The sequence below is a fragment of the Rhodobacter lacus genome, assembly GCF_042683065.1.
Lineage (GTDB): Bacteria > Pseudomonadota > Alphaproteobacteria > Rhodobacterales > Rhodobacteraceae > Rhodobacter > Rhodobacter lacus.
The window spans coordinates 1-55,256 of record NZ_JBHUIX010000005.1 but is presented as its reverse complement, the minus strand read 5'-3'; the positions used below and the strand labels follow the sequence as shown (position 1 = coordinate 55,256).

General features: G+C 65.3%; 50 protein-coding genes and 2 tRNA genes. 24 read left to right on the top strand and 28 right to left on the bottom strand.

What is annotated here, in order from left to right; genetic code table 11:
• Window positions 1-106 precede the first annotated feature (106 nt).
• Window positions 107-604 (top strand): BRO-N domain-containing protein, encoded by a 498-nt coding sequence (locus ACFSM0_RS05260; RefSeq protein ID WP_377388053.1) that lies wholly within the window; start codon window positions 107-109, stop codon window positions 602-604.
• Between the two features lie 1,216 nt (window positions 605-1,820).
• Here ACFSM0_RS05260 and ACFSM0_RS05255 read toward each other — a convergent pair.
• The 13 genes from ACFSM0_RS05255 to ACFSM0_RS05195 form a co-directional block, all read right to left on the bottom strand.
• Window positions 1,821-1,896, bottom strand: a tRNA-Ala gene (locus ACFSM0_RS05255).
• A gap of 108 nt (window positions 1,897-2,004) precedes the next feature.
• On the bottom strand, window positions 2,005-2,448 hold the full coding sequence (locus tag ACFSM0_RS05250) for a thioredoxin domain-containing protein (RefSeq protein ID WP_377388051.1): 444 nt from the start codon (window positions 2,446-2,448) through the stop codon (window positions 2,005-2,007).
• 59 nt (window positions 2,449-2,507) lie between these two features.
• On the bottom strand, window positions 2,508-3,104 hold the full coding sequence (locus tag ACFSM0_RS05245) for a thymidine kinase (RefSeq protein ID WP_377388049.1): 597 nt from the start codon (window positions 3,102-3,104) through the stop codon (window positions 2,508-2,510).
• A 43-nt stretch (window positions 3,105-3,147) separates the two neighbouring features.
• Window positions 3,148-4,491: a DEAD/DEAH box helicase gene (locus tag ACFSM0_RS05240; protein ID WP_377388047.1), complete on the bottom strand. Its 1,344-nt coding sequence runs from the start codon at window positions 4,489-4,491 to the stop codon at window positions 3,148-3,150.
• 236 nt (window positions 4,492-4,727) lie between these two features.
• Complete coding sequence (gene dtd, locus ACFSM0_RS05235) at window positions 4,728-5,177, bottom strand: D-aminoacyl-tRNA deacylase (protein WP_377388045.1); 450 nt, start codon at window positions 5,175-5,177, stop codon at window positions 4,728-4,730.
• Complete coding sequence (locus tag ACFSM0_RS05230) at window positions 5,174-6,097, bottom strand: carbohydrate kinase family protein (RefSeq protein ID WP_377388043.1); 924 nt, start codon at window positions 6,095-6,097, stop codon at window positions 5,174-5,176. The genes dtd and ACFSM0_RS05230 overlap by 4 nt, the downstream gene beginning before the upstream one ends.
• Before the next feature lie 55 nt (window positions 6,098-6,152).
• A complete protein-coding gene (locus ACFSM0_RS05225) occupies window positions 6,153-7,292 on the bottom strand; it encodes a TFIIB-type zinc ribbon-containing protein (RefSeq protein WP_377388041.1) in 1,140 nt (379 codons plus the stop codon).
• Window positions 7,293-7,356: 64 nt separating this feature from the next.
• The gene (locus ACFSM0_RS05220) at window positions 7,357-8,490 is read right to left on the bottom strand and encodes an SPFH domain-containing protein (protein ID WP_377388039.1); all 1,134 of its coding nucleotides are present in this window, start codon (window positions 8,488-8,490) and stop codon (window positions 7,357-7,359) included.
• Window positions 8,491-8,502: 12 nt separating this feature from the next.
• Window positions 8,503-9,465 (bottom strand): DUF2927 domain-containing protein, encoded by a 963-nt coding sequence (locus ACFSM0_RS05215; protein WP_377388037.1) that lies wholly within the window; start codon window positions 9,463-9,465, stop codon window positions 8,503-8,505.
• Window position 9,466: 1 nt separating this feature from the next.
• Window positions 9,467-10,627, bottom strand: coding sequence for a toxic anion resistance protein (locus tag ACFSM0_RS05210; protein ID WP_377388035.1), 1,161 nt, complete (start codon window positions 10,625-10,627; stop codon window positions 9,467-9,469).
• Window positions 10,628-10,651: 24 nt separating this feature from the next.
• On the bottom strand, window positions 10,652-11,350 hold the full coding sequence (locus ACFSM0_RS05205; RefSeq protein WP_377388033.1) for a hypothetical protein: 699 nt from the start codon (window positions 11,348-11,350) through the stop codon (window positions 10,652-10,654).
• Between the two features lie 126 nt (window positions 11,351-11,476).
• On the bottom strand, window positions 11,477-12,364 hold the full coding sequence (locus tag ACFSM0_RS05200; protein WP_377388031.1) for a 5-bromo-4-chloroindolyl phosphate hydrolysis family protein: 888 nt from the start codon (window positions 12,362-12,364) through the stop codon (window positions 11,477-11,479).
• A gap of 215 nt (window positions 12,365-12,579) precedes the next feature.
• The gene (locus ACFSM0_RS05195; RefSeq protein WP_377388029.1) at window positions 12,580-14,406 is read right to left on the bottom strand and encodes a pseudouridine synthase; all 1,827 of its coding nucleotides are present in this window, start codon (window positions 14,404-14,406) and stop codon (window positions 12,580-12,582) included.
• Window positions 14,407-14,525: 119 nt separating this feature from the next.
• On the opposite strand from ACFSM0_RS05195, the gene ACFSM0_RS05190 reads away from it, so the two are divergent.
• The gene (locus ACFSM0_RS05190) at window positions 14,526-14,975 is read left to right on the top strand and encodes a nucleoside deaminase (protein ID WP_377388027.1); all 450 of its coding nucleotides are present in this window, start codon (window positions 14,526-14,528) and stop codon (window positions 14,973-14,975) included.
• Between the two features lie 3 nt (window positions 14,976-14,978).
• Here the strand turns inward: ACFSM0_RS05190 and ACFSM0_RS05185 are convergent, their stop codons facing one another.
• The 3 genes from ACFSM0_RS05185 to ACFSM0_RS05175 form a co-directional block, all read right to left on the bottom strand.
• Window positions 14,979-15,743, bottom strand: coding sequence for an ABC transporter permease (locus tag ACFSM0_RS05185; RefSeq protein WP_097070425.1), 765 nt, complete (start codon window positions 15,741-15,743; stop codon window positions 14,979-14,981).
• Window positions 15,743-16,531, bottom strand: a complete 789-nt coding sequence (locus tag ACFSM0_RS05180; RefSeq protein ID WP_377388025.1) for an ABC transporter ATP-binding protein — start codon at window positions 16,529-16,531, stop codon at window positions 15,743-15,745. The genes ACFSM0_RS05185 and ACFSM0_RS05180 overlap by 1 nt, the downstream gene beginning before the upstream one ends.
• Before the next feature lie 75 nt (window positions 16,532-16,606).
• Window positions 16,607-17,623 carry an ABC transporter substrate-binding protein gene (locus ACFSM0_RS05175; RefSeq protein WP_377388023.1) on the bottom strand — a complete coding sequence of 339 codons (1,017 nt, stop codon included), beginning with the start codon at window positions 17,621-17,623 and terminating at the stop codon, window positions 16,607-16,609.
• Window positions 17,624-17,902: 279 nt separating this feature from the next.
• On the opposite strand from ACFSM0_RS05175, the gene nudC reads away from it, so the two are divergent.
• Both nudC and ACFSM0_RS05165 read left to right on the top strand, forming a co-directional pair.
• Window positions 17,903-18,832: an NAD(+) diphosphatase gene (nudC, locus tag ACFSM0_RS05170; RefSeq protein WP_377388021.1), complete on the top strand. Its 930-nt coding sequence runs from the start codon at window positions 17,903-17,905 to the stop codon at window positions 18,830-18,832.
• A gap of 91 nt (window positions 18,833-18,923) precedes the next feature.
• The gene (locus ACFSM0_RS05165; protein ID WP_377388019.1) at window positions 18,924-19,379 is read left to right on the top strand and encodes an SRPBCC family protein; all 456 of its coding nucleotides are present in this window, start codon (window positions 18,924-18,926) and stop codon (window positions 19,377-19,379) included.
• A 121-nt stretch (window positions 19,380-19,500) separates the two neighbouring features.
• Here the strand turns inward: ACFSM0_RS05165 and ACFSM0_RS05160 are convergent, their stop codons facing one another.
• Window positions 19,501-20,346 carry a prephenate dehydratase gene (locus ACFSM0_RS05160; RefSeq protein WP_377388017.1) on the bottom strand — a complete coding sequence of 282 codons (846 nt, stop codon included), beginning with the start codon at window positions 20,344-20,346 and terminating at the stop codon, window positions 19,501-19,503.
• 125 nt (window positions 20,347-20,471) lie between these two features.
• On the opposite strand from ACFSM0_RS05160, the gene ACFSM0_RS05155 reads away from it, so the two are divergent.
• From ACFSM0_RS05155 to ACFSM0_RS05130, 6 genes are all read left to right on the top strand, one after another.
• Window positions 20,472-21,149: a c-type cytochrome gene (locus ACFSM0_RS05155; protein WP_377388015.1), complete on the top strand. Its 678-nt coding sequence runs from the start codon at window positions 20,472-20,474 to the stop codon at window positions 21,147-21,149.
• Between the two features lie 131 nt (window positions 21,150-21,280).
• Entirely contained in the window at window positions 21,281-23,149 is a 1,869-nt protein-coding gene (locus ACFSM0_RS05150) for an extracellular solute-binding protein (protein ID WP_377388013.1), read from the top strand.
• Window positions 23,150-23,198: 49 nt separating this feature from the next.
• Complete coding sequence (locus ACFSM0_RS05145) at window positions 23,199-24,350, top strand: microcin C ABC transporter permease YejB (protein WP_377388011.1); 1,152 nt, start codon at window positions 23,199-23,201, stop codon at window positions 24,348-24,350.
• Window positions 24,350-25,456: an ABC transporter permease gene (locus ACFSM0_RS05140; RefSeq protein ID WP_377388009.1), complete on the top strand. Its 1,107-nt coding sequence runs from the start codon at window positions 24,350-24,352 to the stop codon at window positions 25,454-25,456. The genes ACFSM0_RS05145 and ACFSM0_RS05140 overlap by 1 nt, the downstream gene beginning before the upstream one ends.
• Window positions 25,453-27,054 carry an ABC transporter ATP-binding protein gene (locus ACFSM0_RS05135; protein ID WP_377388007.1) on the top strand — a complete coding sequence of 534 codons (1,602 nt, stop codon included), beginning with the start codon at window positions 25,453-25,455 and terminating at the stop codon, window positions 27,052-27,054. The genes ACFSM0_RS05140 and ACFSM0_RS05135 overlap by 4 nt, the downstream gene beginning before the upstream one ends.
• A complete protein-coding gene (locus tag ACFSM0_RS05130; RefSeq protein ID WP_377388005.1) occupies window positions 27,054-28,280 on the top strand; it encodes a glycosyltransferase in 1,227 nt (408 codons plus the stop codon). The genes ACFSM0_RS05135 and ACFSM0_RS05130 overlap by 1 nt, the downstream gene beginning before the upstream one ends.
• A 199-nt stretch (window positions 28,281-28,479) precedes the next feature.
• Here ACFSM0_RS05130 and hemN read toward each other — a convergent pair whose 3' ends face one another.
• Window positions 28,480-29,835, bottom strand: coding sequence for an oxygen-independent coproporphyrinogen III oxidase (gene hemN / locus ACFSM0_RS05125; RefSeq protein WP_377388003.1), 1,356 nt, complete (start codon window positions 29,833-29,835; stop codon window positions 28,480-28,482).
• A gap of 57 nt (window positions 29,836-29,892) precedes the next feature.
• Here hemN and fnrL point away from each other — a divergent pair, with 57 nt between their 5' ends.
• Window positions 29,893-30,639, top strand: coding sequence for a transcriptional regulator FnrL (gene fnrL, locus ACFSM0_RS05120; protein WP_377388001.1), 747 nt, complete (start codon window positions 29,893-29,895; stop codon window positions 30,637-30,639).
• A gap of 28 nt (window positions 30,640-30,667) precedes the next feature.
• On the opposite strand, the gene ACFSM0_RS05115 is transcribed toward fnrL, so the two are convergent.
• The 3 genes from ACFSM0_RS05115 to ACFSM0_RS05105 all read right to left on the bottom strand — a co-directional run bounded on the left by ACFSM0_RS05115 (window position 30,668) and on the right by ACFSM0_RS05105 (window position 32,295).
• A complete protein-coding gene (locus ACFSM0_RS05115) occupies window positions 30,668-31,282 on the bottom strand; it encodes a DUF1638 domain-containing protein (RefSeq protein WP_377387999.1) in 615 nt (204 codons plus the stop codon).
• Entirely contained in the window at window positions 31,279-31,449 is a 171-nt protein-coding gene (locus ACFSM0_RS05110; RefSeq protein ID WP_377387997.1) for a hypothetical protein, read from the bottom strand. Before ACFSM0_RS05110 ends, ACFSM0_RS05115 begins: the two co-directional genes overlap by 4 nt.
• A 147-nt stretch (window positions 31,450-31,596) precedes the next feature.
• Window positions 31,597-32,295: a corrinoid protein gene (locus tag ACFSM0_RS05105; RefSeq protein WP_377387995.1), complete on the bottom strand. Its 699-nt coding sequence runs from the start codon at window positions 32,293-32,295 to the stop codon at window positions 31,597-31,599.
• A 160-nt stretch (window positions 32,296-32,455) separates the two neighbouring features.
• Between ACFSM0_RS05105 and ACFSM0_RS05100 the strand changes: the two genes are divergently transcribed.
• Entirely contained in the window at window positions 32,456-33,580 is a 1,125-nt protein-coding gene (locus ACFSM0_RS05100; RefSeq protein ID WP_377387993.1) for a PA0069 family radical SAM protein, read from the top strand.
• Window positions 33,581-33,682: 102 nt separating this feature from the next.
• Here the strand turns inward: ACFSM0_RS05100 and bmt are convergent, their stop codons facing one another.
• From bmt to ACFSM0_RS05085, 3 genes are all read right to left on the bottom strand, one after another.
• Window positions 33,683-34,696: a betaine--homocysteine S-methyltransferase gene (gene bmt / locus ACFSM0_RS05095; protein ID WP_377387991.1), complete on the bottom strand. Its 1,014-nt coding sequence runs from the start codon at window positions 34,694-34,696 to the stop codon at window positions 33,683-33,685.
• Window positions 34,697-34,797: 101 nt separating this feature from the next.
• Entirely contained in the window at window positions 34,798-36,780 is a 1,983-nt protein-coding gene (locus ACFSM0_RS05090; RefSeq protein ID WP_377387989.1) for a phosphatidylglycerol lysyltransferase domain-containing protein, read from the bottom strand.
• Window positions 36,781-36,994: 214 nt separating this feature from the next.
• Entirely contained in the window at window positions 36,995-37,309 is a 315-nt protein-coding gene (locus ACFSM0_RS05085; RefSeq protein WP_377387987.1) for a DUF1476 domain-containing protein, read from the bottom strand.
• A 279-nt stretch (window positions 37,310-37,588) separates the two neighbouring features.
• Here ACFSM0_RS05085 and purC point away from each other — a divergent pair, with 279 nt between their 5' ends.
• The 6 genes from purC (at window position 37,589) to ACFSM0_RS05055 (ending at window position 45,985) form a co-directional block, all read left to right on the top strand.
• Entirely contained in the window at window positions 37,589-38,350 is a 762-nt protein-coding gene (gene purC / locus ACFSM0_RS05080) for a phosphoribosylaminoimidazolesuccinocarboxamide synthase (protein ID WP_377387985.1), read from the top strand.
• A gap of 11 nt (window positions 38,351-38,361) precedes the next feature.
• Window positions 38,362-38,601 carry a phosphoribosylformylglycinamidine synthase subunit PurS gene (gene purS, locus ACFSM0_RS05075; RefSeq protein WP_377387983.1) on the top strand — a complete coding sequence of 80 codons (240 nt, stop codon included), beginning with the start codon at window positions 38,362-38,364 and terminating at the stop codon, window positions 38,599-38,601.
• A 70-nt stretch (window positions 38,602-38,671) separates the two neighbouring features.
• Window positions 38,672-39,340 (top strand): phosphoribosylformylglycinamidine synthase subunit PurQ, encoded by a 669-nt coding sequence (gene purQ, locus ACFSM0_RS05070; protein ID WP_377387981.1) that lies wholly within the window; start codon window positions 38,672-38,674, stop codon window positions 39,338-39,340.
• Between the two features lie 45 nt (window positions 39,341-39,385).
• A complete protein-coding gene (locus tag ACFSM0_RS05065; protein ID WP_377387979.1) occupies window positions 39,386-41,182 on the top strand; it encodes a sensor histidine kinase in 1,797 nt (598 codons plus the stop codon).
• Window positions 41,183-41,186: 4 nt separating this feature from the next.
• Window positions 41,187-42,515, top strand: coding sequence for a sigma-54-dependent transcriptional regulator (locus ACFSM0_RS05060; protein WP_377387977.1), 1,329 nt, complete (start codon window positions 41,187-41,189; stop codon window positions 42,513-42,515).
• A gap of 641 nt (window positions 42,516-43,156) precedes the next feature.
• The gene (locus ACFSM0_RS05055; protein ID WP_377387975.1) at window positions 43,157-45,985 is read left to right on the top strand and encodes an Rne/Rng family ribonuclease; all 2,829 of its coding nucleotides are present in this window, start codon (window positions 43,157-43,159) and stop codon (window positions 45,983-45,985) included.
• A gap of 103 nt (window positions 45,986-46,088) precedes the next feature.
• Here the strand turns inward: ACFSM0_RS05055 and ACFSM0_RS05050 are convergent, their stop codons facing one another.
• Window positions 46,089-46,343 carry a sulfurtransferase TusA family protein gene (locus ACFSM0_RS05050; RefSeq protein ID WP_377387973.1) on the bottom strand — a complete coding sequence of 85 codons (255 nt, stop codon included), beginning with the start codon at window positions 46,341-46,343 and terminating at the stop codon, window positions 46,089-46,091.
• 92 nt (window positions 46,344-46,435) lie between these two features.
• Here ACFSM0_RS05050 and ACFSM0_RS05045 point away from each other — a divergent pair, with 92 nt between their 5' ends.
• The 6 genes from ACFSM0_RS05045 to ACFSM0_RS05020 all read left to right on the top strand — a co-directional run bounded on the left by ACFSM0_RS05045 (window position 46,436) and on the right by ACFSM0_RS05020 (window position 52,978).
• Window positions 46,436-47,191 (top strand): cytochrome c biogenesis CcdA family protein, encoded by a 756-nt coding sequence (locus ACFSM0_RS05045; protein WP_377387971.1) that lies wholly within the window; start codon window positions 46,436-46,438, stop codon window positions 47,189-47,191.
• A 104-nt stretch (window positions 47,192-47,295) separates the two neighbouring features.
• Complete coding sequence (locus ACFSM0_RS05040) at window positions 47,296-49,851, top strand: penicillin-binding protein 1A (RefSeq protein WP_377387969.1); 2,556 nt, start codon at window positions 47,296-47,298, stop codon at window positions 49,849-49,851.
• Window positions 49,852-49,926: 75 nt separating this feature from the next.
• Window positions 49,927-51,108: an APC family permease gene (locus tag ACFSM0_RS05035; RefSeq protein ID WP_377387967.1), complete on the top strand. Its 1,182-nt coding sequence runs from the start codon at window positions 49,927-49,929 to the stop codon at window positions 51,106-51,108.
• A gap of 74 nt (window positions 51,109-51,182) precedes the next feature.
• Entirely contained in the window at window positions 51,183-51,794 is a 612-nt protein-coding gene (locus tag ACFSM0_RS05030; protein WP_377387965.1) for a L,D-transpeptidase, read from the top strand.
• A complete protein-coding gene (mnmH, locus tag ACFSM0_RS05025) occupies window positions 51,794-52,888 on the top strand; it encodes a tRNA 2-selenouridine(34) synthase MnmH (protein ID WP_377387963.1) in 1,095 nt (364 codons plus the stop codon). The genes ACFSM0_RS05030 and mnmH overlap by 1 nt, the downstream gene beginning before the upstream one ends.
• A gap of 13 nt (window positions 52,889-52,901) precedes the next feature.
• A tRNA-Met gene (locus ACFSM0_RS05020) sits at window positions 52,902-52,978 on the top strand.
• A 14-nt stretch (window positions 52,979-52,992) separates the two neighbouring features.
• Here the strand turns inward: ACFSM0_RS05020 and ACFSM0_RS05015 are convergent.
• The 3 genes from ACFSM0_RS05015 to ACFSM0_RS05005 form a co-directional block, all read right to left on the bottom strand.
• A complete protein-coding gene (locus ACFSM0_RS05015; RefSeq protein WP_377387961.1) occupies window positions 52,993-54,108 on the bottom strand; it encodes a tyrosine-type recombinase/integrase in 1,116 nt (371 codons plus the stop codon).
• A gap of 173 nt (window positions 54,109-54,281) precedes the next feature.
• Entirely contained in the window at window positions 54,282-54,935 is a 654-nt protein-coding gene (locus ACFSM0_RS05010; RefSeq protein WP_377387959.1) for a hypothetical protein, read from the bottom strand.
• Window positions 54,935-55,132, bottom strand: a complete 198-nt coding sequence (locus ACFSM0_RS05005; protein ID WP_377387957.1) for a hypothetical protein — start codon at window positions 55,130-55,132, stop codon at window positions 54,935-54,937. The genes ACFSM0_RS05010 and ACFSM0_RS05005 overlap by 1 nt, the downstream gene beginning before the upstream one ends.
• Between the last annotated feature and the right edge of the window lie 124 nt (window positions 55,133-55,256).

The window sequence follows — 55,256 nt, the reverse complement described above, 5'->3', positions numbered from 1 at the left end:
AGCCCGCCATGCACAAGACGGGGGCTTATGCCAAGGTCGGAATATTCCACCGCAGATTTCTGAGACCCCGAGATAGATATCTACTGCCCGCGCATCCCCCGGTGGGATGGGTGCTATCCGCTGCGGTGCCGTTGAAGGCATCCCCGCCGCGCCATATCCCCGATGCGGAGATCGTCGAGGACACCCCAGCCCAACCTTCGGGCACCCCTGCGTTTGCCTTCAAGGGCCAGAAGGTGCGCGTGGTGATGTGCGAAGGGGTGCCCCTCCCTCTACGACTTCCACGGCCACAGCATCCGCGTGGACACCCGGCGCCCCGTGCTTCGTTGCGGCTGACGTGGGCAAGGCATTGGGTCTCTCCCAGCCTGCACAATCAATGGCCCTCCAAAACATCAACATTCGTGAAGTTCAAAACTATCGTGTGCCGGGGACCAAGGGGCGCCCGAACAAGATCATCACCGAGGCAGGCACTTACGACCTCGTCTTCCAAAGTCGGGGGCCCGAGGCTAAGCCTTCCGCGATTGGGTCACCGCGAAGTGCCGCCTACCATCCGCAAAGACGGGGGCTTCGAAATATTCCACCGCAGATTTCTGTGACTCGGAGATAGATACCTGACGCCCACACGTGTCCCCCGTTGGGGTGTCCCCGCCGAGGAGATCAAGCCTATCGCCGTGCCTGCGTGCATGGTGGCCGTGGTCCCGTGAACATGTGTCATCGACGGGCTGGCCACGGTGGCGGAGATCTCCGACGACATAGCAGAACAGGGACTGATGGCGGGGAACCTCCACGCTTCCCCTGAGGGCTGACCGTTGGGGGCCGCAGGATGCGCAAGAGCAACGCTCTCCCTCAAGCCCACCTCTCAATGACACCTCGACCTCGGGATGACTCCGAGGCCAACACCTCCTCCTTGGTCTCCCTCGGCGCAGCCGGATGATCGACGACCGAACGGGCCAGCTGATGTTGGGCCGCATCCTGCGCGGGACCATCAGGCCACCTTCCGGGGCACCTCTGCCTCGGCTCCACGCCGCCGAGCCCCCCTCCCACCACCTTCATCACCACAGACGCCTGACTAGCATTGCAAGGGGGGGTGCGAAACGCCCCCTCCTTACCGTCTCCGGGTCTGTGGAGATGCCACCGGAAAGGCAGGCAAGGCTGGCGGAGTACAAGGCCCAGTTTGCTTTGCCTCACAAGCGCAGGCGTAACGCTGAGGCCGACGCCCCCTGCACAGCGAGGGACAGGCCTTCGACATCGGCGCCACAGATCGAGGACCATGCCCAGCGCCCTAACGGCCCCGGCGGGGAAACCTGCCGGGGTGCGTGAGGGTGATGCACAGGGTGCGCCTGTGGGCCACGCTGGAGCACCTTTGCGGTGGCGTTAGGGTGTATTTGCGGTGGCCTAGAGATGCGACTCACGGGGCAGCCTGAGGGCGCTGGCGAGCCTTCCAAGACGTCGTCGGGGCGAGATGTTTGGGGCTGATCATCTTCGCGGGGGTGCCAATCTGTTAAGGCCTCGCGGGGACCGTTTGGGCGGCGTTTGCGAGCACCTGAACGGGGGCACCACCTGTACCACCCTGACATGGCCAATTTGGACACCCTGTGCGCTTCTGAGGGGATGGGCCTTCGGTCTCTCGCTGCGCACACCTCGGTCAGTGGCCACCTCGCACAGCGGGCAATCGGATGCGATCTAGCGTGAGTCGCGGATGCGCCTGCGGCGTCGGGAAGTAAGCTGAACGATTCTTGGCAGCCGTCAAATGTTGGTCAGCATGGTCAGCGACATTCCGTAAGTCACTGATTTTACATGTGCTTTTGGGGGATTGGACGGCTTGGTGGAGCTGAGGGGGATCGAACCCCTGACCTCATCATTGCGAACGATGCGCTCTCCCAACTGAGCTACAGCCCCTCGCCGTGTGGGGGTGTTTCGCCCATGGCGAGGGTATTGTCAAGCGGCTCTCAAGCCCCCGCATCGCAATTTTTGCGTTTTTTTGCCGCCGTCTTCGCAGAGGCTGTTTCAGGGGCCAACCCCGAGTTTGTCACGCACAAAAGCAACCAGATCAGCGGCAGGGCGCGCCCCTGCCGCGCGGGCGCGCTCGCGCCCTTTCGCAAACAGAATGAAGGCCGGAATGCCTTGAATCCCATAGCGTTGCGCGGCTGCAGGATGGCTCTGAGTGTCGATCTTGGCTAGCCGCACCTCGCCCGCGAGCCTCCCCGCCGCGGCCTGAAACTGTGGCGCCATCTGCCGGCAGGGGCCGCACCACGGGGCCCAGAAATCGACAAGAAGCGGCGTGTCATCCTGAGCGGCCTTGCGCAAGGTGTCAGCATCGATCGCAGTGACTTTCGCGCCCATCAAATCGGCGCCGCAAACCCCGCATTTCGGGCCTGCGGCGAGCTTGCCCGCGGGCACCCGGTTCGCCTGCCCGCAAGAAAGGCAGGTCACGCGCAACCCTTCCGCCATATTGGCCTCCTTGATATTCGTGTTGTGGAATATATGGGGGCAAGGCGCGAAGGCAAGGGTCAGTCCGCCGGGGGCAGGGCCTCTCCCATCGCGGCACGCCAGTGGCGACGGCAAAGCGAGACATAGGTCTCATTGCCGCCGATCTGCACCTGCGCGCCATCATGCAGCGCGGCCCCGTCGGGGCCGAGCCGCACCACCATCGTCGCCTTTTTGCCGCAATGGCAGATCGTGCGCACTTCGCGCATTTCATCGGCCAGTGCCAGAAGCGCCGCCGAGCCCGGAAAGAGTTGGCCACGAAAATCCACGCGCAGCCCGTAACACATCACGGGCACGCGCAGATCATCCACCGCACGCGCGAGCTGCCAGACCTGCGCCTCAGAAAGAAATTGTGCTTCATCAACAAAAATACATGCGCAGGGGCCGCAAGCCAGCCGATCCTTGATCATTTCGAACATATCGGTGGTTTCGGTGAAACAGAGCGCCGCCGCGCCGATCCCGATCCGGCTCGCGATCTGCCCGGGCCCGGCGCGCTCGTCCAGCCGCGCCGTGACGAGCAGCGTTTGCATGCCGCGTTCGACATAGTTGTGCGACGCCTGCAAGAGAATCGTGCTCTTGCCGGCATTCATCGTCGAGTAGTGGAAATAAAGCTTGGCCATGGCGCCTTTTGCGCCAGGGCCGGAGCGCATGCAAGCGTGCCGTTCAGTGGCCGCGCTGTGCCCGGGTCGGGCGTTTGGGCATGGCCGCGCCGCCCGTTCCCGATTGCGGTTTGCGCCGCGCCCCCCCGCGCTTGCCCTCGGGCTTTGGCGTGGCCGCCTTCGCCTCGGGCGCCGCGGGTTTCGGGCCGCGTCCGCGATGCGGTTTTTTGGCGCCGCCGCGGGGCTGTTGACCGGGCGCGGGACGGGTGCCGCCCTCGGCATGCGGCTCGCCGCCAACCACCGGAATCCGGGCGCCCATTGCCGCTTCGATCGCGCGCAGCTCGCTCATCTCCAGCGGGCCGCAAAACGCCACGGCGCGCCCATCACGGCCGGCCCGCGCGGTGCGCCCGATCCGGTGCACGTAGTTCTCGGGCACGTTCGGCAGATCATAGTTGTAGACATGGGCGACCTGCGGAATATCGAGCCCGCGCGCGGCGACATCGGTTGCCACAAGGAGTTGCACTTCGCCCGCGCGGAACGAGGCGAGCGCCCGCTCGCGCTGCCCCTGGCTTTTGTTGCCATGGATTGCGGTAACAGAAAAACCCCATTTTTCCATGAGCTTGGCGAGTTTGTCGGAGCCGTGCTTGGTGCGGTTGAACACCACGGCAAGTTCGCCCGGATGGCGCGAGACATATTCGGCAAGCAGCGCCGCTTTCTCGCCCTGCGTGGTAAAATGGACGCCCTGATCGATTTTTTCGGCGGCCTTGCCGGGGGGGGCCACCTCGATCCGCGCCGGGTCCGTGAGGTAGCTCGCGGCCAGTTCCTCCATCAGTTTCGGCATCGTGGCCGAAAACAGCAGCGTCTGGCGCTTGGCGGGGATCAGCGTCGCGATGCGGCGCAGCGCATGGATGAAGCCGATGTCGAGCATCTGGTCTGCCTCGTCGAGGACGAGATATTTGGTCTCGCTCAGCACCACGGCGCGGCGTTCGATCAGGTCGATCAGGCGGCCGGGAGTGGCGATCAGGACATCACAGCCTTTCAGCAACCGCTCCGCCTGCAGGTTGAGCGAGGCCCCGCCAACGACGCGTTGAATGCGCACCGGCGCATCTTTCGCATAGGCCGCGAGGTTGTCGTGGATCTGGCTTGCCAGTTCGCGCGTGGGGGCAAGCACCAGAGCGCGCACGGTTTTGGGCGCCGGGCGTTTGCCATAGGCGATGATGCGGGTGAGCATCGGCAGGCCAAAGGCCGCCGTTTTGCCGGTTCCGGTCTGCGCGAGGCCAAGGATATCGCGACCGCGCACGATATGCGGAATGGCGCGGGCCTGGATCGGCGTCGGCTTGATCAGGCCAAGGCCCTCAAGATTTTGCAGCAGCATCGGCGCAAGGCCGAGATTTTCAAAGGTTTCCAAATGTTTGTCTTTCAGATTGCGCAGGGCGCAAAGGGTCAGGCCCCTGGGGCGCAGGGGCAGGCGGGCGGGCGGTGCAATCCCTGCACCCGGCCCCCCGCGTGAATGTGAGGCCATTGCTCCGGTTCGGGCGCTTCGGTCAGGAAGGCGCGGCTGCTCACGCGGCAGCGAACACGGAATAGGCCGCAGTTGGGGCCTTCCGGCGTGAAAGTCAAGGGAAACTGGACAATCCGCGCGATTCAGGCGCGATCTGCAGTGTCCATCCAGATCGTGACAGGGCCATCGTTGACGAGGCTCACCGCCATGTCGGCGCCAAATTCCCCATTTGCGACCGGCAGGCCCAATTCTCGCAAAAAGTTGGAAAAGTGCAGGTAGAGGTGATTGCCCTCTTCGGGTGGCGCGGCGCTGGAAAAGCCCGGACGGTTGCCGCGCGCGGTATCTGCGGCGAGCGTGAACTGGCTCACGACAAGGCAGGCGCCCCCGATATCGGTGACAGAGCGGTTCATCTTCCCGGCGCCATCCTTGAAGATCCGCAGCTTGGTGATGCGGGCGGCGAGTTTTTCCGCCTCGGCCTCCGTGTCGCCCTGCATGGCGCAGACGAGGATCAGGAGCCCTTGCCCGATCTCTCCGGTAACACGTTCGTCCACCTCTACTTTTGCGCGGGACACGCGCTGAATGAGGGCTCTCATGATAGCTCCTTTGCCCAAGGCGGGTTTGCCCCCGCACGCGAGACGGTGACCGCGGCCGCGGCGTTTCCGAGGCGCAGGCAGGCGCTCAAAAGCGCAGGATCGGCAGCCGCCAGAGCGGCCTTTGTGAGGGCACCGGCGCGTTCGAGTGCGGCGAGAACGCCTGCGTTGAATGTGTCTCCCGCGCCGACGGTATCCACGACGGTGATTTCGCGCGAAGGTTCGAAAAGGGAAAGGCCCGCCGTAAAGGCATGTGCCCCTTTTGCGCCTTGGGTGACGAACAGAAGCTTTGCGCCGCGGCGCAGGATCTGGCGCGCTTGCGCCTCAAGGGGCCCCGGTCCTTCCAGCCAGAGCAGATCCTCGTCCGAGAGCTTGACGATATCGGCCTGCGCCATCATGCGCGCGAGCCGGGCCCGATAGGCGGGGGCATCGGAGATAAAGCCGGGGCGGATATTGGGGTCGATCATCACGAGGCGATGGTCCGCCTCACGCAGCATCAAGGCTTCATACGCCGCGCCGCAGGGTTCGGCGGGAAGTGAAATGCCACCGAAAAAGAGCGCGCGCACGCTCCGGGGCAGGGCGGGCATTTGCGCGGGCGCAAGCATCCTGCCGGCGGTGTTTTCGTCATAAAACGCGTAGCGAGCATGGCCCTCGACAAGCTGGACGAAAGCAAGCGTGGTGGGGCGATCCGAGCGGATCGCGAGCGTTGTATCAACACCGGAGGCCGCCAGCGTTGTCATCAGTTGCACACCGAAGAGATCAGTGGAGATGCCGGACAAAAACCCTGCGGGCGCCCCCAAACGGCCGAGCGCAATCGCGGTATTGAAAACCGCGCCGCCTGCATGGGGGGCAAACATCGGCGCACCGTCGGGGCCGACCCGCGGCAGCATGTCGATCAGCGCCTCGCCACAACTCAGGATCATCGCATCCCCCCGGTTTGCGTGAGACATAGCCGCTGGCAGGGCAGGGCGCAATCGCTCAGCCTTGCTGCAGGTTGCCGACCCAGACAAGCCCGCCGATCACCAGCGCGGCGAGCACAACCGCGAAGGCGATTTTCCAGGCAGACCAGGGCCTGTCGCCGCGCACCTGGCCGGTTTGTGCATTGACAACAAAGCGGTAGGAGCGGCCACGGTATTTGTAAGCGGCGGTCCAGACCGGCAGCAGCACATGTTTGAAGGTTTCCGCCTCGAACTCCGTGTCGATCATGCCAACGCGTTGCTCATCGCCGCCGATGGCGCGCCGCACATCGCTCTCGATCACGCGGGCCATCTCTGCTCGGCCTTCCCGGTGCCCGTCGGCCAGTGCGACCGTATAGCCCTCGGCCTCGAAACCGGAAAGGTAATCGGGCGCGTAGGGGGTGAGCGCCGAGAGGTCCCAAGGGTGCAGCGCGCGCAGATAGGCCGGGGGGAGCGAGCGTGCCGCGTAAATCAGCACGTCATCGAAATCGCGCGCGACGCGGCCCGAAACGGAACTCCAGCGGATGCGCCGCTCTTGCTCGGTTCGGGTTTGCCATTTGCCATCGACCTGAACCCGCACCTCCTTGCTGACGTAATAGGCATCGCCCCGTTGACCGGTATAGGCGCTGTGCGTTGCGGCATCGAAGGTCCAGAACGGCGCATAGATCCCGGTCATCTTGCGGCCTCGGCGCGCATATTGCACGAGCCCGTTCGGCGCGAACCAGAGCCTGCCAAGCCAGATGCCGACAGCGGCGCGCGCCTCTGCCTCGGTCAAGGCAAAGGGCACCAGACCTTGCGGCTTGATCCGTCGGTTCAGGCCGCTGTCGGCCACAACCGGAGTAGCACAAAACGGACATTCAGAGGCGTGAACCGCGCCTTTCATCTCAATTTCTGCGGCGCAATTCGGACATTTTAGCGTTCGAACGTCTTCTGTTTCCGCTTCGGGGAGGTGCGCCGCGAGCCCCTCGGCGAGTGCGATCTCGCGCAGCCCGGAGCGGCCACGCCCTAGCGCGCGGGGGATCTCCTGCTCATGGCCGCAATGGTCACAGACCAGCATTTCACGCCCGGGGGCAAATCGCAGATCCGCGCCGCAAGCCTCACAGGGATAATGGCGCTCCGCAGCGGGCGGGGCCTTGCGGCCGATCTTGGGGACCACGGTCATTCTCTCCTCCATCCGTCCATGGCGCAAACCGCTGCCGGGTCGATCAGGGCCGGCGTGCTCTGGCTCAGAGCGGCGGCGGGGGCGGCGGCGGCGCAATGGTGAAAAGCTGTGCCAGCTCCGTGATCTCGCCTGCGGGCTTCCAGCCGTCTTGCCCCGCCGACCAGACGAGGGTTTCGCGGCTGAAGCTGCCCTCGCTCACCATCCGCCCCAGATGGCCGCGCCCATAGGGGCCGAGAGTCTGGCCGTTCACAGCCAGGTGCCAGACCTTTTCAACCGGCGGCGGCGGAGGGGGCGGCGGCGCGACGGCTTGCGTGGCCGCCGGAGCGGGGGCCCCCCAGGGGCCGGGCGCCATGCCAAGCCCCATGCCGGCCCCCATCCCTGCGGCAAGGCCGGCGCCGACGGTTGCCCCGAGTGTTGCCCCCGCGGCGGAGCCCGGCTGGGCAAGCGCCTGGGCGGCGTTGAACTGCATGAAGCGGCTGAGATCTCCCACTACGCCCATCGAGGTGCGCTGGTCGAGAACCGCTTCGACGGCCTCTGGCAAGCTGATGTTTTCGATATAAAATTCGGGGATCGAAAGGCCATAGGCCGCAACCAGCGGAGCAATTGCCTGCACCACGAGCGTGCCAAGGTCCGCGGTATTCGCCGCCATGTCGAGCACCGGCACCCCGGCGCTGGCCAGCACGCGCGAAAATTCCTGCACGATCACATTGCGGATCTGGAAGCTGATCTCGTCGGCGGTGAACTCCCCGTCCGTGCCGACGATCTCGGCCATGAATTTGGCGGGGTCGGTGATGCGGATCACATAGCTGCCAAAAGCGCGCAGCCGCACCGGGCCAAACTCCGGGTCACGACAGATCACCGGATTTTTGGTGCCCCATTTCTGATCGGTGAACCGGGTGGTGTTGAGGAAATAGATCTCGGATTTGAACGGCGAGCGGAAGCCATGGTCCCAGTGCTGCAGCGTTGTCAGCACCGGCATGTTGTTGGTTTCAAGCATGTAGAGCCCGGGGCCGAACACATCGGCAATCTGGCCCTCATGCACGAAGACCGCCGCTTGCCCCTCGCGCACGGTGAGCTTGGCGCCATATTTGATCGCATGGCCCTCGCGCTCAAAACGCCAGACCATCGTGTCGCGGGTGTCGTCCGTCCAGTGGATGACGTCGATGAATTCGCCGGCGAGAAAGTCAAAAATGCCCATGCGAAAAGCCTCCTAGCTGCCGCCCGTCAATTCGGTGGCGATCCGTGTGATGATCGGGCGCGCTTCTTGCTCGGTCATGCCGGGAGAGAGGCGCGGGTCGTAAAGCATGCGCAGCAACAGCTCGTCATGGCGGGTGAGCAGCGCGAATTCCTCATCGTCGTTGAAGATCGAGGGGCGGGCGTGAGGGTAATCATTGGCAAGCCCCATGCCCTGCGCCAGTTCCTCATGAATGCAGGAGCGGCGCAAAAGCGACGGATGCTCGGCGCGGATCACCGCCACCGCGCGCGAATAGGCGGGCGAATGGCCCTCCGAGAAAGCAAAGACGACGCAGAAAGTCGAGGGCGCGAGATTGGTGATCGCATTGACCGAGACCGGGTCGATGCCGGGCACCAGCCGTTGCAGACGGGGCCCCAGCGCGCGTCGTTCGTCTTCGTTGACGACCAGCACGGTGTAGTTGCCGCCCTCGGGCACGGCGGAGACCGGATGGCCCGTGGCCTGGGCCAGCCGTCCGGCAAAGGCGGCGATCTCGGCGCGGTCTGCTTCGCGCGTGGCGCTGGGCACCGAGGCGCCGAATTCCACCGCGAGCCGCACCGGAACCTCCCAGCGGCGCAGCCGCGAGGGGGCGGCTTTCGCCACATAGGTGCCGCCAAACTCGGAATATTCGTCGTAAAGCGCGATCTGGATGAAATTTTCGATCAGCTGATGCGTCGCAAAAGGGGCATCGCGTGGTGCGATATCGGTGCGCAACAGGCCCCTTCCTTTGAGCGTTTCCTCGATCTGGCGGTAATAGGCCTCCATCGCGAGACTGTCGGCGCTGCGCGGCGCCACAGTCTCCGGCTGCACCATCGGCGCGGGGCTGGGGCGGGGCGAGCGGGCAAGACCTCGCTCCTCGAAAGGTGTGCCGATGCAGCCTGAAAGCGCAAGGCAGAGAAAGGCTGTGCCCGCAGGGCCGAGACTGCGCCCGGGTATGTGCATCTCAGCCCTCGGTCGGTTTTGCCCGCGCCGAGGCGAGCGTATCGCGCAAGGCGCCCTCAAGCCGGACAAGCTCGGCCTCTGCATCGGCGCGTTTGCGCTTGCCGTCGTCGGCGATGCGCAGACTGTCCTCGATCGTGGCGATCAGCTCCTCGTTGGCCGCTTTCACCGCGGCAATGTCGAACACGCCGCGCTCCATCTCGGTGCGCACCGCCGCATTGGCCTCGCGCAGGGTCCTGGCATTGGCGGACAAAAGCTCGTTGGTCAGGTCCGAGGCCGCCTTCACCGCCTTTGCCGCCTCGGCGGAGCGCTGAATGGTCACCGCCTGCGCAAGCTGCGTCTCCCACAGTGGCACGGTGTTGACGAGGGTCGAATTGATCTTGGTGATCAGGCTTTTATCGTTTTCCTGCACAAGCCGGATCGAGGGCAGGGATTGCATTGTCACCTGCCGGGTGAGCTTGAGGTCATGCACGCGCCGCTCAAGGTCATCGCGCGCGGCGCGCAGGTCGCGCAGCTCTTGCGCGCGCAGGATCTTTTCATCCTCCGTTGCCGCGGTGACCGCGGCTTCCTTCGCCGGAATCTCCTGTCGGTCGGCCTCGGCAATCCGTGCCTCGCCCGCGGCGATGTAAAGGGCCAGCTCGTCGTAAAACCCGAGCGTCTTGTCATAGAGCCGGTCGAGCGCCTTGATATCGACCAAAAGCCGCTGTTCGTGGTTCAGCAGCCGGTCGGTGATGGTGTCGATCTGGCTCTGCACCGCTTCGTAGCGCGCCAGAAACCGCGCGAAAGGGGCGGCGCGCCCGGTGATCTTTTCCCACAGGCTGCGCTCGCGGCGCACGTCAAGCTCGCCCTCGGAAAAGCCGCGCAACGCCGTGACCATGGCGGCAAGGCTATCGCCTGCCGCGCCGAGATCCTTGGTTTTCACATCTGCCAGCATCTCCTGGCTGATCGCCTGCAGGTCGCTTTGCGCACGCGCGCCGAATTGCACGATCGAGCCGGTATCTGCGAGATCAATCTCGGCCATGCGCGCGCGGATTTCGGCGGCCACGGGCTCCGGGGCGGCGGTGAGCGGGACCAGTTCGGCGCGCGGTTCGGGCAGCGCCAGCGCAGCAACAGATTCGATATCGGCCACGGCTTTTGCCGCTTCGGCGCGGACGGTCTCAGTCATGCGTTCCCCCTGTTGGGGGCGTGTTCAGGCGTGTTCGGCCTCGCCCCCGATCTCTCGTCCATGCTGAGCCGCCCGCTTGCGGGCGCGCAGCGAAACCAGACAATCCAGCGTTTCGCTCGTCAGTTTTTCGAGCGTATCCGCGAAGTTGCCAAGCGCATGTTCGTTCGTCGCGGTGCCAAGAACAAGCGAAAGTTTGCGTGTTGCCGTTTCGATCTGCACCAGCCCGCCGATCAGCCCGGCCTCGATCTGCGCGCCCTCGGCCGGGGCGCGGCGCAACTCGGAGAGCAGGCGCAGTTGCGCGGCGCGGCAATCGGCAAAAACCGGCAAAAGCTCGGGGGCGCGCGCGCGCAGTTGCCGGTGCACCTCGGTCATGCGCAGCTTCATCTCCGCCTCGAGCCCACGCCCCTGCGCAAGATGCTTGGCGGGGGCCAGAACCGGGGTCAGAACCGGGGTCAGAGCGGGGGCTGCCGGCGCGGGGCGCAGCGCCGAGAGCCGGATCGCCACTTGCGCGCCCCAGACCTGAAGCTGGCCAAGGATCTGGCGGTGCCAGAGCAGAAGCGCGACCACAAGGGCCAGCGCGGCGGGCCCGAAGACGATGAGCGCTTGGAGCGTGCGCGCTCGGGCAAGTGGCGCGACCGCGGCGGCACTGCCGGTTGCGGTGGCCAGCAGGGAGATCATCCCGGTGCCAACCGCCAAAGCAGGGAGAAGGAAGCGTGCAGACATGGATCACCACCAAAAGTTTATGCGACTTTTGCGGGGAAGCGGGGCCAGATTGTGGCCCGGAGGGGGAGAAAGCTTGCGGTGCGCAAAACGCAGGGTTTCCGCACTGGAAACGGCGCCCTGCCCGGGTCAAAGCCCTTCGCGTGCGAGCCGCTCGCGCAAAACTTCCACTTCGATCTCAAGGGCTTCCCGGTCGTTTTCGCGCAGGGCGCGGGTCCGGGCGGTGTAATTTGCCTCCAGATCGTCGAGCAGCGAATCGTATTCCGCGCGCGCCTTGGCATCGCGCGCCGCGCCCGCGAGCGCGGCGAATTTCTCGCTCGCCGCACGGGCGCCGGACAAATAAACCGTCAGGTAACGCCGTGCCGCGCCCAGATCGCCGGGGTCATCCTCAACCGCGCGAAAAAGCCCGCGCGCGGTCTCGGCAAAGCGCGCCACGCGGGCGGTGAGGCGGGCATCGTTGATGCGCGCGATCGCGCGCGCCATTGCGGCCAGTTCCCGTTCCCCCTCGGCCACCACCTTGGCCACCCGGTCTTGCTGGAACGGGTCGATCCCCTCCATGCCCTTGTCGCGCATCGGGTCGAGCCCAAAGGCAAACAGCGCGAGCGCCGCGCCGATCAGGCCAATCAGCCCGGCGCCGAAGAGGCCGATTTCGGGCGCTTGTGCGCCAAGCGCGAGGCCCAGCCCGACCCCGAGCGCGCCGAGCATCTTGCGCGGCAAAACGGGGCGGCGGGCAACCTTGCGCGCCATCCAGGCGGCCTCGGCCTTCAATCCCTCCCGGATCAGCACGACCGCGCCCGCGATCAGCGCAAAGCCGCCAAGGCCGCGCGCCAGCCCCACCGGGCCTGCGCCGAAAGCGTTGAAAAGGAAGGGAATTGCGGCAAGGCCAATCCAGATCAAGCGGCGCGTCTTGGGGTGGGAGGGGCCCGGTTCGGGCACGCGGTCCGGCGCCACTCCGCCGTAGCCGCTCTGGGCCCTGTCCGATTGCGGCGAATATTTTCCGCCATAGCGCTGGGCCATGTCAGACCGTGCCTTTCAGCGCCACCGAGAAGGTCAGCGCCAGAAGCAGATAGAAGGCTATGCTCTGGAGGGTTTTGCGCGACATGGGGCCTCCGGGTCGGGGTCACCTGTCAAAGCTAGGCGCGCGGGGGCGCCGAGAAAAGGGGGCCGCCAAGAAAAGGGGCAGGCGTGATCGGGGGGCGGCATTTTTGCCGCCCCGCCGGGAGTGCGGGGTCTCAGCCGCGTTTCGGGCCGGGCTTGCCGCCCTTGAAGCCGCCACCGGGCTTGCCACCGTGGCTCTTGAACCCTTCCGAGCGCGGTTTGCCACCGGGTTTGCCGCCATGGCTCTTGAAGCCCGAGGATTTGAAGCCCGGTTTGCCGCCCTCTTCGCGGCGCGCGAAGGGTTTTTTGTCGCCATCTTCGCGGCGGGCATAGGGCTTGCGGTCCCCGTCTTCGCGACGCGCCCAAGGTTTCTTGTCGCCATCTTCACGGCGGGCATAGGGCTTGCGGTCCCCGTCTTCGCGGCGCGCGAAGGGTTTCTTGTCGCCGTCTTCGCGACGGGCATAGGGTTTACGGTCCCCGTCCTCGCGACGCGCCCAAGGTTTCTTGTCGCCATCTTCACGGCGGCCATAGGGTTTGCGGTCCCCGTCCTCGCGGCGCGCGAAGGGTTTCTTGTCGCCATCTTCGCGGCGGGCATAGGGTTTACGGTCCCCGTCCTCGCGGCGCGCGAAGGGTTTCTTGTCGCCATCTTCGCGGCGGGCATAGGGTTTGCGGTCCCCGTCCTCACGGCGCGCGAAGGGTTTCTTGTCGCCGTCTTCGCGGCGGGCATAGGGTTTGCGGTCCCCGTCCTCACGGCGCGCGAAGGGTTTCTTGTCGCCATCTTCGCGGCGGGCATAGGGCTTGCGGTCCCCGTCCTCACGGCGCGCCCAAGGTTTCTTGTCGCCGTCTTCGCGGCGAGCATAGGGCTTGCGGTCCCCGTCCTCGCGGCGCACGAAAGGTTTGCGCTCGCCATCCTCGCGACGGCCAAAAGGCTTGCGCCCCGCGTCGTCCTCATGATGCGATTTCATGCCAAAGGCGCGCGGCTTGCGGGCGCCGCCCTCGCCCCCGGCAGAAAAATCACGCTGTCGGCCGAAGCCTTTTTTCGGCGCGTCTTCGCCCTCGGGGCCGCGGCTCGCGCGTTCGGGACGATCCTTGCCAAAGCCCGCCTTGCCAAAGCCCCCCTTGTCAAAGCTTTTGCCGCCTTCGCGGGGCGGGCGCGGTGCCATGCGTTCGGCGCGCGAGGGCTTGCCATCCTCGACGCCAAACAGGAGCCGGTCGCCGAGCTGGTCGCGCAGCAGCTTGCGCTTCACTTCCATCACGTCGCCGGGCTGCATGTCGTTGAGCCGGAACGGGCCGTAGCTCACGCGAATGAGCCGGTTCACCACCATGCCCACCGCGGCCATGGCGCGGCGGATCTCGCGGTTCTTGCCCTCGCGGATGCCGACGGTCAGCCAGGCATTCGCGCCTTGCTGGCGGTCCAGCGTCACTTCCATCGGCTGGAAATCTTCGCCCTCGATGGTGATGCCGTCGCGCAGCGGGTTGAACGTGTCGCTCATCGGGCGACCGTTCACGCGCACGCGGTATTTGCGCAGCCAGCCGGTTTCGGGCAGTTCGAGGCGGCGCTTGAGCCCGCCATCGTTCGTCAGCAACAGCAGCCCCTCGGAATTGAGGTCGAGCCGGCCGATGTTGAGCACGCGCGGCATGCCTTCGGGCATTTCGTCAAAGATCGTGCGGCGGCCCTGTTCGTCTTTCTCGGTCGTCACAAGGCCGAGCGGCTTGTAATAAAGCCAGACGCGGGTTTCCTGCGGCGCATCAATCGCGGTGCCGTCGATCGTCACCTTGTCGGTGGGGCGCACATCGAGCGCGGGCGTCTCCACCCGCTTGCCATTCACCGCCACGCGGCCCGCAAGGATCATCTTTTCCGCATCGCGACGGGAGGCCACGCCGGAGCGGGCGATCACCTTGGCAATGCGTTCAGCGGTGTTGGAGGATTCGGGGGCGGGGGATTCGGGCGTATCAGCCATATCTGGTCCTTCGGGGGGAGGGGGCGCGCGACCATCGCGGGCGAAGGCCCCTCCCTACACCTGTTGCGCAGGCTTGGAAAGCGGCTTGATGGGGGAAGGTTTGCGCGCAATGAAGGGGCATGGAGTTTCGCAGCTATATGGATCAGGCGCTCATCGAGGCGCGGGCCGCCGCCGCGCGCGGCGAGGTGCCGGTGGGCGCGGTTGTCGTGGCGCCCTCGGGGGAGGTGGTGGCCCGGGCCGGAAACCGCACGCGCGAGCTTTGCGACCCGACCGCCCATGCCGAAGTTCTGGCCCTGCGCGCGGCTTGTGCGGCTGCGGGCTCGGAGCGGCTTTTGGGGCATGATCTTTATGTCACGCTTGAGCCCTGCCCGATGTGCGCGGCGGCCCTTTCCAATGCCCGGATCGCGCGGCTCTATTATGGCGCGTCGGACCCGAAATCGGGCGGCGTGGCGCAGGGGCCGCGGATCTTTGCCCATGCCCAATGCCACCATGTGCCCGAGGTCTACGACGGGATCGCCGCGCGGGAGGCGGAGCGGCTGCTGAAGGACTTCTTTGTCGCGAAACGCTGAGGCTCAGCCCGGGCTGCGCTCGGCCCAGCCGGCAAAGATCCGCTCCAGCGCGACGACGGCGTAATAAAGCACGATCCCGAGGGCTGCGAGCGCGATCAGCACCGCAAACATCAGCGGATAATCAGAGTTGGTCTGGCCAGACAGGAACAGCGCGCCCAGCCCCTTGCCATGCGGCGAGACGATCTCGACAAGGTTCGTGCCGATGAAGGCGAGCGTGACCGAGACCTTCAGCGCGCCAAAAAACTCCGGCAGGGTCTTTGGCAGCGCGATCTTGCGGAAGATGGTGAATTTCGAGGCGCCAAGGGCGGCCAGAATATCGCGGTATTCGGGCTCCAGCGTGGAGAGGCCGATCCCCACCGAAACGGCAATCGGGAAGAACGAGATCAGAAACGCCATCAAGACGGTGTTGAAATCATACTGGCCAATGAACACGAGCGCGATCACCGGCACGAGCGTCGCCTTCGGGATCGCGTTGAAGCCCACAAGGAGGGGGTAGAGGCCCGCGCGCGCGATGCGCGAAAACCCCATCACCATGCCAAGCCCGGTGCCAAAGATGACCGCCAGCACCAGCCCCGCCACAGTGCGCCAGAGCGTTTCCCAGCCGCCCGAGAGAAAGAGCGCGTGGTATTTGACAAAGGCGGGCGGCAGGTCGGAGGGCGAGGCCATCTTGTAATCGGGCCAATCGTTGATCCAGACCACGCCCTCCCAGAGGCCGAGGAAAATCAGCATCGCCAGCAGCGGCACAAGGATCTTTTGCGCAAGCTCCATCAGTGCATCTCCCCGGTGCGGCCCTGCGCAATGCGGATCTGGTCGCGCAGCAGGTGCAGCATCTCGCCCGCTTTCGGCTCGTAAAGGATGTCGATGCGCCGATCCGCGGGCAGATCGACATCGAGCACATATTGCGTGCGCGCAGGCCGCCCCGAGAGCACGACAACCTGATCGCCCAAAAACACGCTTTCGCGCAGGTCATGGGTGATCAGCACACAGGTGAAGGGCTCGGCGGCGCGCAGATCGCGCATCGTCTGCCACAGATCCTCTCGGGTGAAATTGTCAAGCGCGCCAAAGGGTTCGTCCATGATCAGCACCTGGGGGCGATGCACAAGCGCGCGGCACAGGCTCGCGCGTTGCCGCATCCCGCCAGACAGCTCAGAGGGTTTCTTGCCCTCGAACCCTTTGAGCCCGACCATGTCGAGCAGATGCGCCGCGCGTGCCTCGGCCTCGGCGCGCGGCATCCGTGGCGCGACGATCTCCAACGGCAGCATGACGTTTTGCAAGATCGTGCGCCACTCGAGCATCACCGGGTTCTGGAACGCCATTCCCACCGTCTTGCGCGGGCTTGCAACCTCTTCGCCTGCCAAAACCACCGCGCCGGTATCGGGCTTCATCAGCCCGGAAATGAGCCGCGTCAGGGTGGATTTTCCGCAGCCCGAGGGGCCGACCACGGCGCAAAACGTGCCCTCGGGCACTTCGATGTCGAGCCCGTCCAGCACCGGCAGCGGGCCGTTCTTGGTGCGATACGCATGGCGCACGCCCTTGATATCAATGAATTTGCTCAAGGCTTTCCCCAAGTCGTCGGGGCGACACGGCGGAAGGAACATAACCGCGTCGCCCCTCTGGCCACATCGCGTGGCCTATTGCAGGGTCAGGCTGCCATCCGTGGGCAGGTAGGTTGCGTCAAAAACATCGCTCATCGTCGGCTTGGTCTTGAACGTATAGGTCATCGCCAACTGCTCGATGGCTTTGGCAAAGCGCTCCGGGTCAACATTGCCAAGCCCGTGCGCCTTGACCCAATCGGTTGCAACATTGCCGTCAATCGCGAGTTTGAGGCGTTTTTCCTCAAGCGTTGCATCGGCCGCCGGGTTCTTGGCCGCAAGCGCGGCAACGGCAGAGGCCGGATCGGCAATCGCGGCCTTCCACCCCGCGGCGGTGGCCCGCAAAAAGCCCGTCACCTCGGCGGGATGGGCGGCGGCGAAAGTGGTGTTGACGATGATCGCATTGCCGTAAAGCGCCACGCCGTAATCGGCCATCAGGATCACGCTGAGGTCATCCTCGGGCACGCCCAGGCGCTGGGCATTGAGCGTGGAGGTGAAAGAAAAGCCGGTGATCGCGGCAACCTTGCCCTCGGCCAGCATCGGTTCGCGCACCGGAAAGCCCACCGGCTCGACAGTGATCTTGCTCATGTCGAGCCCGTTTTCTGCGGCAAAGATCGGAAACTGCGCCCAGGCACCATCGGGCGGCGGCGCGCCAAGCACCTTGCCCTCCAGATCTTTCGGCGTGCTCACCCCCAGAGATTTGCGCCCGACCACCGCAAAGGGCGGCTTGTCATAGATCATCATCACCGCACGCACCGGCGCGCCGGGGTTCTGGTCGAGGAACTTCATCAGGCTGTTGATATCGGTGAAGCCGACCGGATAGGCGCCCGTTGCCACTTTCGGGATCGCATCAAGCGAGCCGGCGCCCTCGGTCACGGTGACATCAAGCCCCTCGGCGTCATAGAATTCGCGATCCACCGCCAGCACATAAGGCGCAGCCGGGCCTTCGAATTTCCAGTCGAGGGCAAACGGCATGGCGGTCTGGGCGCAAAGCGGCGCTGCGGTGAAAAGCAGCGCCGCGCCAAGGCCGAAGCTCTGCCCAAGGCGAAGGAACATGGTCAATCCCCTGTCGGTTTTTGTCTTTTGGCCATGCTGCGGCGGTGCGCCGGGGCAGGGAAGGGGGGCCTCCCCGAATGCGCGCTGAAAGGGCTGTTGCTGAGCGGGGCTTGAGCAAAAATGGTGCGGATGCCCCAAATTTGGGCTGAATGGTAAAATTCTTGTGCAATGGCCGGGCGAATCCCGGCGCGCTGCGCCGTGGCGGAAAGCGGGGGGCTCTGGCCAAGCGGGCGGGCGCGTGCAAAAACCGGCCAGCCGCACGGGGCGAGAGGGCAAAAGATGATCGAGATGATGGCATTCACCGGGGCGGGCTCGGCGGCAGGGATGGAACGGGCCGCGCATCTGCGCGCCGATGCGGCGGCGCAGGCGCGGATGCGGGCGGAGCCCCGGGCGCGGGCCATCGGCTTTTTGGGTGGGTTGGCGCTGCTCGCCGCGCCCGACGCGGCCCCCGACCCGGTGCTGGGGGCGGGGCTCTGGGCGCTCGCGCTCACCGATCCGTGCTGCGACGGGGCAGAGCCGATCTTTTTGGGGCTTTGCGATGGCGTGCCGGTCTTTGCGCTCGATCTGCCCCCGGAGGCGGCGCAAAGGGTGCCGCCCGGGGCGGAGCTTGTCGATCTGCGCGGCGCGTTGATGCGGCTCGATGCCCGGTCGGGCGAGGTGGCGGCGACAGGCCGTGCGCTGATCGCATGGCACGGCACGCATCGCTTCTGTTCCGCTTGCGGCGCGCCAAGCGAGGGGGCGCAAGCAGGCTGGCAGCGTGTCTGCCCGGCCTGCGGCGCGAGCCATTTTCCCCGTATGGATCCGGTGGTGATCATGCGGATCACGCAGGAGGATCACGTGCTGCTCGCCCGTTCCCCGGGCTGGCCGGAGGGGATGTTCTCCTGCCCGGCGGGGTTCATGGAGCCCGGTGAAACGCCCGAGGCGGCGGTGCGTCGCGAAGTGGCGGAAGAGACCGGGGTGCGGGTTGGCGCGGTGCGGTTTCTTGCCGCCCAGCCCTGGCCATTCCCGGCCTCGTTGATGCTCGGCTGTGCGGGCACGGCGCTGAGTACCGATCTGACCCTCGATCCGGTCGAGATCGAGGCCGCGCTCTGGGTGCCGCGTGCCCGGCTGATACGGATCTTCGCGGGCGAAGATGTCGAAATCCGCGCCGCACGGCCCGGAACCGTGGCGCGCTGGATGCTGTCGGACTGGCTTTCCGGGCCAGAGTGAGCGCGGCGGGTGTGACCGCGGCGATTGACAGCCCGGCCCGGCTTCGGCAAGCACGCAGAAGCGCCCTCTGAGCGGGCATCTGGAGGCTGGCATGAAATTTTCCAACCGTGTTGACGTGGCCGTTTCGGCCGATCGGCTGTTTGCGCAACTCACTGATGTGGCCGGGATCGAAGAGATCGCGCGGCGCAAGGGCGTCAGCATGCGACGGCTCGATACCCTGCGCGAGATCGGGGCAGGGATGTCGTGGGAGGTGGGTTTCATGCTGCGCGGCAAGCCGCGGGAGATGATTGTCGACGTGGCACGGTTCGAACCGGGGCGTTGCACGGAATATGCGGGCATTTCCTCAAGCTTCGAGGTGACGCTCACTCTCGATTTCACCACGCTGGAGCCGAACCGCACACGTCTGGGCACGATGCTGGAGCTGCGCCCGCGCACGCTGGGCGCGCGGCTCTTGCTGCAATCGGCCCGCCTTGGGCGCGCCAATCTGGACCGGCGCTACAATGCGCGCATCAAGTCTTTCCTGCGCGAGATCGAAGCGCGCGCCTGAGCGCGCGGGGGCGGGCGCCAGCTCGAAGCTGCGCCCGTTGCCTTCGACTTTGTCCAAATATCCCGGGGGGTGAATTTTGGCGAAGCCAAAAGAGGGGGGCAGCGCCCCCCACCTTCCTGCCTCAGTCGTAGCGCTTGAGGTCCGCTGGATAAGTGCCGAGCAAATGCAGATGCGAGGTGAAATAGCGCAGCTCGTCGAGCGCCAGTTTCACGTTGGCATCCTCGGGATGGCCCTCGATATCGGCATAAAACTGGGTGGCGGTGAACGAGCCGTCGAGCATGTAGCTTTCCAGCTTCGTCATGTTGACGCCATTCGTGGCAAAGCCCCCCATCGCCTTGTAAAGCGCAGCGGGAATGTTGCGCACCTCGAACACGAAGGTCGTCATCATCCGTTCGGCGCGCCGGTTCAGATCGGGCGCGCGCCCCATCACCAGAAAGCGCGTGGTGTTGTGGCCGTAATCCTCGATGTCGCGGGCGAGCACCTCAAGCCCATGGATCTGCGCGGCAAGCTCGGAGGCCAGAACACCCTCTGCGGGCGTGCGGTGCCGCGCCAGATCGGCGGCCGCACCCGCGCTGTCGGCGGCGGCGACGCCGGTGATGCCATGGCTGCGCAGAAACCGCGCCGATTGCGGCAAGAGCACGAGATGCGCGCGCACCAGCTTCACGTCTTCGAGCGTTGCCCCCGGCAGGCTCATCAGCGCGATCCGCACCCGCAGGAAATGCTCATCGAGGATATGCAGCCCCGACGAGGGCAGCAGCCGGTGAATGTCGGCCACGCGGCCATAGGTCGAGTTCTCGATCGGCAGCATGGCCAGTTCGGCCCGCCCCTCGCGCACCGCCTCGATCACATCCTCGAAGGTGTTGCAGGGCAGCGGTTCATGGCCCGGACGCGCCAGATTGGCCGCCTCATGGGAATAAGACCCCAGCGCGCCCTGAAAGGCGATCAGGCCCGGTCGTGCTTGCTCCATCGCATCCTCCAACGGCTTTGGCCCCCTCTATGGCGCAAGCGGCGCGGCAGGAAAAGCACCGAATTTCCGCACAAAAGGGGCCGAGCGGTTCTATTTGACGCAGCCGATTCCGGCGCGAAACGTATATGATCCTTGAAATCCGGGCCTCGAAGCGCATAGATGCGCGCAACGGCCAAATTGAGAATGCAAATCGCGGGGGAGCCATGCTCAAGACGCATATGATGAAGTTGGGGGCCGCGCTGTTTGGCGTGGTGCTGTTCTACGGATTTATCTCCATGACCTCGGCGGCGCTCTTTACGACGCGCCCCGCGACGGCGGTGCCGGTCGGCGAAGATGGCCGCGCGCTCGCCATGGATCCCAATGTTGTGCTGGCCGAAGCGGCCCCGACAAGCTCCGCGACCCCGGCGCCCGCCGCCGATGACGCCGCCCCGGCTGCCGAAGAACCCGCCGAGGCGCTGGCGCCCCGCACCGAGATCGACCCGGCCACCATCGTCGGCGATGCGACCGCGGGTGAAGCCGTATTCCAAAAAAACTGCAAGACCTGCCACAAGGTCGATGGCAAGAACGCCGTTGGCCCGCATCTGGACGGCGTCGTGGGCCGCGCCACCGCCACCGTCGAAGGGTTCAAATATTCCAAGGGTATGCAAGCCCACACCGGCTACTGGACCGCGGAACGCATGACCGCCTACCTGACCGACCCGAAAGCCGAAGTTCCGAAGAACAAGATGGCCTTCGCCGGCTTCAAGGACGACACCACCTCGATCGAGAACGTGATCGCATATCTTTATTCGCTGTCGCAATAAGCGCGGCTTGTGAGACCGATGTGAGGGCCACCCCGCGGGGTGGCCCTTTGCATTTCCGGCGCGGTTTCACGGCTTTGCAACTTGCTCAACCCCGCCCAAGGCCCTTTAGTGGGGAAAATGAGGAGAAAGAGATGAGCAAGATGTCATCGATGGGACCGGGGCTGCGGAGAAGCGCGCTGGGCGGCGTTCTCATCGCCCTTGCGCTTGCGGGCGCGCCACTGCGCGCAGAAGACGCGATCACCGCCGAGGCCATCGCGACGCTGGGCACGGTGAAATATCCGCCGGGGTTTGCGCATCTCGACTACGTCAACCCGCAGGCGCCGAAGGGCGGCGAGATCTCCGAATGGGCGCCCGGCGGGTTTGACAATTACAACCCTTTCACGATCGAGGGGCGGCCGGCGGCGCTGGCCTCGGTGCCGTTCGAGACGATGCTGACGGGCACCGCCGACACCGTTGGCGAGGCCTATTGCCTATTGTGCGAGAGCCTCGAATACCCGCCCTCGAAAGACTGGGTGATCTTCACCCTGCGGCCGGGGATCAAATTCTCGGATGGGTCGCCCCTCACCATCGAGGATGTGCTCTTTTCCTTTGAGCAGATGCGCGACAAGGGGCTTTCGAGCTTTCGCGCGGTGGTGGCGCAGCAGATCAAAGGCGCCGAAGTGCTCGATGACCGCCGCATCAAGTTCACCTTCACCGCCGATGCGCCGCGCCGCGACATCATCCAGCTTGCGGGCGGCTTCCCGGTGTTCTCGAAAGCGCAGTTCGCGCGCGACGGCATTGACCTTGCCAAGCCGAGCCAGGCCCCGCTGATCGGCTCGGGCCCCTATCTGTTCGACAGCGCCAAAGACGGGCGCAGCGTGATCTGGCGGCGCAACCCCGAGTATTGGGGGGAGCGCTTGCCCATCAACATCGGGCGCAACAACTTCGACCGGTTGCGCGTTGAATATTATGGCGATTATCAGGCCGCGTTCGAGGGCTTCAAGGCCGGCAGCTACACCTTCCGCAACGAGTCAAGCTCGCTGATCTGGGCCACGCAATACGACTTTCCGGCGCTCACCAACGGGCAGGTGGTGAAGGCCGAGCTGCATGATGGCGATGTGGCCAATGCGCAGGCCTTTGCAATCAACCTGCGGCGCGAGAAATTTGCCGATATCCGGGTGCGTGAGGCGCTCGGGCTGATGTTCAACTTCGAATGGTCGAATGACTCGCTCTTTTACGGCCTCTACACGCGGATCAATTCGATCTGGGAAAACTCGGATCTGGCGGCGACCGGCACGCCGGGCCCCGACGAGCTTGCCCTTCTTGAGCCGCTCAAGGCGGATCTGCCGGAGGGGGTGCTGACCGATCCCGCGGTGATGGCCCCCCCCTCCGGCGCGCGCCAGCTGGACCGGGGCAACATGCGCAAGGCGGCGGAGCTGCTCGATGCGGCGGGTTGGCAAGTGGGCGATGACGGCATGCGCCGCAATGCGCAAGGGGCGCTGCTCAGTGTCGAGTTTCTCAACGACAGCCAGACCTTCGACCGCGTGATCAACCCCTTTGTCGAGAACCTGCGCGCGCTGGGCGTCGATGCCAAGATGGCCCGCGTGGATGACGCGCAATATGAGGCGCGCCGCCGCAACCACGATTTCGACATTATCACCACGCATTTTGCCCAGGGCCTGATCCCCGGCGCGGATCTGCAACAGTATTTTGGCTCGGGCTCGGTGGGAGATGTGTTCAATGCCGCCGGGATCGCCAATCCGGCCGTTGATGCGCTGATCCGCAAGGTCGAGGAGGCGCAGACCCATGAGGACCTTCTGCCCCGCGTCCATGCGCTTGACCGGGTGCTGCGCGCGCTGCGCTTCTGGGTGCCGCAATGGTATAAAGACAGCTACACCGTCGCCTATTACGACATGTATGAACACCCCGCGGAGATCCCGCCCTATAGTCTGGGCGAGATGGACTTCTGGTGGTATAACGCCGAAAAAGCCGCAAAACTGAAGGCTGAAGGGGCGTTCTGACCCTCTCGCGCCGCGGAAATGTTGTAAAAGTGCAGGGCTAAAAAACACGATGGGCGCCTATATCCTGCGGCGGTTGATGCTGGTGCTGCCGACGCTCTTCGGCATCATGCTGATCAACTTCGCTTTGACGCAATTTGTCCCCGGCGGGCCGATCGAACAGATCATCGCCCGCGTGCAGGGCGAGGCGGATGCCACCCGCAACATCACCGGCGGTGCCGATGCGGGCCAGTCTCAGGGGCTGGACGAGGGCGGCTATCAGGGCGCACGCGGCATCTCGCCCGACCTGCTCGCGCAGCTCGAGGTGCAGATGGGCTTTGCCCGCATTGTCTGCGCGGAGGGCTTCACCGGCCCGCCGGATCTGAAAAACCCCGCCTGCGAAAAGGAAAAGATCTCCGCCACCGAGCGCTTTTTCACGATGATGGGGAATTATCTGCGCTTCGATTTTGGCACCTCGTTCTTCAAGAACAAATCCGTGGTAGATCTGGTGATCGAAAAGATGCCGGTTTCGATCTCGCTTGGCCTGTGGTCAACGCTTCTGGCCTATATGATCTCGATCCCGCTTGGCATCCGCAAGGCGGTGAAGGACGGCACCGCCTTTGACACATGGACCTCCGCCGCGATCATTGTCGCTTATGCGATCCCGACGCTGATCTTTGCCGTGCTCTTGATGGTGCTCTTTGCGGGCGGCAGTTACTGGAAGCTGTTCCCGCTGCGCGGCCTCACCTCGGATGATTGGGAGAGCCTGAGCCTTGTGGGCAAGGCGCTCGATTACCTTTGGCACATCACCCTGCCAACGATCGCGATCACGCTTTCAGGCTTTGTGACGCTGACGCTGCTCACCAAGAACTCCTTCCTCGACGAGATCAACAAGCAATATGTGATGACCGCCCGCGCCAAGGGGCTCACTGAGGGCCGCGTGCTTTATGGCCATGTGTTCCGCAATGCGATGCTGATCGTGATCGCGGGCTTTCCGGGGCTCTTTCTCTCCGTGCTTTTTTCCGGCTCGCTGATCATCGAAACCGTGTTCTCGCTCGATGGGCTTGGGCTTCTGGGCTATCAGGCCGCGGTCGAGCGCGACTATCCGCTCGTCTTCGGCACGCTTTACGCCTTCGGGCTGATTTCGCTGGTGATCGGCATCGTCTCCGACATCACTTACACGCTCGTCGATCCAAGGATCGACTTCGAGAAGAGGGCGGGCTGATGGCACTCTCTCCGCTCGCGCGGCGCCGCTGGCGCAACTTCCGCGCCAATCGCCGCGCCTTCTATGCGCTGATCCTGTTTTCGGTGCTGTTCATCGCGTCGCTCTTTGCGGAACTGATCGCCAACGATCACCCGATCGTGGTGAAATACCGCGGCGAATATTTCTTCCCGGTCTACAACTTTTACCCCGAAACCGCCTTTGGCGGCGATTTCCGCACCGAGGCGGTGTATCGCGACCCTGCCGTGCAATGCCTGATCATCGCGGGCGGCGCCGAGGCCTGCTGGGATGACCCCGAGGCGGTGATGGCGGAAGCCAGGACCAAGGGCACGGTCGAGGGGCAAAAGGTGGAGGCGGGCTGGATCCTCTGGCCGCCGATCCCCTACCATTACCGCACCATCAACAATGTCGGCACGGCCCCCTCCGCCCCCGATGCCGATCACTGGCTTGGCACCGATGACACCACCCGCGACGTGGCGGCCCGCGTGATCTACGGCTTCCGGATCTCGGTTGCCTTCGCGTTGATCGTGGCGGCGGCCTCTTCGGTGCTGGGCGTGGCGGCGGGCGCGGTGCAGGGCTATTTTGGCGGCAAGGTCGATCTGATCTTCCAGCGGCTGCTGGAGATCTGGTCCTCTACCCCCTCGCTTTACGTGATCATCATCCTCTTCGCGATCCTCGGGCGCTCGTTCTGGCTTTTGGTCTTCGTCACCATCCTCTTTGGCTGGCCGGCGCTGACAGGCGTGGTGCGCGCCGAATTCCTGCGCGCGCGGAACTTTGAATATGTCCGCGCGGCGCGTGCGCTCGGTGTCTCTGACAGGGTGATCATGGTCCGCCACATCCTGCCCAATGCGATGGTGGCCACCATCACCATGCTGCCCTTCGTCATCACCGGCGCGATCTCGGGCCTCGCCACGCTCGATTACCTTGGCTACGGGCTGCCCTCCTCAGCACCCAGCCTGGGAGAGCTGGCGCTGCAGGCCAAGCAGCACCTGCAGGCGCCCTGGCTCGCCTTCACCGCCTTCGTCACCTTTGCCACCATGCTCTCGCTTCTGGTCTTCATCTTCGAGGGCCTGCGCGATGCCTTCGACCCGCGCAAGGTGTTCAAATGAGCCGCCAAAACGACGCCGTTCTCTCGGTTGAAAACCTGCATATCACCTTCATGCAGGAGGGCCGCGAGATCCCCGCCGTGAAGGGGGTGAGCTTCACCGTTGCCAAGGGCGAGACGGTGGCGCTGGTCGGCGAATCCGGTTCGGGCAAGTCTGTCACGGCGCTTTCCACCGTTGCGCTTCTGGGCGGCAATGCCCGCGTGGCGGGCTCGGTGCGCTATCTCGGGCGCGAGATGGTCGGCGCCTCCGCGCGCGAGCTGCGCGCGGTGCGCGGCAATGACATCAGCTTCATCTTTCAGGAGCCGATGACCTCGCTCAACCCGCTCCATACGATTGAAAAGCAGATCCGCGAGAGCCTTGCGCTGCATCAGGGGCTGACCGGGGCGCCCGCGCGGGCGCGCATCATCGAGCTTCTGACCCAGGTGGGCATCGCGGAGCCGGAAAGCCGCTTGGCGGATTATCCGCACCAGCTTTCGGGGGGGCAGCGCCAGCGCGTGATGATTGCCATGGCGCTGGCAAACGGGCCGGAACTGCTGATCGCCGATGAGCCCACCACCGCGCTCGATGTGACGATTCAGGCGCAAATCCTTGATCTGCTCGCCGATCTCAAGCGTGAGCTTGGCATGAGCCTGTTGTTCATCTCGCATGATCTGGGTGTCGTGCGCCGCATCGCCGACCGGGTTTGCGTGATGCAGTCGGGCGAAATTGTCGAGCAGGGGCCGGTCTCCGAGATCTTCGCCAACCCGCAGCATCCCTATACAAAAAAGCTGCTGGCGGCGGAGCCGCAGGGGCTTGCCGATCCGGTCCCGGCGGGGGCGCAGACGCTTTTGAGGGCCGAGGATCTCAAGGTCTGGTTCCCGGTCAAGCGCGGGCTTTTGCGCCGCACGGTCGGCAATATCAAGGCGGTGAATGGGGCAAGCCTTTCGGTGCGGGCGGGGGAAACGCTCGGGATCGTGGGCGAGAGCGGCTCGGGCAAAACGACGCTCGCGCTTGCACTGATGCGGCTGATCGAAAGCGAGGGGCCGATCCTTTACGCCGGGCAGGACATTTCGCGCTGGCAGGCGCGCCAGCTCCGGCCCTTGCGGCGCGACATGCAGATCGTGTTTCAAGACCCGTTCGGCAGCCTCAGCCCCCGCATGACGATCGAGCAGATCATCGCCGAGGGGCTCACCGTGCACGGGGTCGATCCGGGCCGCAACCGGCGCGAGATGGTGGCGGAGATCATGACCGAGGTGGGGCTCGACCCGGCGGCGATGAGCCGTTACCCGCATGAGTTCTCCGGTGGGCAGCGCCAGCGCATTGCGATTGCGCGCGCGATGATCTTGCGCCCCAAGGTGGTGGTGCTCGATGAGCCCACCTCCGCGCTTGACCGCACCGTGCAAGTGCAGATCGTGGCGCTGTTGCGCGCGCTGCAGCGCCGGCACGGGCTTGCCTACCTGTTCATTTCGCACGACCTGCGCGTCGTGCGGGCACTCTCTCACCAGATCCTCGTGATGAAATCGGGCGATGTGGTCGAGGCGGGCGCGGCGGAAGACATTTTTTTACGACCCAAAACCGATTACACGCGTGCCTTGATTGCCGCCGCGCTGGGGGAGAGTTGATGAAAATCTTGTTTGTGCACCAGAATTTTCCGGGCCAGTTTCCGCATCTGGCACCAGCTTTGCAAAAGCGCGGCCATCAGGTGCTGGCGTTGACGGCAGAGACGAACAAGCGCCCCTCGCCGGTCCAGGTGGTCAAATACCGCAAACCCGCCCCGGTGAAGATCGAGCCGCGGCTGACGCGGCTTTACGCCGAAGTGGCGGAGCGCGGCATGCGCGCGGCCTTTGCGGCGCGGCAGATGCGCGCCCAGCATGACTTTGTGCCGGATGTGATCTTTGGTCATCCGGCCTGGGGCGAGACGCTGTTTCTGCGCGAGGTCTGGCCGGAAGCGAAGCTCCTGGTCTATGCCGAGTTCATGTATAAAACGACCGGGCTCGACACCGATTTTGACCCCGAATTCGCCAAGCGCGCGCTGGAAAACCGCATCGCCACGGTGGCCCGCTCGGCGCATCTGATCCAGTCCATGGTGCAGGCCGATGCCGCGCTTTCGCCCACCGTGTTTCAGGCCGGAACCTTCCCGCCAGAGTTGCGCCAGAAGATCACGATCTGCCATGACGGGGTAAACACGACGCGGCTCGCACCAAACCCCGAGGCGCGCTTCACCGTGCCGGACACACCCCTCACCTTCCGCCCGGGCGACGAGGTGATCACCTTCATCAACCGCTCGCTCGAACCCTATCGCGGCTATCACACCTTTATGCGCGCACTCCCCGATGTGCTGGCGGCGCGCCCGCAGGCGCATGTGCTGATCATTGGCGAGGAGGGGCAAAGCTATGGCGGCCCGCCCCCGGAGGGGAGCTGGAAACAGAAATTCCTCGACGAGGTGAAGGACCGGCTGGATCTCTCCCGCGTGCATTTTCTGGGCCGCGTGCCCTATGCCGATTTCGTGGCGATCATGCAAATCGGCCGGGTGCATGCCTATCTCACTTATCCCTTCGTGCTGAGCTGGTCGCTCCTTGAGGCGATGTCGGCGGGGGCGATGGTGGTGGGCTCGGATACGCCACCGCTGCGCGAGGTGATCGAGGACGGGGTGAACGGGCGGCTGGTCGACTTTTTCGACATCAAGGGCTGGTCTGAGGCGCTCACCGATGCGCTGGCGAACCCCGGGAATTACTATGCCATGCGGCGGGCTGCGCGCGCCTCGGTGGTCGAGAAATATGATCTCGAAACGATCTGCCTGCCGCGGCTGATCGAGTTTGTCGAGACCGCAGGCGGCACGCTGCAATAGCTCAAGAGGGGGCCTGTCTTCGGCCCCTTTGTTCCTTCGACTTTGTGCAAATATCCCGGGGGGTGAATTCCGGCGCAGCCGGAAGAGGGGGGCAGCGCCCCCTTTCCGGGTCGCCACGGCTTTGCCGGGCGACAAAACGGAAAGGGCGCCTTGCGGCGCCCAATCTGCATGTCCGGTCTGGCCTGTTCGGGCCTGTGGCTCAGATCGCCGAGCTGTGCCCGGCTTTCGAGAGATCATAGGCGTCAAAGTGGCGTGCGATCATGCGCGTGAGCGGGCGGCCCGGCTCCGGGATCGCAATCCCGGTCTCGGTGATCTCGACCATCTCGCCGAATTTCGCCACGCAGGCGGCAAATTCGCTGTCGAGCCCTGCCGGGTCAGCGCCCCATTGCTCGACCAGCTCCTGTTTCGACACCGCGAAATCGCACATCAGCATTTCGATCAGCCGCGCCCGCATCAGGTCTTCGGGCGAGAACACATGGCCACGATGGGTCGAGAACCGACCTTCGCGGATTGCCGAGGTATGCGCGCCGGTGGCGGATTCGTTTTGCGCATAGCCCTGCGGGAAGCGCGAGATCGACGAGGCGCCAATGCCGACCAGAGCCTCTGCCAGATCGTCGGTGTAGCCCTGGAAGTTGCGCCGCAAGAGCCCCGCGCGCAGCGCTTTCGAGAGGCCATCGGTCGGCAGGGCAAAGTGGTCGATGCCGATGATGTCATAGCCCGCATTCGAGAACAGCTCCTGCGAGCGCTCGAACAGGCCCAGCCGCTCTTGCGGCGTCGGCAGTTGGTCCGACGGAATCAGCGTTTGCCGCCGCGCCATCCACGGCACATGGGCATAGCCGTAAAGCGCCACCCGGTCGGGCTTCAGCGTCAGCACCTTCTCGATGCTCTCGGTGATCTTCTCTTTGGTCTGATAGGGCAGGCCGTAGAGAATATCGGTGTTCAGGCTGTCGATGCCGCGCGCGCGGATCATGTCGACCACTTTCGCGGTGACTTCGTAGCTTTGTTCGCGCCCGATCACCGACTGGATGAACGGGTCGAAATCCTGAATGCCGATCGAGGCGCGGTTCATCCCCGATTGCGCCAGCGCATCCATGCGCTCGTCATCAATCTCGTTCGGGTCGATCTCGACCGAGAACTCGCCATGCTCGCCCAGGTCGACCGCGTTGAAGATGGCATCCGCCACCATGCGCATCGACTCGGCCGGCAAAAGCGTGGCGGTGCCCCCGCCCCAATGCAGCCGCGACAGCTTCACCCCACGGGGCAGATGCTTTTTCAGCATGCCCAGTTCGGTGACCAGCGTCTCGGCATAGGCCTTGACCGGCGCATCGGTCTGCGTGCCCTGGGTGCGGCAGGCGCAAAACCAGCACAGCCGGCGGCAGAAAGGCACGTGGATATAAAGCGAAATCGCGGCGCCTTCGGGGATCGCCTCGATCCACTCCACGAATTTCGGAGCCCCGACGGCAGTCGAAAAGTGGGGTGCCGTCGGGTAACTGGTATAGCGGGGCACCCGGGCGTCGAAAAGGCCGAGCCGGGCGAGTTGCGATTCATGTTTCATAGGCGTATTCTATCCTTCAAGACGCGCACCAGGAATTGACCCATATCAAGCAAGGCAATGTCTCACGACGACGTGTATCCAGCCTCGTTGCAATGCGGAGATTGCCCGATTCGACACCGGGCCGTCTGCGCGCGTTGCGAGGCCAACGAACTCGATGAACTCGAATCGGTCAAGTACTACCGAAGTTTCGAGGCGGGCCAGACGGTGATCTGGTCGGGGGACAAAATGGATTTTGTCGCCTCTGTCGTATCGGGCATCGCAACCCTCACCCAGACCCTTGAAGATGGCCGCACGCAGATGGTGGGGCTCCTGCTTCCCTCTGATTTTGTTGGCCGCCCCGGGCGAGACCGCGCCGCCTATAACATTACGGCGACGACAGATATTTTGATGTGCTGCTTCCGGCGCAAGCCGTTTGAGGAGCTGATGGAGCGCACGCCGCATATCGCGCAGCGGCTCCTGCAGATGACGCTCGACGAGCTTGATGCCGCGCGCGAGTGGATGCTTTTGCTCGGTCGCAAGACCGCGCGCGAGAAAATCGCCTCGCTTTTGTCGATCGTGGCGCGGCGGGATGCGTCGATACGTCACCGCCGGACAGACAACCGTTTGACCTTCGATTTGCCGCTGACGCGCGAGGCGATGGCCGATTACCTCGGGCTGACGCTGGAAACGGTGAGCCGCCAGATTTCCGCGCTCAAGCGCGACGGGGTGATCGAGCTGGAGGGCAAGCGCCATGTCACCGTGCCGGACATGGAGCGGCTGATGATCGAGGCGGGGGATGACAGCGACGGCGGGCTGATCGTCTGAGGCGGGCGGCTTCGGGGCTGCGCCCGGTTCAGAGCCGCGCGAGTTCGGTGGCGAGATCGCCGTAACCGGTCAAACGGCGCTCATAGGCAAGGCCGAGCCGGGCGGCGGCCTCTTCGGCCTTTGCATCCAGCGCCGGGTCGTTGGTCTGGGCCAGATAGACGAGCTTTTCGTAATTGCCAAACATCATCGAGATCAGCTCGGGATGGCGGTCAAACCCCATCGGGCGCCAGACGAAGGCGTTGAACTGCCGCACCAGAAAATCGGTGAGGTAAAAGGCGGTCGTTTCGGTGTCGGCATGGGCGGCGAAGGCGTCATTGCCCTCGAAAAACGCATAGCAATGCGGCCCCGGCACCATCTCGACGCCGATTTCGGCGCATTTCGCGGCCAGCCGCCCGCCGGTGCCGCAATCGGCATAGACAACATAAATGCGCGGATGGCTCGGGCGGTGCTTTTCCACAGCCGTGGCAACGGCCTCGGTGATCCGCTCGGGGTAAAGATGCAGATTCGCGGGCAGGCAGGTCAGATCGAGATGGTCCCAGCCATTCGCGGCCTTGAGGGCGAGGATTTCGGCGGCGAGCGCACCACAGGCGATCAGCAGCACCCGCTCCGCTGCCATCGCGCCGCCCGTATCGGCAGGGCTCATTCGATGCGTTCAAAGAGCCGCATCAGCGCGGCGCCGACCAGCGCGGCAAGGCCAAGCGCGGCGAGAGGCACGGCTGCATGCACCGCCACGACGATGGTGAGCGCCGCGGCGAGAATCACCACAAGCAGCATCAGCAGGAAATGGGGCAGGGGCATGGGCTGAAACATGGGCACTCTCCTTGAACCAAATATGGGACGCCTTTCGCCAAAGGAAAAGGCCCCAGTCGCAGCATGGGGCCTTTAAGGTTCACATTTCGTTGCACCCTCTGGCCCGGCGGGCCGGCTGCCCGCGGTTCGGGCAGCGGGCGGGGGCGATCAGGCGCCCATCCGGTTGTGCTTGCGCGCCACCATGTCTTTCGCGGTTTCCACGGCAACGGCGGCGTCGCGGCAATAGGCATCGGCGCCGATCGCCTTGCCGAACTCCTCGTTCAGCGGCGCCCCGCCGACGATCACCATGTAATTGTCGCGGATGCCCTTTTCCTTCATCGTGTCGATCACGACCTTCATGTAGGGCATGGTCGTGGTGAGCAGCGCCGACATGCCGAGAATGTCGGCCTCTTCGCGGTCGAGCGCTTCGAGATAGGCCTCGACCGGGTTGTTGATGCCGATATCGACCACTTCGAAGCCCGCGCCCTCCATCATCATCGCCACAAGGTTCTTGCCGATGTCGTGGATGTCGCCCTTGACGGTGCCGATCACCATCTTGCCCATGCGCGGCGCGCCGGTCTCAACCAGCAGCGGCTTCAGGATCGCCATGCCGCCCTTCATCGCGTTCGCGGCGAGCAGCACTTCCGGCACGAACAGGATGCCGTCCCGGAAGTCGTTGCCCACGATCGTCATGCCGGAGACCAGCGCCTTGGTCAGGATGTCATAGGGCGTCCAGCTGCGCTCGATCAGGATATGAACGGCCTCTTCGATCTCTTCCTTGAGCCCGTCATAGAGGTCGTCGTGCATCTGCTGCACGAGCTCTTCGTCGTCGAGTTCCGAAAGAATGATGTCGTCTTCATCGGCCATGGGCGTTCTCCTGAGGGGGACTGTTCCGGTGATGCGAAAAATGCAAGCCGGTTACTTTGGTATTTGCGACATGCGGCGCTCCGTCCCCGACGCGGTGCGTTTGCGGGGCAAGAACCGGGCCAGCTTTGCGGTGCCGAATCCCTTGCATGATGTTCTCTTTATGTTCTATTTTCGGGGCATGAGTATCGCGTTGAACCTGCCCCTCGATCTGCCGCCCCCCGATCCGCGCCACCGGCTGCGGGGCCGGGGCGCTGCGGCCAATCCTGCGGGTCGGTTCGAGCCTTACGCGCGGCTGGTCGAGCCCGATGGCTGGGATCTGCCGGAGGAGGAAAAGCTCCTGCGCACCGAGGTGAGCGTGGAGCATCCCAAAACGATCCTCACCCGCAACAGCTCGCCCGATCTGGGTTTTGACCGCTCGGTGAACCCCTACCGCGGCTGCGAGCATGGGTGCATCTACTGCTTTGCCCGGCCCACGCATGGCTATCTTGGCCTCTCCGCCGGGCTCGATTTCGAGACGCGGATCGTGGCAAAGCCCGAGGCGCCGGAGCTTTTGGCGCGCGAGCTTTCCAAGCGCGGTTATGCGGTGGCGCCGCTCGCCATCGGCACGGCAACCGATCCTTACCAGCCCGTCGAGGCCGAGCGCGGGATCATGCGCGGGCTTTTGGAGGTGTTGAGCGATTTCAACCATCCGCTGTCGCTCACCACCCGCGGCGCGGGGGTGCTGCGCGATCTGGATCTTTTGGGCAGCATGGCCAAGCGCGGGCTCGTGCATCTGGGCATCTCGCTCACCACGCTCGACGAGGATCTCGCGCGCAAGATGGAGCCGCGCGCCCCCACGCCGCAAACCCGGCTCAGAATGATCCGCGAGGCGGCGCGAGTGGGGGTGCCGGTGCGCGTCATGGCCGCGCCGATCATCCCCGGCCTCACCGATCACGCGCTTGAGGCGATCTTGACCGAGGCGCGGCGGGCGGGGGCAAAGTCTGCCGCGATGATCCCGTTGCGCCTGCCCCATGAGGTGGCCCCGCTTTTCGCCGACTGGCTCACGCGCCACTACCCCTTGCGGGCCGAAAAGGTGCTCGGCGCCATCGCCGCCTTCCGCGGCGGCAAGCTCAACGATCCGCGCTTTGGCACGCGGATGGAGGGGGAGGGGACCGAGGCGGAGCTGCTCGCGCGCCGGTTCGAGGTCTCGTGCCGCCGCCTCAGCCTTGCGGCAGACCTGCCGCCGCTCGACAGCAGCCGGTTCCGGGTGCCGCCACGGGGGGGCGAGCAGCTCGAACTGTTCTGACCTTTCCGCCATCGTTTGCCCTCATCGGCTGGCAACAGGATATCGTTCCAGAAAGACGCTCTCGCCTTTCTGGCACGAATCCATGACTTTGCAACGGTTTCCTCAGCCGCGACGGCGGCCGCGGCGTTCCCGGCTCGGGCCATCATCATCGCCCGTGCCATCAGAGGCGGAGGAGAAGGCGCCCAGCTTCGCGGTGATGTCCTCAAGGCTCGGGCGCGGCCCGCGCGGGCGCGTCGTCAGCGCCTCATGCATCGCCTTGAGGTGCTCGGGCATGGTGCCACAGCAGCCGCCGATGATGGTGGCGCCCGCATCGCGCGCAAGGCAGGCGTAATCGCCCATCAGGGCCGGGGTGCCATCGTAATGGATGTGGCCGTCGTGGTATTTCGGAATGCCCGCATTGCCCTTGGCGATGATCGGCCGCTCGGTGCCCGCCGAAGCAAAGCCCATCACCGTGCGCATCAGATCCGCCGCGCCGACGCCGCAATTGGCACCGAAGGCAAGCGGCGGATTGGGCAGTTTTTCCACCAGGGCGGCCAGTTGCGCCGAGGTCACGCCCATCATGGTGCGCCCGGCGGTGTCAAAGCTCATGGTGCCGCACCAGTCCATGCCGGCAAGGCGCGCGGCCTCCGCGGCGGCCTTGAACTCCTCGGGCGCCGAGATCGTCTCGACCCAGAGCACATCGGCGCCGCCTTCTTTCAGCCCCTCGGCCTGTTCGTGGAACATCTCCACGGCAAGCTCGTGGGTCAGCGTGCCCATCGGCGCGAAGATCTCGCCCGTCGGCCCCATCGAGCCGCAAACGGCGACCGGGCGGCCCGCCTTGTCGGCAACCTCGCGGCCAAGTTCGGCGGCGATGCGGTTGAGCTCGCGCACGCGCGATTGCGCATTGTGCAGCTTGAGCCGCGAGGCATTGCCGCCAAAGGAGTTGGTCAGGAACAGGTCCGAGCCCGCCTCAACGGCAAAGCTGTAGAGCTTCGTGATCCGGTCCGGGTGGTCAACGTTCCACATTTCCGGCGGCTCGCCCGAGGAGAGCCCCATGTTGAACAGGTTGGTGCCGGTGGCGCCGTCCGCCAGCAGCCAGTCACGCGTTTGCAGAAGGCGGGTGAGCGTATTGGTCATGGGGCCTCTCCTGATCCGGTTGCGCTCTCCCTGCCACGGGCCGGGCCAAGTTGCAATTTCCTTTCGCTCAAGAAGATCTTGAGCCGCATCACAGCGCCGCCTCAGGCCAAGGCGGGCGGCGCGTCGGGAGCGGGGGCGGGCTGTGCCGGGGCCAGATGGGCGAGCGCCGCCGGGCGGTGGATCGCCCGGGCGATCTCCGCGCCCGCCAGAGCCAGCGCAGCGGCTGACGGGGCGGCGATGTAGAGCGGCGAAAGCTCGGGCGCGAAGCTCATCTTGAACTGGCGCAGCCCCGCAGCGCCCGCGCCCTTCTCGGCACGGCGCCAGATATGCGCAGCCGGGCCCACGATGTCTTCCGCGCGGGGCGGCAGCGCGGCAAGCGACAACCGCGCAACACCCGCCTCTGCCGCGGCGGTGATCGCCCCGGCAATCAGCGCCTGCATCGTGCCATCGGGCGCGCCTTCGGCGGGGCGCATCAGGTCGAGCACCCATTCCGAGCGGTTGGCATGGAAGGAGGCAAAGCCCACCAGCGTCTTGCCCATGTAAGCGAGCATCACCTGTTGATGTGCCACATAGCCGGGGGCAAAGCGCCCCATCGAAAAGCCGCGTTCCCCGCCGCGGGCAACACGCCAGCCCTCGGCAATCGCCGTCATCTCGGCCATCGGCAGCGGGCCCTCGGCGGCACGCACGCTGAGCCCGGACTTGGTGGCTTTGCGCAGCTTGCGCCGCAGCCCGGAGCGGGCCGGAGTGTCGAGGCTGAAGCTTTGCGGGTTGACCCAGACATCGCTCGCCACCGGGGCGACCGCCCAGCCCGCCCGGCGGGCAACGGCAGCGGTGCGCGCAGAGATCTTGTAAAGGCTGGCCCGGCGGCCTTCGGCGCGCGCGGCGGCCTTGAGGGCGGCGAGCAACTCGGGGCGGGCCTGCGTGCCCACCGGGTCGAGCACGGCGGCAAGCGTGCGCCCGGCGCGCCCGGCCATCCAGCCCCCGGGGGTGCGGTCACAGCGCAGCAGGCCAAGCTCTCCCTGCCGCATCAGGCCCAGTTCTGCCTGACGATCCTGTGCCACAAGATGCGCGATCTGCGGGCAGTCGAGCGGTGCGGCGACGATCCTCGGGTGATCGAGCGCGCGGCCCGGGCGCAGCGCGACAAGCGCGGCAGCGGCAAGCGCCGGCACGCCGAAATAAGTGATCCGCCAGGCGAGGATTGCGGCCAGAAGTTCCGGCTCGGGCGTGGCGGGAAGAAGGGCGACGAGGGTGATCTCGAACGGGCCCACGCCGCCCGGCGTGCCGGAGACGAAGCCCGCCCCAAGCGCGAGCAAAAAGGCGGGGTAAAGCGCGAGAAGGCTCAATTCGCTGCCGGGCGGCAAGAGCACCCACAGGGCGAGCGCCGCAAAGGCCGTGTCGATCAGCGCGAGCACGAGGATCTTGCCAAGCATGGCGGGGGCGGGCAGGCGCAGCGTGAAGCGACCGACCTTGAGCCCCGGCAGTTTCAGACCGGCAAGCGCGAGCGCGCCGCCCAGGGCAAGGCCAAGGAGGGCAAGCCCCTGCACCGCCCAGACCGTCAGATGCGGATGTTCGATCGGCGCGACGAGGAGCACCGCGGCCGTGAGCACCGCCCAGGCGGCGAGAAAGGTCGCGGCCACGGTGGCGGTGATTTTCGTCGCCTGGGCAAGCGAGGTTTCGGGCAGCATGCGCCAGCGCACGAGCGCCCCCGAAACAAGGCCGAATCCGATCGTTTGCGACAGCGCAATCGCCGTCCAGCCCGCGCGGCGGGCGGCATCGGGCGGGGTGGGGCGGTGCAGCATCCGGTGGATCAGCGCATCATAGCGCGCGAGCGCGGCAAAACTGAGCACAGTGGCGCCGAGCGCAAGCGCCCAGTCGAGCGCATCAAGGCGCGCAAGCGCTGCCAGCACGGCATTGGTATCAAGGCTCGCAAGCCGGTCGCGCAGCGCCCAGAGGAAAGCCGCAACAAGCGCAATGCCGAGCACCTGACGCCCCGCCGCCGCGCCCACGCGCAGCCCGGCAGGATGCGCCCCTTGCACTGTTTCTCCCACGCGCGCGCGCGCGATGCCATTGCGCTGCTCTGACATGATACCCCCCTTACCCTGAAACCGTCCCGACACACTCCGGGGGTCCGGTGTGCACCCGGAAGGCTAACAAAGGCTGAAAATTGCCTCAAAAACAGGGAAATTGGTGAGCAGTCGTTAACCGTTTCCGGGCCGGCGAAGGCGCCCTGAGGGGCGGGCATGAAAAAGCCGGCACGCGGGTGCCGGCTCGCTGCGATTGTCTGGTGCCTGACGGTATTTAGCCGACTTCGGCAATCTGTTTGAAGGCGGCGCCCATCGCCTCGCGCACGCGGGCGCGGATTTTTTCCTCATCGGCCACACCGGCCAGATCGATGATCAGCTTGCGGATCACGTCTTCCTGCCCGGCTTCCTCGAAATCGGCCGCGATCAGAGCCGCCGTATAGGCCTCTGCCTCGGCACCGGTCTTGCCCAGAAGTTCGGCAGCCCATTGCGCGAGGATCTTTACCGAGCGCGCCTCAACCTTGAAGCGCAGATCGGCGTCATGGGCGAACTTGGCTTCGAAAGCGTGTTCGCGATCGTCGAAAGTGGTCATCTGTCCCCCCAAAGTCGATTCCTTTCTCTGATATGGTTTCTTGGGGGGCTGCTGCAAGAGTTGATCGTGTCGCGGAGAAGTGATTGCGCTAGCAGCTTCGAGGGCGCCGCAACGCCGCGCGAATCGCGCCGCGCGGCAGCATCCGGGCGCGGCAGCGCGTGCGGTGCGCCCGGAGCCCTCGCCGGCCTTGCAGCGCAGGCCGGCTTGGCCTATAGGGCGGCAAGGGGAGCCCCTCGGCATCGGGTCCGGCGGACCCGCAGGTTTGTTATCGGAGAGCCCATGGCACCGCGTCGCAAGAAGATCTACGAAGGCAAGGCGAAGATCCTTTACGAAGGCCCCGAGCCCGGCACGCTGGTGCAGTATTTCAAGGATGATGCGACCGCCTTCAACGCGCAGAAAAAAGCGACGATCGAAGGCAAGGGCGTGCTCAACAACCGGCTGTGCGAGTTCTTCATGAACGGGCTGACGAATGTTGGCATCCCGAACCATTTCATCCGCCGTCTGAACATGCGCGAGCAACTGATCCGGCAGGTGGAAATTGTACCGCTCGAAGTGATCGTGCGCAATTTTGCGGCGGGTTCCATTGCCAAGCGGCTGGGGCTGGAAGAGGGCACGGCGCTGCCGCGCCCGATCGTGGAATACAGCTACAAGAACGACGAACTCGGCGATCCGCTGGTTCCCGAGGAATATATCATCGCGTTCGGCTGGGCGAACCAGCAAGACCTCGATGATATCGTCTCGCTCGCGCTGCGCGTGAACGACTTCCTCTCGGGGGTGTTCTTTGGCGTTGGTATCAAGCTCGTCGATTTCAAGATCGAGATCGGCCGGGTTTGGGATGGCGACTACATGCGCCTGATCGTGGCCGACGAGATCAGCCCCGATAGCTGCCGTCTGTGGGATGTGAAAACCGGCCAGCACCTCGACAAGGACGTGTTCCGCCGCGATCTGGGCTCGCTCACCGATGCCTATACCGAGGTTGCGCGCAGGCTCGGCGTTCTGCCCGCCAATGCCACCGCGATGAAGCCCACGCTGATCAACTGAAAGGAAGCCCGATGAAAGCGCGCGTGCATGTGATGCTGAAGGACGGGGTGCTCGACCCGCAGGGCGAGGCGGTGCGGCATGCGCTGGGCCATCTTGGTTTTTCGGGCGTCGAGGGCGTGCGTCAGGGCAAGGTGATCGAGCTTGATCTCGCCGCCACCGACAAGGCCGCGGCCGAGGCTGAAGTGAAAGCGATGTGCGAGAAGCTGCTCGCCAATACCGTGATCGAGAAATACACCGTCGAGATCGCCTGACCGGCCGGACCGGGGCTCTGCCCCGGACCCCGGGATATTTGCACAAAGTCGAAGCAGGAGCCGTTGCGCGATGAAAGCCGCCGTCATCACCTTCCCGGGGTCGAACTGCGACCGTGACCTGTTTGACGCTTTTGCCAAGAGTGGCGCAGAGGTGGTGCGGGTCTGGCACAAGGAAACCGAGATCCCGGCGGGCACCGATGTGGTGGGCGTGCCGGGGGGCTTTTCCTTTGGCGATTATCTGCGCTGCGGCGCCATCGCCTCGCGCTCGCCGATCGGGCAGGCGGTGGTGGATTTTGCCGCGAAGGGCGGCCATGTTATCGGCATTTGCAACGGCTTTCAGGTGCTCACCGAAATGGGGCTTCTGCCGGGTGCGCTGATGCGCAATGCCGGGCTCAAATTCGTGTGTCGCCCGCAGCGCCTTGCGGTGGCGACCGCCGCGAGCCCGTTCACCCAGGGCTATGCCGCCGGGGCGGAGATCACCTATCCGATCGCCCACCACGACGGGAATTATGTGATCGACGCCGAGGGGCTCAAGCGCCTCGAAGGCGCGGATCGGGTGGCGTTTCGCTACCTCGACAATCCGAACGGCTCCACCGCCGATATTGCCGGGGTGCTGAGCGAAAACCGCCGCGTGCTCGGCTTGATGCCGCACCCCGAGCGTGTGGTCGAGCCCGCGCAGGGCGGCACCGACGGGGCGGCGCTTTTCCGCGCGCTCTGCGGGCTGCTCGCCGAGGCGTGATCGGGCGCGCTTGTTGGGGCGGGCGGCTTCGCCTAATCTGAGCTCATGCCCGAGACCGCGTCCCGTTCCGATATCCCGACCCGCGCCGAGACCCGCCGGCGCATTCGCCGCGCGGCCTACCGGCTGCTTGTGGTGGCGATGCTGGGCGCCACCATCGCGGGGGTCTGGATCACCAACACCTGGCTCACCGAGCGCTTTACTGAGACAACGCGGATGCGCACCGAGCTTAGGCTTGCGCTTTATTCCGGCAACATCCTCTCGGAATTGCAGCGCACCTCGGTGGTGCCGCTTTTGCTTGCGCGCGACCCGGAGCTTTCGAAATCGCTCAATTCCGGTGATTTCTCGACCACATCGGCGCTTTTGATCGCGGCGCGCGACGAGGTGGGCGTGGCCTCGATCCGGCTCCTGGACCTGCAGGGCCGGGTGGTGGCGGCAACCGACCGCAATGTGCTGAGCACCACCTTCAAGGACGCGCCCTTCTTTGTAGAGGCGCAACGCTCGCGCGATACGATCTTTACCGCCGTCAAGGGCGTCACCGGCGCCTCGGATTTTGTCTATTCGCGGGCCGTTCTGTCGGATGGCAAATTGATCGGGGTGATCGTGGTCGGCGCCGATCTTGCGCGCTATGAGCGCGCCTGGGCCGGGATTTCGGATGCCGTGGCGGTGCTCGACAGCTCGGGCCAGATCGTGCTGGCCACCGAGCCGCGCTGGCGCGGCGTGACGATGGAGGAAGCGCTTGCGGTGCGCTCCGCCCCCTCGGCGATCGAGCGCGCGCTGCAGGCGACGGCCGATTGGGCCAATGAGCCGCCCGATGCCTGGGTCTCGGGGCAGGCGGTGATGCGCACCGAGGCGCGGCTGCCGTTTCGTGGCTGGCGGATGGTGGCCTTTACCCCCTATACCTCGGTGCGCGACCGTGTGAACGCGGTGATCGCGCTTGAAATCATGGGCTTTGCGGTGCTGATGGCACTGGGCTTTTACTTCGTGTCGCGCCGCGCCAAGGTGCAATCTGCCGTTTACCGGCGCGAGTCGGCCGAGCTGCGGGCGCTCAATGCCCGGCTCAAACGCGAGATCGCCGAGCGCGAACGGGTGCAAAAAGACCTGAGCCTTGCGGAACAAACGCTTGAGCAAAGCTCGAAACTCGCCGTGCTGGGCGAGATGTCGGCGGCGGTGAGCCATGAGCTCAATCAACCGCTCGCCGCGATGAAAACCTACCTTGCAGGGGCGCGGCTGTTGCTCCAGCGCGAGCGGGTGGCGGAGGCGCTGTCGTCGTTCCAGCGCATCGACGATCTGATCGAGCGGATGGGCGCGATCACGCGCCAGCTCAAATCCTATGCGCGCAAGGGCGGCGATGCGGTCGAGCCGGTTGATCTGCGCGCGGCGCTCTCCTCTGCGCTGGCGATGATGGAGCCGCAGCTCAAGGCGCGCACGGTGCGGATCTTGCGCAACCTGCCGCGCGGGCAGGTGATGGTTCTGGCCGATCGGATCCGGCTTGAGCAGGTGATCATCAACCTGTTGCGCAATGCGCTCGATGCGACCAAGGCGGTGCGCACGCCCGAGATCGAGATCAGCCTCACCGCGGACGAGATGGCGGTGCTGACGGTGGCCGACAACGGGCCCGGGATCTCTGATCTCGAAAAACTGTTCGAGCCGTTCTGGACGACAAAAAAACCGGGCGAGGGGACGGGGCTTGGCCTGGCGATCTCTTCGTCCATCGTGAGCGATTTCGGCGGTCGGCTGACCGCGCAAAATGCCGAGACCGGGGGGGCCGTGTTCGAGATGCGGCTGCCGCGGCTGACGGCGGGAATGAACGCGCCCGACAGCGGGCGCCGGGCAGCGGAGTGACGCGATGCGGATGATGAAAGTGGCGATTGTCGACGACGAGGAAGACATCCGGCAGTCGATCGGGCAATGGCTGGCGCTCTCGGGCTTCGACACCGAGACTTTCGCCTGTGCCGAGGATGCGCTCAAGGTGATCGGCCCGGATTGGCCGGGCGTGGTGATCTCCGATATCCGCATGCCGGGAATGGACGGGATGGCCTTTCTCAAGCGGCTGATGGGGCTCGACAGCGGGTTGCCGGTGATCATGATCACGGGGCACGGCGATGTGCCGATGGCGGTTGAGGCGATGCGGCTCGGGGCCATGGATTTCATGGAAAAGCCGTTCAACCCGGACCGCATGACGGAACTCGCCAAACGCGCCACCCAGGCGCGGCGGATGACGCTTGATGCGCGGGCCTTGCGCCGCGATCTGGGCGAGGGCACGGCGGTGATGGGCAAGCTCATCGGCACCTCGCCCCAGATGGAGCGGCTGCGCGAGGATGTGCTCGATATCGCGCAATCGGACGGGCATGTGCTGATCGACGGTGAGACCGGCACCGGCAAAACGCTCGTTGCGCATGCGCTCCATGCGGCGGGCACGCGGGCGGGCAAGAAATTCGTCACCGTCTCCTGCGCGGCCTTCACCGAGGAGGCTTTGGCCGAGCGGCTCTTTGGCCCGGTGGCGGAGGGCGGCGGGTTGCCGCTTGTCGAAGAGGCGCGCGGCGGCACGCTCGTTCTGGAAGATATCGAGGCGCTGTCTTGCGGGTTGCAGGCGCGGCTGCTGACGCTTTTGAACGAGCAGGGCACACCTGCGGAAACGCGGATCGTGGCGATCTGCAATGCCCATGGCGAGGGGCGGATGCTGGAAGACCTCTTGCGCCCCGATCTCTATTTCCGTCTGGCCGCGCATAAACTCACCCTGCCGCCGCTGCGCGCGCGCGGCGAGGATGTGCTCACGCTGTTCACCCGGATGGCGGAGCAATTCGCCGATGACTACGGCTGCGACGCGCCTCAGGTCAGCGCGCAGGAGGCCGCGCAGCTTTTGCAGGCGCCCTGGCCGGGCAATGTGCGCCAGTTGATCAATGTCGCCGAGCGCGCCGTGTTGCAGGCCCGGCGGGGGCAGGGCTCGATCGCCTCGCTCCTGATGGCCGAAAGCGATGATCTCGGCACGGCGATGACCACCGAGGGCAAACCGCTCAAGGAATATGTCGAGAGCTTCGAGAAGATGCTGATCGACAATACGATGCGCCGCCACAAGGGCTCGATCGCCGCGGTGATGGAGGAACTTTGCCTGCCGCGGCGCACATTGAACGAGAAGATGGCGAAATACGGGCTCAGCCGCGGCGATTATACCTGAGCCAGGGGGGATACCTCAGGCAGGGGGGGGAGGGGGCGCTGCCCCCCGTCCGCAAGCGGACTCCCCCCGGGATATTTGCACAAAGTCGAAGGCATGAACCGCATTTGCCTTCGACTTTGCGCAAATATCCTCGGGGGGTGAATGGGCCGCAGGCCCAGAGGGGGGCAGACAGCCCCCCAGCGCGGCCCGGACCAGGCCGCCGCGTGCCTTGAGGGGGCAAGATTTCATTAACCCTTTCTTGACGAAAAAGCGATTGTATTCACGCCCCGCGAGTTGCTACACTCGCAGTGTCGGCGGGACTCTGTTCCGCCCACGGAATTCGCTGATTTCCGGGCCGATGTTCTTCGCGTGTGCGAAGCAGGCCTTGGGTCATCCGATTGGTCGCAAGACCGCCTTCATGCCCTCAGGTTCTGAAAACCGTGAGGGTCTTACAATCGACGCGCGGCGTGCCGGGCGTCAGGAAAGAACCGCGATGGAGCGCGCCGGAATGAAAAGGGTGATGACGGGCGGGCCGACAATGGCCGCCGCCGTCCTTTTGGTTTCTGACGCTCCCGCCTCAACGACAAACCATGCGCTGTCTGTCTGTGCCGTCCGATCCCGGTCGGGGCCAAGGCGGGCGAGGGCGTGGGGAACCAGGATTAATGGCAAAGAAAATGCTCATCGATGCCACCCACGCGGAAGAGACCCGCGTTGTGGTGGTGGACGGCAACAAGGTCGAAGAGTTCGACTTTGAAACCATCAACAAACGGCAGCTCGCCGGGAACATCTATCTGGCAAAAGTGACGCGGGTGGAGCCTTCGCTCCAGGCGGCGTTTGTCGATTACGGCGGCAACCGCCACGGGTTCCTCGCGTTTGCCGAGATCCACCCGGATTATTACCAGATCCCGATGGCGGACCGTCAGGCGCTTCTGGAAGAGGAACGCCTGGCCGCCGAAGCCGAGGAAGCCGAAGAGAACCGGCCGCGCTCGCGCCGCTCGCGCTCGCGTTCGAAACCCTCGAACGGCAATTCTGCCGCGCGGGCCGAGAAGGCGAATGACGCCGATCCGGTGATGCGGTCGGAAGATATTCCGGGCATGGCGGTGATTGAGATGGCCGCCGAGGACGGCGAGGCCGAGGCCGATCCGGTGGCGGTGACCGAAGCGGTTGCCGTTGCGCAGGGGGCGCCCGAGTCCGAAGCGCTGCCGGTCGAGGCTGCGGATGCGGGCGATGCGGAACCGCTCGCCGATGCCGACGCCGCGTCTGAGCCCGAAGCGGAGCGCGCCGAAGCTGCGGAAGACGCACAGGACGAGGCCGAGGGGGACGAGGACGAAGGCGAGGAGCCCGGCGAGACCTCCGATCACGATCATCACGCCCATCCGGCGGATGACGAGATTGAATCGGTTGCGGATGAGGATGTGCAAGAAGAGATCCGGGCGCCCCGCCGCCCGCGCGCGCGCCGCTACAAGATCCAGGAAGTGATCAAGGTGCGCCAGATCATGCTGGTGCAGGTGGTCAAGGAAGAACGCGGCAACAAGGGCGCGGCGCTCACCACCTACCTGTCGCTTGCGGGCCGCTACTGCGTGCTCATGCCCAACACCGCCCGGGGCGGTGGCATCTCGCGCAAGATCACCAATGCCGCCGACCGCAAGAAGCTGAAGGAAATCGCCTCCGAGATGGAGGTGCCGCAAGGCGCCGGGCTGATCATCCGCACCGCGGGCAGCCAGCGCACCCGCACCGAGATCCGCCGCGACTATGAATATCTGATGCGGCTCTGGGAACAGATCCGCGAGCTGACGCTGAAATCCATCGCCCCCGCTCCGATCTATGAAGAGGGCGACCTGATCAAGCGCTCGATCCGCGACCTCTATTCGAAAGACATCGACGAGGTGCTGGTCGAGGGCGAGCGCGGCTACCGCGTGGCCAAGGACTTCATGAAGATGATCATGCCGTCCCACGCCAAGAACGTGCGCCATTACGCCGAGCAACTGCCGCTCTTCGCGCGGTTCCAGGTCGAGAGCTATCTCGCCTCGATGTTCAACCCGGTGGTGCAGCTCAAATCGGGTGGCTACATCGTGATCGGCGTCACCGAGGCGCTGGTCGCGATCGACGTGAACTCCGGGCGCGCCACCAAGGAAGGCTCGATCGAGGACACGGCGCTCAAGACCAACCTTGAAGCGGCGGAGGAAATCTCGCGTCAGCTGCGCCTGCGCGACTTGGCGGGCCTGATCGTCATCGACTTCATCGACATGGAGGAGCGCAAGAACAACTCCGCCGTCGAGAAGCGCCTGAAAGAGAAGCTGAAAACCGACCGTGCGCGGATTCAGGTGGGCCGGATCTCGGGCTTTGGCCTGATGGAGATGAGCCGGCAGCGGCTGCGCCCGGGCATGCTCGAATCGACCACGCAGCCCTGCCCGCATTGCCACGGCACCGGGCTGATCCGCTCCGATGACAGCCTCGCGCTGCAGGTTTTGCGCGCCATCGAGGAAGAGGGCACGCGCAAGCGTTCGCGCGAAGTGCTGGTGAAATGCCCGGTCGCGGTGGCGAACTACCTGATGAACGCCAAGCGTGAGCATATCGCCTCGATCGAGGCGCGCTATGGCATGGCGGTGCGGCTCGAGGCCGATCCGACCCTTGTGAGCCCGGATTTCTCGATCGAGAAGTTCAAGACCGCAACCCGGATCGTGCCCGATCCGATGAGTGCCGCAGTGCATGCGACGGCGGAACTGATGGCGGAGATCGACGAGGAAGAGATCGTCGAGGAGGACGAGGACGAGCTCGAGGAGGCCAGCGCGAGCGAGGCCGGGGTCGAAGCCGATGCCGAGGAAACGCCGAAGAAAAAGAAACGTCGTCGGCGGCGGCGCAAGAAAACCGGTGCCGGCGGGACCGATGCGTCCGAGGCAGGTGACGGCGACGAGGGCGACGAAGAGGAGGGCGACGAGCTTTCCGACGACGACGCCGCAGAGGATGCGGCGCGGGCAGCGGCGGCGGCTGAGCTTGCGGCGGTTGATCTGCCGGAGCTGAGTGCGGAGGCTGAAGCCCCGGTCGCGGAAGTGGCGGCAGAGGCCGATGCAGAGGTGCAACCGGCGCCGAAGAAAACCCGCTCGCGGGCGAAGAAGAAACCGGCCGAAGGTGAAGAGGCCGCGGAAGCCGCGCCCAAAAAGCCGCGCTCGCGCTCGCGCAAGAAGGTGGAGCCCGTTGCGGAAGAGCCGGCGGCTGTCGTGGCGGAAGAGAGCGCCCCGGTCGAGGCCCCGGTGGTCGCGGCTCCCGTAGACGAAGCGCCCGAGGGCGAGGCGCCGGTGGTCGAGGCGCCCGAGGCTGAGGTGCCGGATGCGGCCGCCGTTGCCGAACCGGTGGCGCAAGTCGAGCCGACGGCGGAGGTTGCGGTCGAAGACAGCGCGGCTGATGCCGCGGCCGAGGCCGATGCGAGCCCCGCCGCCGAGGAAGATCAAAAGCCGAAAAAGCGCGGCTGGTGGTCGGCAGGCGGTCGCTGAGGCGATCTGAGAATAAGAGAGCGCCGGGCCCTGGGCCCGGCGTTTTCGTTTGGGGGGCGGCGGCGCCCTACGCGCTCAGTCTGGCGCGCTCAGTCTTGTGCGCTCAGTCCTGCGCGCCGCGGTCCGGGCCGCGGGCGATGCGGTAGAGAAGCACGCCCTCGATCTCTTCGGCGCTCACAAGCCGATGCCCGGCATGGGCGCAAAAATGCGGCACGTCGATCCAGCTTGCGCGGTCGGTTGCGCGCATCTCCACCTCCGCCCCCTCGGGCAGGGCGAGCAGCGCCTTGCGCAGGCGCAACACGGGCAGCGGGCAAAGCAGGCCGCGCAGATCGAGGGTGAGGGCGGGCGTGTCGGTCATGGGCCCGCCCTAGCGCCGCGGGCGCGGCCTGTCCACGGCAATGTGAGCTTTTGTCGGATGACGCATCGGCCCCGGCCTGCTAGGAAAACCGCATGTTCGGGATCGACATCATCGATGCAGCCTTCCTGCCCGCCGCCTTCGCCGCATTCGTGGCGGGGGTGATCTCGTTTCTGAGCCCCTGCGTGCTGCCGATCGTGCCGCCCTATCTGGCCTATATGGGCGGCGTGACGGTGAGCGAGATGGGCGCGGGCAAAGCCTCGGCACGCGGTCGGGTGTTGATGGCGGCGCTCTTTTTCGTGCTCGGCCTCTCGACCGTGTTCCTGATCATCGGGCTGGGCGCCTCGGCGCTCGGTCAGGCGATGGGCGGGGCGCGCGATGCGCTGGGGAAAGTGGCGGGGATCGTTGTGATGATCTTCGGCGCGCATTTCCTTGGCATCTACCGAATCGGCTTTCTCGACCGCGAGCTGCGGCTCGACACCGGCGACCGTGGCGGCTCGGCCTTTGGCGCCTATCTCCTCGGCCTTGCCTTTGCCTTTGGCTGGACCCCCTGCCTTGGCCCGGTTCTGGGCACCATCGCCTCGCTGGCGATGATGGACGGCGGGATCGGGCGCGGCATGGCCTTGCTGGCCGTTTATGCGGCCGGGCTTGGCCTGCCGTTTCTGATCGTGGCGGCCTTTTTTCCAAGCCTCGGGGGGGCCATGGCCTTCATGCGCCGCAACATGGGCCGGATCGAGAAGATCTCGGGCCTGTTGCTCTGGACCGTCGGGCTGTTCATGCTGACGGGCGCGCTTTCGGATTTCTCCTTCTGGATCCTCGACACCTTTCCGGCGCTGGCCGAATTCGGCTGATCGGCCGGGCGCGGGGCCGCGCCTGACTGGAACTTGTTTTGACCCGCCCCCCGGCCCGCGCTATAGGGCGTCAACCGGGGCCACTTGCCCCATGGGAGTGCCTTTTGATCCGCTTCGTCCTCTCTACGCTCGGGGGTCTCTTCTCCTGGGTCGTCACCGCGATCTTCTTTGCCGCGCTGACGGTGGGGGCGATCTTCTGGATGTATGGGCGCAATCTGCCCAGCCACGAGCAACTCGCGCAATATACGCCCAAGACCATCAGCCGGATCTATTCCGGCGAGGGGCGCCTGATCGACGAATTTGCCGAGGAGCGGCGGATCTTCGTGCCGATCGCCGATATTCCCGATGTGGTGAAAGAGGCCTTTGTCTCTGCCGAGGACCAGAACTTCTATATCCACAAGGGGTATGACGCGCGCGGCATTCTGGCGGCCGCCTATGCCGCGGTCAAATCCGGCGGCAAGGATGTGCGCGGCGCCTCCACCATCACCCAGCAGGTGATGAAGAACTTCCTGCTGGATGGCTCGCGCTCGGCAGAGCGCAAGATCAAGGAGTTGATCCTCGCCGCGCGGGTGGAGGAGGCGCTCTCCAAGGACCGCATCCTTGAGCTTTACCTCAACGAGATCTTCCTGGGGCAGAACTCCTATGGCGTGGCGGCGGCGGCGCAGACCTATTTCAACAAGACGCTGAGCCAGCTCACTGTCGGCGAGGCGGCCTATCTGGCGGCGCTGCCGAAAAAACCCGCCGAGCTTCATCCGGTGCGCAACTACGAAGAGGCGCGGCTGCGGCGCAACTATGTGCTGCGGCGGATGTTTGAGGATGGCCATATCGACCAGGCCACGCTTGAGGCCGAACAGGCAAAAGAGCTCAAGACCGTGCAGCGCGGCGATTACCCGCCGTTCCGTGAGGCGCTGCCGCCGCGCGACTATTTCACCGACGAGATCCGCCGCCAGCTTTCCAAAAGCTTCGGGCAGGAGGAGTTCTTTGGCGGCGGTCTGACGATCCGCGCGACCGTCGACCCCAAGCTGCAGGCGCAGGCGGCCAAGGCGCTGCAGGAAGCGCTTGAAAAATATGACCGCGGCCAAGGCATCTGGCGCGGCACCAAGGCGGTGATCCCCGCCGATCAGCTCAAGGACGAGACCTCTTGGCGCGCCGCTCTGGCCGCCGTTCCCACCGACAAGGCCCCGCGCGACGTTGAGGGCTGGCATCCGGCGGTGGTGCTCGAAATTTCCGGCACCTCGGCGCGGATCGGCATCGAAGGGGTGGATGAGGACGAGGACGGCCATTGGATTGCGGCCGAAGATGTCACCTGGGCGCGCAAGCGCGGCAAGGATGGCAAACTCGGGCCGCGCGCGAAACGCGCCTCCGACCTCGTGGATGTGGGCGATGTGGTGCTCGTGCGCGCCATCACCAAGGACAGCGACGGTTCCTTTGTGCGCTGGTCGCTGCGGCAGGTGCCGCAGGTTGAGGGCGCCTTCATGGCGATGGATGTGCACACCGGCCGCGTGCTGGCGATGCAGGGCGGCTTCTCCTACCAGTCTTCGGTGTTCAACCGCACCACGCAGGCGATGCGCCAGCCCGGCTCCAACTTCAAGCCGATCGTTTATGCCGCCGCGCTTGATTCCGGCTTCGCGCCCGAGACGATTGTGGTCGACGCGCCGATCGAGGTGAACACGCCGCAAGGGCTTTGGCGGCCCAAGAACTCTTCGAACAAATATTACGGCCCGACGCCCCTGCGCACCGGGCTCGAGCAATCGCGGAACCTGATGACGGTGCGGATCGCGCAGGAGATCGGCATGGACACCGTGGCGAGCTATGCGCGCCGCTTTGGTGTCTATGACAATCTCGGCCCCTATCTTGCCAATGCGCTCGGCGCACAGGAAACGACGATGTATCGGCTGATCTCGGCCTATGCGATCCTCGCCAATGGCGGCCAGCGGGTCGAGCCGACGCTGGTTGACCGGGTTCAGGACCGCTGGGGCCGCACGATCTATCGTCACGATCAAGGCACCTGCGTCGATTGCGGTGAGCCGGGCCTGCCCGCCGGTCTTGGCCCGCGCATCCGCAAGGACAGCGAGCAGGTGATCAACGCGATCACCGCCTATCAGATGATCTCGCTGATGGAAGGCGGGGTGAAGCGCGGCACCGGCACCGGCGTGCATCTGCCCGTGCCCGTGGCGGGCAAGACCGGGACCACGAACGACGCCAAGGACGTGTGGTTCACCGGCTTCACCTCCAATATCGTCGCCTCCTGCTACATGGGCTTTGACCAGCCGCGCGGCCTTGGTCCGGGCGCCTATGGCGGCACGCTTTGCGTGCCGGTGTTCAACACCTTCATGCAAGAAGCGGTGAAGGATTACGGCGGCACGAAATTCCGTGTTCCGCCGGGGGGCTATTGGCAGAACTACAACCGCTTCACCGGCGAAAAGCTGCCCGACGGCGTGAGCGGGGATTATGTGCAGGCCGAATATATGCGCGAAGATCAGGAAATGCGCGGCTTTGGCATGATCGTCGATGGCGGCTTTGCGATGGGGGCGGATCTGCCGCTCTTCGCCCAAGGCGAGACAGATGACAACACCACCGTCACCACCTCGACCGGGCAGACGCGCGTGATCCCGAAAAAAGCCGATTTCGGCACGCTCTCTGCCGGGGGGCTTTACTGAGACAGGCCGCCGCTTCGGCTTTTGTCCGGTGGGGCATCTTGTTAGGGTGCGCGCGACTCTCGCCCGGATCTCGTGATGTTTCTCGATAGCGCCATCTTCCTGCTTGCCGCCGCCGTTTTCGGCCTGATGTTCTGGCCGGGCCTGCGCAGCCGGCCCCGCTGGCGCGCCATGATCACGCCCCTTGCCTCGATCATCGGGTCGGGCTTTCTGGTGCTCGGCCCGATCTTGCAGAGCGAATATGGCGGCTTTGCCCCCCTTGCCATGGCGCTGCTGTGCCTTGTCGCCTGGGCCTTCGGGGCGGCGGTGCGGGTCAATATTGGCGCGGAGGCGCACCCTGCCAGCCCGGCCCGGCGCCGGATCGAGGCGCTCGCGCAGGCGGTGCTTGCCTTTGCCTATGTGATCTCGGTTGCCTATTACCTCAATCTTTTTGGCGCTTTCGCCGTGGCGCTCACGCCGTGGCACGGGGCCTTTGCCGCCCGTATCGTCACCACGGTGATGCTGATCGCCATTGGCCTCGCGGGCTTTTCGGGGGGCTTCAAGGCGCTTGAGCGGCTCGAATATGCCTCCGTCTCGCTCAAGCTTGCGATCATCGCCGGGCTGATCCTTGGCCTTGCGGGCTATTTCGCCGTGCGGGCATCGGCAGACGCCCTGGTCTTTGCCGCGCCGAACCTCGGAGCGTGGCAGGCGCTGACGCTGGGTTTTGGGCTTATTGTGACGGTGCAGGGCTTTGAAACCGCGCGCTATCTGGGGGGCAGCTATGACGCGCCCACCCGCATCGTGGCAATGAAGCGCGCGCAAGGCCTCTCCACGGCGATCTATCTCGCCTATATCGTGCTTCTGGCCTATGTCTTCGCGCCGGGCAGCCATGCGCTGAGCGAAACCGCGATCATCGACATGATGCGCGTGGTCTCGCCCGTTTTGCCGGGCATGCTGGTGGCCGCCGCACTCGCCGCGCAGCTCTCCGCCGCCGTGGCCGATACCTCCGGGGCAGGGGGGCTGACCGCCGAACTCAGCCGCGGCCATCTGCCTGCGCGCCCGGCCTATCTCGCCCTTGTGGCGGCAGGGATCGCGCTCACCTGGGCTGTCGATCTCTTTGCCATCATTGCCTATGCCTCGCGCGCCTTTGCCGCCTATTACGCCGCGCAATCGCTGCTTGCCGCGCTTGAAACCAAGGGCGCCCGCCGCCTCGGATTTGCGGCCCTTGCCTGTCTCGGCATCGTCATTGCCGTTTTTGGCACCCCCGCCGAGGGCGGATGAGGGGATGCCGCGCTTTTGCGTTGAGCCCTTGGCGGGGCTTTGCTAGCCTCACCCCAATAGTACCGGAGACCTGCATGGACCGTCGTCGCCTTCTTACCGGCCTCGCTGCGCTGCCGCTTCTTGGCGCGCCGCTGGCCAGTTTCGCAAGCCCCGCCCCCGCCGCTGATCCTGCCGCGAGCCCCGAAGTGGCGCCGCAGGCGCCGCGGTGGCCGATTGCGCCGCAATATTACCCGACCGAGGTCGATGTGAAGCCCGAGCTTGCAGTGGGCTCGATCATCGTCGTTTCCGACAAGTTCTTCCTCTATCACATCACCGCGCCGGGCAAGGCGATGCGCTATGGCGTGGCGGTGGGCAAGGCGGAGCTGAAATTCCGCGGCCAGGCGGTGGTGGCGCGCAAGGTCGAATGGCCGAGCTGGAAGCCGACGCCCGAGATGGTCGAACGCTCGCCGAGCCATTACGCCCGCTATGCCGAAACCGGCATGCCCGGCGGCCCGCGCAACCCGCTTGGTGCGCGCGCGATGTATCTCTTCCAGAACGGCCACGACACCGCGATCCGCATCCATGGCACGGTGGAGCCGTCCTCGATTGGGCATGCCGTGTCCAACGGCTGCCTGCGCATGGTCAATGACCATGTGATCGCGCTTTACGATACCGTGCCGATCGGCACACCGGTGACGGTTTACTGATGCAACTCCTCTCGCTGGGAGCGGCGCTCGATCACGGCTTCGATACCGTGATCGACGTGCGCTCCCCGTCCGAATTTGTGCGCGATCATCTGCCCGGTGCGATCAACCTGCCGGTGCTCGATGATGAAGAGCGCGCCCGGGTCGGCACGATCTACAAGCAGGTGGCGCCGTTCGAGGCGCGCAAGGTCGGCGCGGCGCTGGTGGCGCGCAACGCCGCCGCCCATCTGGAGGGGGCTTTGGCAGAGATGCCGGGCGGCTGGCGCCCGCTCGTGTATTGCTGGCGCGGCGGGCAGCGCTCGGGCTCTTTCGCCACGATCCTGCGCCAGATCGGCTGGCGGGCCGAGGTGGTCGAGGGCGGCTACAAGGCCTGGCGGCAGGTGGTGATCTCTGCGCTCGCCGCGCCGCCCGTCTCTCCCGTCGTGCTCCTTGATGGCAATACCGGTGCCGCCAAGACCGAGATCCTGCGCGTGGCTGCCGCGCAGGGGGCGCAGGTGATCGACCTTGAGGGGCTTGCCAACCATCGTGGCTCCATCTTTGGCGCGATGCCGGGCGGGCAGCCCGCGCAAACCGGCTTCGAGAGCCGTCTGGCCGAGGCGCTGGCCCGGCTTGATCCCGCGCGCCCGGTGCTGATCGAGGCGGAAAGCGCCACGCTGGGCGCGCTGACCCTGCCCAAGGGGCTCTGGCGTGCGATCTCCGCCGCGCCGCGGTTGCGCCTCGTCGTACCGCTGGCGGAACGCGCCCGCTATCTGGCGCGCGCCTATGGCGATATCTGTGCCGATCCGCTCCTGCTGGCGCGGTTGATTGATCGGCTGCGCCCCTATCATTCCGCCGAGCGGATCCAGCACTGGCACGGTCTTGCGGGGCAGGGGGCATTCGAGGCCTTGGCCGCGGCCTTGATGGCGGAACATTACGACCCCCGCTACGAAAAACATCGCGCCCGCGCGACACATCGCAGTGCCACGCTCGCCGTCGAGAGCCTCGCGCCGGAGACCGTCGCTTCCTGCGCGGCGCAAGTCATCACGGCCGCCGAGGCGCTGATCCGGGGCGGAGATTTTGCCGATTTCACTCTTGACGCCCCGCGCGGCATCGCTTAGTCACGCCGCCAGTGGCTAGGTAGCTCAGCAGGTTAGAGCACGTGACTCATAATCACGGGGTCGGGGGTTCGAGTCCCCCCCTCGCCACCAATAAAAACAATCCCTTACATCGCTGATCCATCCCTCTTCGGGGCTGCGTTTACAGAACGGTTTACAGGATGCTTTCGCTTGGAGTGCTCTTCGAGCTTCTCGATCGCCGATTCTCCAAGCCGCCGGTCGCGTCCGAGATAATGCGCATCGAGGATCGCTTCGGCATCCTTAAGGGCGTGCCCGGTGATGCTCGCGATCTCGGGGACCGTACAGCCCGCGATAGCGAGATTGACCACGGCTGTGCCGCGCGTGTCGTGAAAGGTGAGCTTGCGGATCCGCTCCGCACCCGCCGCAACTGCTCGGGCTTTCGCCTCGGCAAAAGAACTCTTGAAGCCGTCTGCCGTCCAGGGCTTGCCGCGGCTGTTGAGGCAGATCACCGGTGCGTCACGGCGCAGGGCATCTAGCCGAGTGCGCAGGGCCGCGGTAAGTGGCACGACAAGCCGCTTGCCAGTCTTGCTCTGTCGCAGGCGGATCGCGGCGCCATCGTACTGCGCCCAAGTCATGTGCAGCACGTCTGATTGCCTCTGGCCCGTTTCAAGTGCGATAGCGAAAGGCAGGGCTACTTGTGGCGAGGCGGCAGCGAGCAGCGCCTCGATCTCCGCCTCGGTCCATATGATTTCAGCGCGTGAGCCGCTGTGCAGTCTGCCGGGGCGCTCGCACTGGTTCTTGCTGATGATCCGCCGATGATGTGCCCAGGAGACGATGCGCGCAAGCACCGCAAAGCAATAGTCAGCCTCGCGTGGCCCGCTTTCCTCGGCGAGCTTGTCGCGCCATTCGAGGAAGTGCGCGCGTGCTCGGTCATCCTCGACAGCGCGCAGCGGCATCTTTCCGAATTTCGGCTCGATGCGCTTTGCGATGCGGCGCACGTAATCCTTGCGCGTGCTTTCGGCCAGCGCGGAGAATTCGGGAGTGCGTTGATATTGGTTGATCACCAACTGTAAAGTGCCCTTGAAGCGTGCATCGGGATCGTCGCGGCCTTTGCTCAGGCGGTGCCATTCTGCAAGGAATTCAGGCGTGCCGGGCTCGGCCTCAATTTTCGGGCCGCCGCGCCAAGCGTAATGGTAAACGCGCCAAGTCCCATCCGCAAGTTTCCGGCGGACCCGATGTAGGCCCTTCAGTTCAACACGCATTGTGAGCCTTGGCGAACCAATCCTCTACCACGGAATCGGCAACTTGAGGCGTGTCGAGAAGCGTGAGAACGATTCGACCATCTGGCGCGATTTCAACGCGAGTGGGTTCGATGCCAGCAGCTCTGGCACCTTTGACGGCCCGCGTTACTGCGGCCTGAGTGAAGGTCTGACGCTTACCCATAACAGGTCTCCTGCTGCTCGACATGGCCGCCCCATTGCACGGCGCATGCCTCGGCGATGCCCTGGAAGGTGCGCGAGCGGAACCGCCAGCGCTCCGGGCCGGGCGGAGCGCGATGCACGGCGCTCCATGTCTTGTGCGCGGCGGTGCCGGGCTTGGGCGGGGTGAGCTTGTTCGTGGGCGCCAGCTCGGGCAGCCCGCGCAGATACCAGCCGGTCGCCTTGAAGGCGGGCTCGCCAAACCACCACGGCTGCACGATCTGGGGCCGCGGCAGATCCGCGGGCAGGCGCGCGCGAGCGTGTTTGTGCATCACCGGGTTCTCGATCGCCACGCGCGCGATCGGCGCTTGCCAGCATGCCGAGAATAGCGCTGCACCTTCGTCGAGCTCGGCCCACATCTCGGCTTGCGTCCGACCGGGCGGCGGGGTGTGCAACCAGCGCACGCCGCTGTTGCACAACCGAGTGCAGGGCGGATGGCAGACGGCGAGGAAGTCCCATCCGTCGCTCAGATAGTCGCGCACATCGCCGGTGATGTGGCGGTTGCTGCCGTCTTCGGCGGGCAGGAGATCTACGCTCCACATGTCATGCCCGCGCGCGGCAAAGGCGCGGCGCATCACTCCGCTCGTCTCACAGCCGATCAGCCCACGCATCACGCGAGCGCTTCCAGAAACAGTGCGGCCCCTGCGGCAAGAAGCCCTGCCGAGCCGTGAATGAGGATGCCGAGGCGGGCGCTGCGGCCCGGTTCATCGGCAAGCTCGCGCGCCGTTGCCGTTGCATAGGCTTGATGAAAGCCCGCAGCGGCGGCGCAGAGCGTGGCGAGGCCAAGGGCGAGGCACAGGGGGCTCATCGGGGTGCTCCTGTCGTAAGGTCGTTCCATGCGGGGCGCGGCGGGCCTTCGAGTGGCGTGAGCTTCACGGCGAGGCCGGTCAGCAGGCTGCGCGTGATGTGGCCTTGCAGCCAGCCGCGGGCGC

What these genes read in the sequence shown, in the direction of transcription:
- ACFSM0_RS05190 (WP_377388027.1), top strand. Translation starts at nt 14,526, where the DNA reads ATGGAGTTTCGCAGCTATATGGATCAGGCGCTCATCGAGGCGCGGGCC.
- ACFSM0_RS05225 (WP_377388041.1), bottom strand. Translation starts at nt 7,292, where the DNA reads ATGACCGTGGTCCCCAAGATCGGCCGCAAGGCCCCGCCCGCTGCGGAG.
- ACFSM0_RS05155 (WP_377388015.1), top strand. Translation starts at nt 20,472, where the DNA reads ATGATCCTTGAAATCCGGGCCTCGAAGCGCATAGATGCGCGCAACGGC.
- ACFSM0_RS05230 (WP_377388043.1), bottom strand. Translation starts at nt 6,097, where the DNA reads ATGATCCTGAGTTGTGGCGAGGCGCTGATCGACATGCTGCCGCGGGTC.
- ACFSM0_RS05135 (WP_377388007.1), top strand. Translation starts at nt 25,453, where the DNA reads ATGAGCCGCCAAAACGACGCCGTTCTCTCGGTTGAAAACCTGCATATC.
- ACFSM0_RS05220 (WP_377388039.1), bottom strand. Translation starts at nt 8,490, where the DNA reads ATGGGCATTTTTGACTTTCTCGCCGGCGAATTCATCGACGTCATCCAC.
- ACFSM0_RS05140 (WP_377388009.1), top strand. Translation starts at nt 24,350, where the DNA reads ATGGCACTCTCTCCGCTCGCGCGGCGCCGCTGGCGCAACTTCCGCGCC.
- ACFSM0_RS05215 (WP_377388037.1), bottom strand. Translation starts at nt 9,465, where the DNA reads ATGCACATACCCGGGCGCAGTCTCGGCCCTGCGGGCACAGCCTTTCTC.
- ACFSM0_RS05200 (WP_377388031.1), bottom strand. Translation starts at nt 12,364, where the DNA reads ATGGCCCAGCGCTATGGCGGAAAATATTCGCCGCAATCGGACAGGGCC.
- ACFSM0_RS05205 (WP_377388033.1), bottom strand. Translation starts at nt 11,350, where the DNA reads ATGTCTGCACGCTTCCTTCTCCCTGCTTTGGCGGTTGGCACCGGGATG.
- purQ (WP_377387981.1), top strand. Translation starts at nt 38,672, where the DNA reads ATGAAAGCCGCCGTCATCACCTTCCCGGGGTCGAACTGCGACCGTGAC.
- ACFSM0_RS05085 (WP_377387987.1), bottom strand. Translation starts at nt 37,309, where the DNA reads ATGACCACTTTCGACGATCGCGAACACGCTTTCGAAGCCAAGTTCGCC.
- hemN (WP_377388003.1), bottom strand. Translation starts at nt 29,835, where the DNA reads ATGAAACATGAATCGCAACTCGCCCGGCTCGGCCTTTTCGACGCCCGG.
- purC (WP_377387985.1), top strand. Translation starts at nt 37,589, where the DNA reads ATGGCACCGCGTCGCAAGAAGATCTACGAAGGCAAGGCGAAGATCCTT.
- ACFSM0_RS05045 (WP_377387971.1), top strand. Translation starts at nt 46,436, where the DNA reads ATGTTCGGGATCGACATCATCGATGCAGCCTTCCTGCCCGCCGCCTTC.
- ACFSM0_RS05165 (WP_377388019.1), top strand. Translation starts at nt 18,924, where the DNA reads ATGAAATTTTCCAACCGTGTTGACGTGGCCGTTTCGGCCGATCGGCTG.
- purS (WP_377387983.1), top strand. Translation starts at nt 38,362, where the DNA reads ATGAAAGCGCGCGTGCATGTGATGCTGAAGGACGGGGTGCTCGACCCG.
- ACFSM0_RS05110 (WP_377387997.1), bottom strand. Translation starts at nt 31,449, where the DNA reads ATGTTTCAGCCCATGCCCCTGCCCCATTTCCTGCTGATGCTGCTTGTG.
- ACFSM0_RS05090 (WP_377387989.1), bottom strand. Translation starts at nt 36,780, where the DNA reads ATGTCAGAGCAGCGCAATGGCATCGCGCGCGCGCGCGTGGGAGAAACA.
- ACFSM0_RS05130 (WP_377388005.1), top strand. Translation starts at nt 27,054, where the DNA reads ATGAAAATCTTGTTTGTGCACCAGAATTTTCCGGGCCAGTTTCCGCAT.
- ACFSM0_RS05100 (WP_377387993.1), top strand. Translation starts at nt 32,456, where the DNA reads ATGTTCTATTTTCGGGGCATGAGTATCGCGTTGAACCTGCCCCTCGAT.
- ACFSM0_RS05250 (WP_377388051.1), bottom strand. Translation starts at nt 2,448, where the DNA reads ATGGCGGAAGGGTTGCGCGTGACCTGCCTTTCTTGCGGGCAGGCGAAC.
- ACFSM0_RS05145 (WP_377388011.1), top strand. Translation starts at nt 23,199, where the DNA reads ATGGGCGCCTATATCCTGCGGCGGTTGATGCTGGTGCTGCCGACGCTC.
- ACFSM0_RS05210 (WP_377388035.1), bottom strand. Translation starts at nt 10,627, where the DNA reads ATGACTGAGACCGTCCGCGCCGAAGCGGCAAAAGCCGTGGCCGATATC.
- ACFSM0_RS05060 (WP_377387977.1), top strand. Translation starts at nt 41,187, where the DNA reads ATGCGGATGATGAAAGTGGCGATTGTCGACGACGAGGAAGACATCCGG.
- ACFSM0_RS05115 (WP_377387999.1), bottom strand. Translation starts at nt 31,282, where the DNA reads ATGAGCCCTGCCGATACGGGCGGCGCGATGGCAGCGGAGCGGGTGCTG.
- ACFSM0_RS05185 (WP_097070425.1), bottom strand. Translation starts at nt 15,743, where the DNA reads ATGGAGCTTGCGCAAAAGATCCTTGTGCCGCTGCTGGCGATGCTGATT.
- ACFSM0_RS05055 (WP_377387975.1), top strand. Translation starts at nt 43,157, where the DNA reads ATGGCAAAGAAAATGCTCATCGATGCCACCCACGCGGAAGAGACCCGC.
- ACFSM0_RS05195 (WP_377388029.1), bottom strand. Translation starts at nt 14,406, where the DNA reads ATGGCTGATACGCCCGAATCCCCCGCCCCCGAATCCTCCAACACCGCT.
- dtd (WP_377388045.1), bottom strand. Translation starts at nt 5,177, where the DNA reads ATGAGAGCCCTCATTCAGCGCGTGTCCCGCGCAAAAGTAGAGGTGGAC.
- nudC (WP_377388021.1), top strand. Translation starts at nt 17,903, where the DNA reads ATGATCGAGATGATGGCATTCACCGGGGCGGGCTCGGCGGCAGGGATG.
- fnrL (WP_377388001.1), top strand. Translation starts at nt 29,893, where the DNA reads ATGTCTCACGACGACGTGTATCCAGCCTCGTTGCAATGCGGAGATTGC.
- ACFSM0_RS05050 (WP_377387973.1), bottom strand. Translation starts at nt 46,343, where the DNA reads ATGACCGACACGCCCGCCCTCACCCTCGATCTGCGCGGCCTGCTTTGC.
- mnmH (WP_377387963.1), top strand. Translation starts at nt 51,794, where the DNA reads ATGCAACTCCTCTCGCTGGGAGCGGCGCTCGATCACGGCTTCGATACC.
- ACFSM0_RS05160 (WP_377388017.1), bottom strand. Translation starts at nt 20,346, where the DNA reads ATGGAGCAAGCACGACCGGGCCTGATCGCCTTTCAGGGCGCGCTGGGG.
- ACFSM0_RS05065 (WP_377387979.1), top strand. Translation starts at nt 39,386, where the DNA reads ATGCCCGAGACCGCGTCCCGTTCCGATATCCCGACCCGCGCCGAGACC.
- ACFSM0_RS05030 (WP_377387965.1), top strand. Translation starts at nt 51,183, where the DNA reads ATGGACCGTCGTCGCCTTCTTACCGGCCTCGCTGCGCTGCCGCTTCTT.
- ACFSM0_RS05010 (WP_377387959.1), bottom strand. Translation starts at nt 54,935, where the DNA reads ATGCGTGGGCTGATCGGCTGTGAGACGAGCGGAGTGATGCGCCGCGCC.
- ACFSM0_RS05105 (WP_377387995.1), bottom strand. Translation starts at nt 32,295, where the DNA reads ATGGCCGATGAAGACGACATCATTCTTTCGGAACTCGACGACGAAGAG.
- ACFSM0_RS05150 (WP_377388013.1), top strand. Translation starts at nt 21,281, where the DNA reads ATGAGCAAGATGTCATCGATGGGACCGGGGCTGCGGAGAAGCGCGCTG.
- ACFSM0_RS05035 (WP_377387967.1), top strand. Translation starts at nt 49,927, where the DNA reads ATGTTTCTCGATAGCGCCATCTTCCTGCTTGCCGCCGCCGTTTTCGGC.
- bmt (WP_377387991.1), bottom strand. Translation starts at nt 34,696, where the DNA reads ATGACCAATACGCTCACCCGCCTTCTGCAAACGCGTGACTGGCTGCTG.
- ACFSM0_RS05175 (WP_377388023.1), bottom strand. Translation starts at nt 17,623, where the DNA reads ATGTTCCTTCGCCTTGGGCAGAGCTTCGGCCTTGGCGCGGCGCTGCTT.
- ACFSM0_RS05005 (WP_377387957.1), bottom strand. Translation starts at nt 55,132, where the DNA reads ATGAGCCCCCTGTGCCTCGCCCTTGGCCTCGCCACGCTCTGCGCCGCC.
- ACFSM0_RS05260 (WP_377388053.1), top strand. Translation starts at nt 107, where the DNA reads ATGGGTGCTATCCGCTGCGGTGCCGTTGAAGGCATCCCCGCCGCGCCA.
- ACFSM0_RS05245 (WP_377388049.1), bottom strand. Translation starts at nt 3,104, where the DNA reads ATGGCCAAGCTTTATTTCCACTACTCGACGATGAATGCCGGCAAGAGC.
- ACFSM0_RS05015 (WP_377387961.1), bottom strand. Translation starts at nt 54,108, where the DNA reads ATGCGTGTTGAACTGAAGGGCCTACATCGGGTCCGCCGGAAACTTGCG.